This window comes from Acinetobacter sp. FY731 (assembly GCF_059515905.1).
In genome coordinates this window covers 346,029-403,699 of the sequence record NZ_JCAKNB010000002.1, presented here as the reverse complement: position 1 = coordinate 403,699, position 57,671 = coordinate 346,029, and the positions used below count along the sequence as shown (strand labels likewise).

Below are 57,671 nucleotides of genomic sequence, written 5' to 3'. Positions count from 1 at the left end.
TTGAGGTGTGATTACGTTACCGATAGATTTCGACATCTTACGACCTTTTTCATCTACCACGAAACCGTGGGTGAGCAAGCCTTTGTACGGTGCACGTCCATTAATTGCAATTGATGTTAACAATGAAGATTGGAACCAACCACGGTGTTGATCTGAACCTTCTAGGTATAAATCAGCAGGATCAGTTAATTCTTCACGTTCACGAAGAACTGCATAGTGAGTTGTACCAGAGTCGAACCATACGTCTAGCGTATCGCGTACAGCATTGTATTGTTCAGCATCTGCACCAATGAATTCAGCAGCATCACGGTTATACCAACCATCAATACCTTCTTCTTCGATCAGTTTTGCAACTTCTTCAATTAATTCAGGCGTACGTGGGTGAAGTTCATTGGTATCTTTATGAACGAAGAATGGGATTGGCACACCCCAAGTACGTTGACGTGAGATACACCAATCAGGGCGGCCTTCGATCATTGATTCGATACGGTTTTTACCCCAATCAGGAACGAAGCTAATGTCGTTCTCAATTGCATTTAACGCACCTTGGCGTAAACCTTTTTCATCCATGCTAATGAACCATTGCGGTGTTGCACGGAAAACGATAGGTGTTTTATGACGCCAGCAATGTGGATAGCTATGCTTGATGACTACATGTGCCCAAAGTTTGTTTGCTTCAGCTAATGCAGCAATAATTTTTGGATTTGCTTTGTAGATGTGCTCGCCTGCAAATAGTGCAGAAGTTGGTAAGTAAACACCGTTACCACCCACTGGGTTTTCTACTTTTAAGTTGTACTGTAAGCCAACTTTATAATCGTCTACACCATGACCTGGTGCAGTATGTACAGCACCTGTACCACTTGTTGCAATAACGTGTTCACCTAAAATTACAGGCACTTGGCGCTCAGTAATTAAAGGATGTTGAAGCAATAAGTTTTCAAGTTTTGAACCTGTAAAGTCTGCAAGTACTTCAACTTCAGTGAAGCCATAACGCTCAGTTGCAGATTCAACTAAATCTTTTGCAAGAATGAAATTTTGCGCAGCTTTTTCTTCGCCTGTTGCTTTAACAAGTTGATATTCAATATCTGCATGTAGTGCAACTGCTTGGTTAGCAGGCATTGTCCAAGGTGTAGTTGTCCAAATGACAATGTCGGTACGGTCGGTAACGTTTACACCTAAACGTGCAGATAAATCTGCAAGGTCTACAACGGTAAAGCCAACATCAATTGCATCAGATTTTTTATCTTCATATTCAACTTCTGCTTCAGCTAAAGATGAACCGCAGTCTAAACACCAGTTTACAGGCTTAAGACCCGGCTCGATATGACCCGCTTTTGCAATTGCACCTAATGAACGAACAATGTCAGCTTCTTGTTTGAAGTTCATTGTTAAGTAAGGGTTATCCCAATCACCAAATACGCCCATACGTACGAAGTCTTTCTTTTGAAGTTCAACTTGTGTGTAAGCATATTCACGGCAAGCTTTACGGAATGTAGAAGCATCTACCTTCACGCCAACTTTACCTACTTTTTCTTCAACTTTAAGTTCAATTGGAAGACCATGACAGTCCCAACCTGGCACGTATGGTGCATCGAAGCCATCTAATACACGGCTTTTAATAATAATATCTTTAAGTACTTTGTTAACGGCATGACCTAAATGGATTTGACCATTTGCATACGGAGGGCCGTCATGAAGCACATATTTTTTCTTGCCAATACGCGACTCACGAATCTGCTGATAAATGTTGTCGGCATACCACTCTTCTAACCATTTAGCTTCACGTACTGCTAGATTTGCTTTCATTGCAAATTCAGTACCTGGGAGGTTTAGCGTGGCTTTGTAATCCACTGCATTTTCAGGAGTTTGCTTATCGCTCATGCAAGATTTCTTCCAAATTTATCAGCCTTAGACTGACGCGTTTTACAATAGAATAATAGGGAGTTTAAAACGGGAAATGGGGGTGATTACTTCGAAACTCAAGGAGCTTCTCTGTATCATCATCAATTCCTGCTTTGAGTGCTTCAAGCGAAGGATAATTCTTTTCGCCATGTAAATAGTTCAAGAATGTCACCCGCATTAATAGGCCATACAGATTAGCAGAAACATTGGGAAAATGTACTTCTAATCGCCATTCAGGATGTTCTTGTTGAATGGCAGGACGAGTGCCGACATGACCTGCACCAAATAATGATGTTGGGGTGTAGCCTGCAATCCCTATTTTTTCAGGATTTTCACTTTTCACTTTATCTTTCAAAGATGTATTTTCGCATATTACATCTACACCATAAATGCCATGTAAACATGGTTTATGACGGTTTAGTCGAACATTAATTGTTGGGAAATTAATGGTTCGCCCAATTTGATCTCCATATTGCACACGACCTGTAATGCTATATGGACGACCTAATAATTTTGCAGCAAGTGCTAAATCACCTGCTTGTAGTGTTTGACGAATACGGGTTGAGCTAACACGCTCACCATTTAGTTCTATGGTATTTAAGTTAGTGACTTGAAAGCCATAATTTTTTAAGAATTCACTATTCCCTTGGCGGTTTTTGCCAAAGTGAAAGTCATCCCCTAAAACAAGGCTTTGTGCATTGAGTTTTTCTTTTAATACACACGCAAATTCTTCAGCGCTCAAACTACGGAAATTATTGTCAAACTTTGCAATTGCAATGTAGTCGACACCAAGCTCTGTTAAGTATTCTACTTTTTCACGCAATGAGCTAATACGTGGGGGAGCATCATACGCTTTAAAAAACTCTAAAGGCTGAGGCTCAAAGATCATGACAAGAGTTTTTAAGTTTTGCTGTTTTGCTAATTGTTTTAATTGAGTAATCATGGCTTGGTGACCAAGATGCACACCATCAAAATTGCCAATTGTTACCGCAGTTTTTGGCAATTGAGTATTCGATGTTAAAGCATTCAGGCGCAGTAGCTTCATGTCTAAATTAAAAGGCGAAAATATATGAGGGCTATATATTGCCATATTCTTATGATTTCGTCTTGTTGTTCTGTTTTTACCCAAAAAAATAACGACAAATAATTGCTTATATATCAATTTTACTTATTCATTAAATAAAAATAAATCAATTTTTCTTATTTGTGGGTTGTCTTAAAATGATTTTATCACCACTCACGAGGATGCTGTGATGCAAAAGCCATTTTATCAACTTCAACAACTAAAAGATGTGATTCGCCATTTTACACCAAATTGGTTTACAGCAGTCATGGGAACGGGTGTTGTTGCACTTATTATTGCTGAAATGCCATTTGCTCATACATTGATGTGGAACGTAGGTGAAGCCCTTTGGCATTTTAATATTTTTTTATTTATTGTGTTTAGTGCTTTGTATTTACTTCGTTGGGTATTTTATACCAATGAAGCAAAACAGATTTTTAAGCATCCTGTTATGTGCTTATTTTTAGGTGCAATACCAATGGGGTTAGCGACCATTTTAAATGGCTTTTTAAAGTTTGGAATTCCTCTTTATGGTGATATTTCAATACATATAGCAGAACAACTTTGGTATATAGATGTCGTTTTGGCGATGTTGATTGCATGGATTGTGCCCTTTGCAATGTATAGCCAACAGCAACATGAACTAAAAACAATGACTGCTGTGTGGCTATTGCCTATTGTGGCTTGTGAGGTGAGTGCGAGTTCAGGCGGTCTTTTGCTTGCTCATTTGGATGCAACACAACATGCAGTTGCCATTTTATTGGGTAGTTATGCTTTGTGGGGGATTTCAGTATTACCAGCCTTTGGAATTTTAACGGTGTTGATGTTACGACTTGCTGTGCATCAATTGCCAAGCAAAGAGCTAGCAATTAGTAGTTGGCTAGCGTTAGGACCAATTGGAACAGGTGCATTGGCATTATTGGTTTTAGGGGAGCAAGCACCACGTATTCTTAATGTTATTGATATGCAGAATTTGGGTGAGTTTGCTCATCAAGCAGGTTTATTTGCCAGTTTAATTTTAATTGGCTTTGGTGTGTGGTGGTTGGGTATTGCTATATTAACGACACTTAAACATGCACAAAAGGATTTACCATTTAACCTCGGGTGGTGGGGGTTAACATTCCCTTTAGGCGTATTTAGTTTAGCCATTTTAAATTTGGCACATCAAACTCAATTGCATTTTATTTATGTCATTGCCTTTAGTTTTGCCACTGTACTGATTTTATTGTGGAGCATTGTGGCAATTCGAACCTTTAAAGGTTTCTATGAAGGTCATTTAATATTTTCACCGTGTTTAAAAAGTTATTTAGAACGTGAAAAAGCATAAGTAATGAGAGTCCCAACTTTTAACGGTTGGGATTTTTTATAGCTGAATAATGGTGAATTTGCCTTAGTCGGAATTTTCATTTTAAATGAGCAAAAATTTGAACTTTGACATAGAGCATTTAAATGACTACAGATTTAGCATTAATTATGGCATTACCAAATGAGTCGAAAGGGCTTTTTTAACAAGCAGGAATTGAAGTTCACTATAGTGGTATTGGTAAAGTAAATGCGGCATTTAAAGCATTTGAAGTGATACAGAAGACAGGCTGCACAACAATTCTAAATTTAGGTACAGCGGGCAGCTCATATTTTGATGCACATGCATTGGTAGAAGTTACTCAATTTGTACAACGTGATATGGATGTTTCTCCTTTAGGCTTTCCCGTAGGTGTAACGCCAGTAGATACAGATTATCCTGCCGAAATTAATTTAGAACCATTCTTTGCTCATTTGCCGAAAGGAACTTGTGGAACGGGTGATAATTTTGAAACAGGCGAGCCTAAAGTTCCATGTAATTTGGTCGATATGGAAGGCTATGCTTTAGCAAAAGTGTGTAAAAAACTAGGGGTACGTTTGATCTCAGTAAAATATATTACTGATGGTGCAAACGATACAGCGCATTTAGATTGGGAAGAAAATTTATTATTAGGTGCAAAAAAATTATTAGAACTTTATAAAATGATTGAATGAAAAGAAAAGGTTGGCGACCATAGGGAGAACTATGATCGTGTGCCAATCATCAATAAAGATGTGATGCTTTTATTTTTCAGAACGCGGAAGAATACCGTATAAGAACATGTGCACTGTATGTTGAATAATACGTTGTTGCATGCTTCTATTACGTAAGGTTTTACCCGTTACCATTTCCATTTGTGTAGAAAAATCTGCGTAGTTCTGAGTTACAGACCAGATATTCAAGATCAGAAGTTCAGGATCAATATCTTTCGAAATTTTACCTTGTTCTTGCCACATCGTAATCACTTTAGCTTTACGCTTAACAAGCTTTTTCAATGGACCTTTTAAAATCTCAAGAATATGTGGTGCACCTTGAATAATTTCGAGGGCAAATAAACGAGATGCCTTAGGCTGTGTACGAGATACTTCAATTTTCTGCATGAGATAATTGGTAATCGCCTCATCAGGCTCAAGTTCAGACTCAAGTGTTTGTAAAGGCGCAAGCCATTTTTGTAGAACGGTAGTTAATACCTCTACATACAAAGCTTCTTTATTTTCGTAATAGTAGAAAATATTCGACTTGTGCATTTCTGCAATTTGAGCAATCTCATCTAGACTAGCGCCGCTAAAGCCGTAGACTGAGAATACGTCCAACGCTGCACTTAGTAGCTGTTGACGTTTTTGGGTACTCTTTTTTTGTTCCATTAGCAAACTTAAAACAATGAAAAAGGGGAATCGTTAATTGTACGGCAAATCATCAGATTTGTGGATAATCTAAATTTGTATTTTGAGTATAAAAACAAATTAATTTTGAAGATATGCTATTAAATTGAGATGAAGTCGACATATTTTTATTGTACTTGGGTCATGATAGGTAATGGGTAAAATTTAGTTTTATACATACGTTTCAAAGAGCTTAGTGATTTTTAATGGTTTTTACTCAGAATAAACCTCATTTTCATTTTAAATATTTATTAAATAGTAAAATTACATGTTGCTAACAAAAAAGTCTTCTAAATTCAAAGTAGAACATAGAAGACGCTATATTTATGTTGCTAAAACAGCATTTAGAACCTGCTGTTCTAAGTGTGAAAAGTCGATTCCTTTCTGACGAGGTCGTGGTAAATCTACTTTAAACTCTTTAGCAATGAGCCCTTTATCGAGCAAGATAATACGATCTGCTAGTTGTACGGCTTCACTTACATCATGTGTAACCAAAATGGCTGTGAAACCTTGTTCAGTCCATAATTTTTCAATTAAGTTCTGCATATCTAAACGTGTGAGTGCATCAAGAGCACCTAAAGGTTCATCTAATAACAAAATGCGTGGTTTGTGAGAAAGAGCACGTGCCAATGCTGTACGTTGACGCTGACCACCCGAAAGTTGAGATGGCCATAATCCCGCTTTTTCTTCTAAGCCTACTTTGTGTAGAAGTTGAGAGGCATTGTTTTGCTGTTCTTTAGCTAAGCCTAATTGCACATTTTGTTCGATAGTACGCCAAGGTAAAAGGCGAGGGTCTTGAAACATGACACGAATATCGTCACTGGTAATACCTTCACGAATATGGCGTGCAGATTTAAACTTAATTTCGCCATAGCTTGGTTGTTCAAGATCTGCAATGAGACGTAGCAAGGTACTTTTACCACAACCGCTTCGACCAACAATGGCAAGAAACTCACCAGGTTTAATATGCAAATCTAAATCTTTTAATACTTGAACAGAACCATAAAATTTATGTAATTGTTCAATTAAAATTTCAGCACCCAATACCGCATTGGGGTTAATGTCTGGTGAAGATGTTTGTGTTTCTACATTACTAATCTGTAGACCTATACTTAAATCAGTCATCTTATTCTCCTTATTATTTTTGATAACCTGAGTGCCAACGGAGTAAATACTTTTCTAAAGCCACTGCAAGTACATCTGCAAATTTTCCAAGTAGGGCATAGAGTAAAATTCCTACAAGTACGATATCTGTTTGTAAAAATTCACGGGCGTTCATGGTCATATAACCAATACCTGATTGCGCTGAAATAGTTTCGGCAACAATTAGAAGCACCCATACAAGACCTAGAGAAAACCGTAGACCAACTAAAATTGAAGGCATAGCCCCTGGCAAAATAATTTCTTTATACAACTGCCAACGTGTTAGTCCGTAGCTTTTGCCCATTTCAATAAGTTGAGGATCAACCGAACGAATACCATGGTAAGTATTGATGTAAATAGGGAAGAATACGCCTACAGCAACTAGAAATAATTTTGCAGATTCATCGATACCAAACCATAGAATAACCAAAGGAATTAAAGCTAATGCAGGAATATTTCGAATCATTTGTAGCGTTGTATCGAGTAGCGTAGAGGCCATTTTTGATGAGCCGTTTAATAGCCCCAATAACAAACCTAATCCACCACCAATAAGTAAACCTAATACAGCACGACCTGCACTGACTTTTACATGCTCAATGAGTTCACCGCTAACAAGTAGATTCCAAAAAGCGGAAGCTACTGCTGTTGGTGCAGGAAGAATTCGACTTTCTAAAAGACCTGTGCGGGATGCTATTTGCCAAATAAGAATAAGTACAATTGGGAACAACCAAGGTAACAAGCGCTGCCCAAATAGTGTTCCACGTGAAACCTTTTTTTCAATTATGGTATCCACAGAAAGTTTTGTAGACATTAAGCAGGCTCCTGAATTTTAGCTTCTTTTTTCGCGTCATCTGCGACGTAGTTATTTGCTACGATTTCACCAAATGGACCTGTAAGATTTGGTTGAGCAAGTTTTTTGTGTGTTTCTAAAGGAAGTAATGGGAATACAAGCTCCGCAAAACGAATTGACTCTTCTAAGTGTGGATAGCCCGAAAAAATAAACGTATCAATACCTAGGTCTGCATATTCTTGAATGCGTGCTGCAACAGTTTCAGGGTCACCTACAAGGGCTGTTCCTGCACCACCACGAACAAGTCCAACGCCTGCCCATAGGTTTGGTGAAACTTCTAATTTTGTACGGTCACCATTGTGAAGTTCAGCCATACGACGTTGACCTACAGAATCCATCGTTTTAAATTTTGCTTGTGCAGCTGCAATAGTTGCATCATCTACATATTGAATAAGCTCTTCCGCCGCAGCCCAAGCTTGTTCATTGGTTTCACGAACAATGACATGCAAACGGATACCATAATTAAGTTCACGACCTTTTGCTTGAGCCTTAGCTTTTACAACAGCAATTTTTTCTTTTACTGCTGCTGGTGGTTCACCCCAAGTTAAGTAAGTATCGACTTGATCGGCTGCAAGTTCGATTGCATCTTCAGAAGAGCCACCAAACCAAAGTGGAGGGTGTGGTTCTTGAACTGGTGGATAAAGAAGTTTTGCATCATCTACACTTAAGCGTTCGCCGTGGAATGTGAAAGACTCACCTGTATGCGAGCGAGTTAGAATTTCACGCCAAATTTTTGTATATTCTGCTGCTGTTTTATAGCGTGTTGAATGGTCTTCGTATAAGCCATCACCTTTTAGTTCTTGCTCATCGCCACCTGTTACAAGGTTTAGCAAAACGCGTCCGTTAGATAAACGATCAAATGTAGATGCCATACGTGCTGCAAGTGCAGGAGTGGTTACGCCTGGGCGTAACGCAACTAAGAATTTAAGATTTTTAGTTGCATCAATTAAGCTTGCTGCTGTAATCCAAGGGTCTTCACATGAGCGACCCGTAGGAATAAGTACACCTTCATAACCTAAGTTATCGACTGCTACAGCAATTTGTTTCATATAAGCATGGTCAACTTGACGTGCACCTTTGCTAGTACCTAAATAACGACTATCACCATGTGTAGGAATGAACCAAAAGATTTTCATGTCAAATTTCCTTGCTTAATATATAAAATTACTAATTAGAATTGCTATTCAAAACGGCATCTTGAATATTGAATTTTTTGGGAATAAGTTTCTCTGCATAAAACAGATCTGCAATTTTTTGCTGAGATTTAATCACCTCGTCATTCATTGGATGAACTAAAGATGGTTTTAAACGCTTGTTTAAAACAATTTGAGCAATTTTTTCATCTAGGCCTGTACTGGTGACATAGATTTTTAAAGCGTCTTCAGGATTTCTAATAATCCATTCATCTGCTTGATTTAAGCTTTTAATTATTTTTTCAACAGCAGCTGGATGCGACTTTGCAAATGTTGGATTTGCGATGTAATACAAATAAGTTTTAGGAAAAACCTGACCATCGATAAGCACTTTGGCTTGGGTTGTTTCAATTGCCGTGGTTAAGTTTGGTTCCCAAATTGCCCAGGCATCTACTGAATTTTTATCAAAAGCGGCGCCAGCATCAGCAGGTGGTAACCAAATCGGTTGAATATCACTCCATTTCAAGCCTGCTTTATTTAAAACATTGGCAAGAAATTCATGCATATTTGAGCCTTTTTGTAGCGCAATACGTTTGCCTTTTAAATCTTGGATATTTTTAATTTCGCTATTCTTATGAATAAGAATGGCTTGATTGACAGTAGGTTGAACCTCATAGCCAACATAAGTTAATTCTTTACCTGCGGCTTGAGCAAAAATTGGAGGTGTATTACCAACAACACCAAGATCTACAGCGCCAACAGATAATGCTTCTAAAAGTTGTGGGCCTGCTGGAAAATCTTTCCATTCAATTTTTGTTTGTGGAAATTCTTGCTCTAAAATTTTTTGTTGGCGAGCAACTAAAAACGTTGCGGCAGATTTTTGGAAACCTAATGTTATGGTTTTAACTTTAGTATCTGCATGATTTGTATTGTTACTTGCTGTATTAGATTCAGGTTTTTGGCAAGCTGTTAACCCTACGCTAATTGCAGTAATACCAATTAAGCCGAAAGATTTAAATAGTCCCATTGGGTTTTCCTTTTTATTTTGAGCTACTTAAAATGGCAGCTTGAATATTGAGTTTATTTGGAATAAGTTTTTCTTGGTAAAAGGCATCTGCAACTTTCTGTTGTTCTGCAATAACGGCTGGTGTGACTTCAGTAATTTTGTCACCTAGGCGAGAAATTGATGTTTTAAGTACATCAGCACCAAGACCTGTTTGTGCTTCAAGAAGTTTTACAGCTTCATCTTGATGTGTTGAAACCCATTGCGTTGTTAGGTTGAGTTCATTTACAACAGCTTTAATCACTTGAGGGTGGCTTTCAGCAAATTTACGATCAGCCAAATAGAACTGATAGTTATTGACAAGATTTTCACCATTTACAATGGTACGAGCATTTAACTGATGTTCTGCTGCTGATAGGAAAGGATCCCAAATGACCCATACATCTACGGCACCACGTTCAAATGCAGCTCGTGCATCGGCAGGTGGTAAGTACACGACTTCAATATCGCTAAACTTAAGGTTGTTCGCTTCAAGAAGTTTTAAAAGTAAATAATGAACATTAGAGCCTTTGTTTAAAGCAACACGTTTACCTTTAATGTCTTGAATGGTTTTAATGTCCGAATCTTTTTTAACAATTAAAGCTTCTGCTTTTGGAACAGCAGGTTGGTTTGCGATATAAACCAAATCGGTTTTTGCAGCTTGAGCAAAAATAGGAGGTGCTTCGCCAACTTCACCAAAAGCGACACTACCTACATTAAGCCCTTCTAGAAGTTGTGGACCAGCAGGGAATTCAACCCATTTCACGTTTACACCTTGTTCTTTTAATACTGTTTCTAAAGTGCCACGCTCTTTTAAAATGGGAAGTAAGCCATATTTTTGGAAGCCCACATTGAATGTAATAGTTTCTGCATCTTTCTTAGCGCAGCCAGACATCATGAATGCACCAGCAACTACAGTAGAAAGCACTAGGCTTTTCGTTAAAAATTTAGTGTTGAGGTTACCCATAATGAGGTTGCTCCGAGCAGAAAGTAGTTGGGTCGATAAGTGAGCAACTAAAGTAATCATTTTTCTTTTTCGGAAAAAATAACAATTCAGGAATTTCTAATGAGAAAAAAAGATAAATAAAAATAAGCAAAGCTTATTCACTGTAAGAATAAATATTGAATGAAAAATAAAACATGTTTTTGGTGCTAAGTTTATGAAATTTATTATTAAAATTTTTATTTATGATATTTTTTTATAAATTGAAGATTAGAAATTTTTTTAAGTAGCAAGATGTGTCCGCTATTTATGTCATTTAGATATGAAAAATATAGATATATCGTGCAATAAAAAAGCCACTTTTAAAGTGACTTTTTACAAACAATTGAGTTCCGTTGATAGTTATAAAGTTCTTGTCGGGCATTAGGCAAGTCATCCACACTTGCGTTTTCAAAGCCTTGTTCTAAAAACCAATGTGCAGTACGAGTTGTTAAAATAAATAGCTGTTTAATTCCCATTGATTTGGCTTTCATTTCTAAATAATGAAGTACTTGGCTACCACGATTTGATTTTCTATAACTTGGATGTACAGCGACACAAGCAATTTCAGCAGATTTAATTTCATTGTCTGTCGTTGGAATAGGATACAACGCTGCAGAAGCTAAAATAGTGCCATCACGTTCAATTACAGCAAATTGCTCAATCTCATTTTCCAAGCGCTCTCGTGAACGGTAAACTAAAATTCCTTCTTCTTCGAGAGGGCGTAATAGGTTAATGAGTCCACCAACGTCTTGAATATTTGCCATACGCACGTCTTCATAATGCGCATCGGTAATCATGGTGCCTGAGCCATCACGTGTGAAAAGCTCTTCAATAAGAGCGCCATCGTAGCTATAAGAAAGCAAGTGAACACGATTTACACCGTTTAAAGACGCAAGTTTTGCACCTTTTAAATGTAATGCCCGATTCGGGCTTTGCTCTTGGTATTGTTGAATAAATTGATCAATTTGATGGGGTAATACTTCGCGTACTAATTGACCTTGTTCATTGGTTAATCCGTGGTGTTTTCCAAGGAAAATCAATTTATCTGCTTTTAAGCTAATGGCTGCTTTTGTTGCCACTTCTTCAGCAAGTAAATTGAAAACCTCACCTGTAGTCGAATAACCCGTTGGGCCAAGAACAACAATATTTTGATTGGCTAAATGACGATGAATAGCTGAGGTATCTAAAGTACGAACTTCACCAGTAAGTTGGTAATCGACACCATCTCGAATGCCATAAGGTTTAGCCGTAACAAAATTGCCTGAAACAACATCTATACGAGCACCGTACATTGGCGAGTTTGCAAGTCCCATAGAAAGTAAGGCTTCAATTTGCAAACGAATTGAGCCAACAGCATTCATAATTGAGTTTAGAGATTCACGTGTAGTAATGCGTTTATTGTTATGAAATGGCGTATCAATATTATTAATTTTTAAGTTGTGAGAAATTTGTGGGCGTGCACCATGAACAAGTACTAAGCGAATGCCAAGAGAGTGTAATAGCGCAATATCATGAATAATATGCTGAAAATTTTCATGCTGAACTGCTTCACCGTCAAACATAATCACAAATGTTTTATTACGATGTGCATTGATATAAGGTGCAGAATGTCGAAACCAATGTACGTATTGTAAAGTCATGCTATGTGAGTTGTCGGATGTATTTATGGTCATACCCATCTCAATTGCTTCGAATCTTTAAAGTATCTGCGATTTTTATAAAAATTAAAATACAGTCATGTAATTTTAAAAATTATTGGTAATTTAAACTCTCTTATTTTATTAAGATCTCTTTCGTATTGATCTGATCTTTTATTTTTTTATAGAGATTTGACCTAAATATAAAGAATCCATATTTGGGTTTAAGTGAATTCTTTCGATATGGGTTAATTTTTCATAAAAAAGTTTGCCTTTCAGCAAACTTTTTATGCAACTAAATTTTAAGCAATTCTTAGTATCGTATTTTTCTTGGTATCTACTAGTACATAATCACCACGCACTTTATACCAAGCTTCATTACGTTTAGGTTTCTTTAGATGTTTAACATCACGATAATCTACTTTGTAGCGTGAAGAATCATATTGATGTGGCAGAGATTGCCCAACACGCAAATCTCGTTTTGGATTTACTTTATGTGAATTATATCGATTACCATAATTTGAATATTGGTTACTTGAATGTTTGTCGTTTGAATTCCAGTGTGTAGATGCAGATGATTGATGATTGAAACGAGAATCTTGTTGTGGTGCCGCCATCGCAGAAGTTGCCATAAGTGCACTTAATGAGAGGGCAATTGTTGTTAAGACTTTATTCATTAGTTTCACCATTAAATATATTGGAGTGTTTTTCCTATAGCTTTAAATTAGTGGAAAACTAACGATAAATAATGAGAGATATATAGCGGAATTGTGAAATAAATGAAGAAATTAAGAATTGATAAAATAATAGATATAAAAAAGCCCAAACAAATATTTGGGCTCTTTTAAACGTTCAGCATTAATCTGCTATACGTGTAATTGTATTACTTTCAGTATTGACTAAGATGTAGCTATTATTAATTTTATACCATTGTTCATTACGTGAAGGTTTAGGCAGGTTGGTGTCTTTAAAATCTACCTTATAACTATTTCCACGATAATGTTGAGGCATGACATAGCCTTCTTGCCATTTTAGTTGCTGTAAACGTTGAACGCCTCTTTCTTCACGTACACGACGTTTTTCAACCCATTGATCATTATCTTCTGCACGGAACTCGCGTTTATATCTACCTTGTTCATTACGCGGTTTGTCAAAACCACGTTCATCATCATGATGAGGTGCAGCAGTTGTGATACTGCTTGCCATCAAAGCACTGAAAGAAATTGCGAGTATCGACAAAATCTTTTTCATGTTTAACCCTCTTAATATTATTTTAACTATTAGATTACTCTACTGAAAAAATGCAGAGAAACTGTGAAGAAAGATTAACTTTTTATTTTAAAGCCATATAAATATTAAGACATTATGATACATTTTAGAGAATTTATAAAATTTGAATTACATATCAGAACAAATTTTAAAATGGATTTTTCAATTATTATAAGCCGATTAAAAACAGCCCAATGTAGGACTGTTTTATCGAGTTTAGTTCCAATGTTGTACTAAGTCTTGTAGAGAGTTCACAGCTTCAACTACATATTGAGCTTGCTGCGCGTCCTCTAATGCATGAATTAAATCTGTAGAAAGTTGTAAGTTTTCAATTGAGCGAATCATTTCAACTTTATGTTTTAAATCAGTCATTGATAGCTCCTTATCTGCCGCTTTGCTTGCAGAGCATTATAAGGAATAGAGCTTAATCATAAAAACCGAATAATATTATCGCAATGATATAAAAAAACGATTTATATTTTTTGTTCGCATAAAAAAGGCAGTTCGAGCTGCCTTTTTTAATATGAAATTTATGCTGTTTTTTTAGTACGCATATTTCATGTCTGTGTAATCTGTTAAAGATTTTTGAACATGCGCATTAATAAATTCTTTGACATCTTCTGGGCTTAAAGGTACGCCTTGTTTTGTAATCACATGTTCAAAAGGTGCTTGTCCTGAAGCAATAATTTTATAGACGAAGTTTGTTACTGTGCGGTATGTATCATCTTCTTTTATAAGACTTGTAACGTAATGGTAAGAGTGTTCGAAGTTTAAATCTGTATGTGAAAAAACAAATTGATCAAACAGCTTTATATTTTTTCCGTTTTCTAGGGCTTGAAGTTCATTGATAATAGTTGCTTCAAATTTCATGCCGTATTTTTCAGAAATAGGTTTGCCATCTACAAGTAAAGATACCATTCCATCTTCAAGGTGAGTAACGCCAATATTGCTAAAGTCAGACATGTGCTTCTCTAAATTTTAGGATATGGCTAAGTATGATTTAAATTGTTGTAAAAACAATGCTTCAATTTTTAGCTGAATAAAAAACAGTCATTTTAAAAATAAAAAAGAGGGCGAAAGCCCTCTTTTTAGAATTAGATTAAATCGTTTGATATTAATCTTGAGCATCAATGCTTTGACCGTTCAAAGCTAGACTGTCATCACCCATTAAATACAAGTATGCAGGCATAATCATTTCAGGTGTGGCAAGTGTTTTTGGATCTTCATTTGGGAAGGCTTTTGCACGCATTGCGGTACGTGTTGCACCTGGGTTTATACAATTAAAACGTAAATTTGGATGTGTATTTTCTTTAGCAAATAATTCACTAACTGCCTCTATGCCAATTTTAGAAACAGAATAAGCACCCCAGCGTTCGCGAGTTTCTCGTCCAACACCAGAACTTGCAAATACAACGGATGCATTTTCCGATTTTTTTAATAAAGGAAGTAATTCTTGAGTAAGAACAAAAGGCGCGCGTAAATTTACAGCCATTACATCATCCCATACATCCGCAGGGTAGTTCTCTAGCTCTGTACGCTCACCTAAGATACCAGCATTATGCAAAATGCCATCTAAACGACCAAATTGCTTTTCTAAGGTATCAACTAAAAGCTCATAATCACGTGGTGATGCACTTGAAAGTTGTAGTGGCAAAATAGCAGGTTGTGGTGCACCTAAACTTTCAATTTCGTCATAAATGACTTCAAGTTTATTTAAGGTTCGACCATGTAATACAACTGTCGCGCCGTGTAGGGCATAGCTAAGTGCTGCTGCACGACCAATTCCATCACCTGCGCCTGTAACTAAAATAATGCGATCTTTTAATAAGTCGGGGCGAGGCTTATATTCTGAATATTTCATAGTCGAACCTCCTCGTTTTATATCATTATGACTTTAAATTTTTATTGCGGTTTTATCACCATTTGACGAATGACCTGATGTAATTCATCCACATTGCTCACTATACAATCTGCATGCCATGCTGTTAAGTCATCTTTGTGTTCGATTGGTAAATAACCATAAGCAGCTAAAATAGTGTACATATTAGCGTTACGACCTGCATCTATATCTCGTGGATGATCACCGACATAAATACAGTCTTGAACATCTATGTTGATTTGTTTTGCTGCAAGATACATAGGCTCAGGATCTGGCTTAGTATTCGTTACATCTTCAGGGCAAACTAATACAGAACAACGAGATGTTAAATGAAGAGCTTTAAGTAATTCTTCACTTAACCAACGTGGTTTATTGGTCACAATGCCCCAAGGAATATTTTGGCTTTCAAGATCTTCTAGTAGCGGATACATCCCTTCGAAAAGGTCTGTATCTACAGCAATATCTGCGCCATACAAATCTAAAAAGCGCTGACGATGTGCAAGGAAAATAGGATCTGTCACTTCTAGTTCAGGATAGACTAATTTCACCATTGCACGAGCGCCTTCAGAGACTTGTGTGCGAATGAGATCTGCGTCAACAACAGCTTTGCCTTCTTCACGACACATGTCTTGAATAATGCGGATAAAATCTGCTGCGGTATCTATTAAAGTACCATCTAAGTCAAATAATACCGCTTTCATTATGCTTCTTCTTTTTGCGTATAAACCATATAGTTCACATCAACATTTGGTGCTAACCAATAACGCTTAGTGAGAGGGTTATAGTGTAAACCTGTCATATCTTTGAGTTTTAAATTTGCACTACGAATGTCGTGGGCTAACTCTGACGGTTTGATAAATTTACTGTAATCGTGCGTACCTTTTGCGAGCATACGAAGGACATATTCGGCACCAATAATGGCAAATAAATATGACTTTGGATTACGGTTAATGGTAGAGAAAAATACGTGACCACCAGGCTTAACTAATTTTTGGCAAGCAAGAATAATAGATGCAGGATCGGGCACGTGCTCGAGCATTTCCATACAAGTAACTACATCGTATTGACCAGCTTGTTCTTCTGCAAGTTGCTCGACAGGAACTTGACGATATTCAATATTTTGAACACCTTCTTGTTCTGCATGTAAACGAGCTACATTGAGAGGCGCTTCGCCCATGTCGATACCAAGAACATTTGCACCACGACGTGCCATGCTTTCTGCCAAAATACCGCCACCACAGCCAACATCGAGTACTTTTTTACCTGTGATACCACCTGAATGTTCATCAATCCAATTTAAACGTAATGGATTAATCATGTGCAAAGGGCGGAATTCAGAATGCTGATCCCACCAGATGGCTGCGAATGCTTCGAATTTTGCAATTTCTTGTGGATCAACATTCAAATGCGACATCGGGGTTACCTCAATCAAGTCGTTATAATTCAAAAAACTTTGTATAGGCTTAGTGTAGCGATTATTATAAAAAAAGCGATAAAAGCAGTAAAAAAGTTCACAGAATGAAAACGAAATAGGCATAATTGTTTTATAGTATTTGAATAAGCTAATCATAATATTTTTGAGGCAAATAAGTTCAATGAAAAAAATTCTTTTGGGTAGCCTCGCTACGGCGATGTTGGCAATTTCAAGTGGTGCAATGGCAGCTAACTTTGTTGCTGGCAAAGATTACACAGTACTTGCGAATCCTGGGAAAGTAGATGTTCCTGGAAAAGTAGAAGTTCGTGAATTTTTTTGGTACGGCTGTGGCCATTGTCATAAATTAGAACCACATATGCAGTCATGGTTAAAAACACGTCCAAGTTATGTAAACTTTGTTCGTACACCTGCTGCAATGAACCCTGTTTGGGAAGCAAATGCACGTGGTTACTATGTAGCAGAAGCTTTAGGTAAACGTCGCCAAATTCACTTACCATTGTTCAAAGAAATTCATGAAAATGGTCAACAAATTTTCGATCAACAATCACAAGCTAAATTCTTTGTGAAGTATGGTATTCCAGAAGCTAAATTTAATAGCATGTATAACTCTTTTCCAATTTCAGCAAAAATTGCTGAATCAAATAAATTGGCGAGACAGTACCAACTTACAGGTGTTCCAGCAGTTGTTGTGAATGGTAAATATGTCGTTCAAGGTGAAGATGCTAAAGTGACTCAAGTCGTGAAGTATTTAGTTGAAAAAGAACATAAAGCAAAATAATTTTGATACATCTAAAAACCGCTCATTTTGAGCGGTTTTTTTTGCCTATCATTGAATATTCTAAATTTGGTTTTTTCCCCAATTTGAAATTCCATGAAAAAGTAGTCTAACTTGTGTTACCGCTTGATCTTGTAAAAGTTGTTGTTGTTGAGCTAAAGCAGATGGCTCATATTGTTTAGGAAGTTCAATCCAAGTCATGACCCAGTTAAATGCTAAATTGATTAAAAGCTGGGCTAATATTTTTACATCATCTAATTGTTGAATATGTTTAACACTTTCTAAGCGATGTAAGTCGATGGCTAGATCTTCTACCAAATATTCAATTTCTCGAGCAATGGCTTTTCGAAGGACTTGAGATGCCCCCCAGCGTTCAGAAATCACAAAAATCCATTCTTCAGATTGTTGATTAATTGTTTGAAAAAAGAGTTCTAAACTTTTCTGAATTTTGGCTTCTGGTTGATATAAATAGGTTTGTCCTAATTGATGTAAAGTACTTTTTAAATTGAGAGAAATTCGATCGACGAGTTCTAAGCTTAAAGTATCCATATCTTTAAAGTGGCGATAAAACGCTGTAGGAACAAGTCCAGTCTCACGACTAATTTCTCGTAAGCTAATACTACTAAATGAACGTCCAGAAATACTAAGGCGCAATGACGTATCTATAATAGCTTGTCGACTTTGTCGTTTACGTTCGTCACGAATGGACATGTCAAATGTATCCCTACAATTGTTATCAACTCAGTTTAGCAAAACCATTATTTAAATAGTCATCTTATTTTTAAGCATTTCAAATTATTGCAATAGTTCTATCTTTAAATAGGGTTGGTTTAACAGCTGTAACAAAACCTTTGTATCTGCTTCTGTTATACTTGGTTGTAATATATTTGAGTAATAAATAAGGACAAATTATGCGTATTGACCAACGTACTTTAGATCAATTGCGTGACGTTAAAATTACCCGTAACTACACTCGTTATGCGGAAGGTTCTGTATTGGTTGAATTCGGTCATACAAAAGTCCTTTGTACAGCAAGTATTGATCACTCAGTTCCTCGTTTTTTAAAAGGTCAGGGACAAGGTTGGGTAACAGCTGAATATGGTATGTTGCCACGTTCTACACATACTCGTAGTGACCGTGAAGCTGCCCGTGGTAAACAAAGTGGTCGTACGCAAGAAATTCAGCGTTTAATTGGCCGTAGCTTACGTGCAATGGTTGATCTTAAAAAGCTTGGTGAAAATACAATTACAATTGACTGTGATGTTATTCAAGCCGACGGTGGTACACGTACAGCATCGATTACAGGTGCAGCAGTTGCATTAATTGATGCGATGAATGTACTACTTGAGAAAAAGAAAATTAAGCAAGATCCATTAAAAGGTTTAGTGGCTGCGGTTTCTGTGGGTATTTTTAAAGATGAAGTACTTCTAGATCTTTGCTACGAAGAAGATTCTAACTGCCAAACTGACTTGAATGTTGTAATGACGCAAGCAGGTGAGTTTATTGAAATTCAAGGTACTGCAGAAGACAAACCATTTACTCGTGCACAGTCAAATGCAATGTTGGAAATGGCTGAAAAAGGTATTCAAGAGTTAGTGAAAAAACAACAAGAAGCTTTAGGTTGGTAAGTTTTAAAACCTAAGTTGTTATAAAAAAAGCGCCGTGTAAATGGCGCTTTTTTTATGGCTAAACATTACATAAAGAAGTAGAAAAAATACGTAGGTAATTATTTTTAGACAATCTTATAACAACCATTTATTTTTCCAACACAATTTATTTTTAACATATTGGGCATCGTGCAATTCTTTAAAAAGGAGAAAACATGATTGTTCTTATTATAGGTTTAATGATTGCTACCTTTTTAATGTGTACCTGTGCGCCACGGGGAAATGATGAGAAATGAATCATTCAGACAGATCAACAGAACTCAGAGTGAAGTTTTAAAAAAGGATTCACTCTGTCATTCATGATAAGCCTGAATTTAGTACGCAGATTTAACCATTAAACCGCATAGATAAATCAATCGCTTTAACATCTTTGGTTAAAACACCCATTGAAATATAGTCGACACCAGTGGTTGCAACTTCACGTAAGTTTTCAATTGTAATATTGCCTGAAGCTTCTAGCTTACATCGACCTGCAACATGTTTTACTGCATCAATCATTTGCTGTTGACTGAAATTATCAAGCATGACGATATCTGCACCTGCTTCAAGTGCTTGGTCTAGTTCTTCCCAAGTTTCCACTTCCACTTCCACAGGTTTATTTGGCGCAATACTATGTGCTTTTGCAATCGCTTGGGCAATGCCACCTGCTGCCATAATGTGGTTTTCTTTAATTAAGAAGGCATCGAACAAGCCTAAGCGATGGTTTTGACCACCACCAACAGCTACCGCATATTTTTGTGCAATACGTAAGCCGGGTAAAGTTTTACGTGTATCGAGTAATTTTGTATTTAAACCATCTAAATGTTTTACATATTCAGCGGTTTTTGTTGCTACAGCAGAAAGTGTTTGTACAAAATTGAGGGCTGGACGTTCTACGGTAAGTAAGCTACGAGCAGAACCAGAGAGCTTTAAAAAAGCTTCATTTGCAGCAACAATATCGCCATCATTTTTAAGCCATGTTATTTGAACTGTTGCATCATAAGCTTGAATAAGTGCATTTACCCAAGGCTGACCCGCAAGTACCATATCTTCACGGCTAATAATCGTTGCTGTTGCTTGTTCATTCTCAGGCGTTAATAAAGCGGTAATATCACCATCACCAATATCTTCTTGCAGCGCTTGCTGAATATTGAGTTGAATAGATTGTTCTAATAAAGCTTGTGAGATGCTCATAGCAATATCCGTATTTGAGAGCCCATAAAATTGTGGGATATATTAGCATTGTTGCATTAAAAAACGCATTTTTTAACCAAGTTACATCACTAAGTTTGAGATTTTTAAGTGAAAGTTTTAGGATGGATTGATCGCGAAATTTAACTCAAAATATTCAGGACTGATTTATGCAACAGGCATCGTCTTTTCAGGTCGTTGATGGACAGCTCAAATGTGCTCAACAAATTCCTTCGCCAAATTTTAATCAGCGTCCTGACGATACAGATATTCAGTTGGTTGTTATCCATAATATTAGTTTGCCTCCGTCACAATTTGGTGGTGGATATATCGAAGATTTTTTTCAAAATAAATTAGATTGGTCTGTACATCCGTACTTTCAAACAATAGAAGGCATGCAGGTTTCTGCACATCTTTTAATTTTAAGATCAGGCAAAATTATTCAATTTGTTAATTTTAAAGATCGTGCTTGGCATGCAGGACGTTCAAGTTATTTAGCTTTAAATGAATGTAATGATTATTCTATTGGTATTGAATTAGAGGGTAGTGATGATTTACCTTTTGATGAAGCACAATATGAAGCTTTAGCGAATGTGGTCGCAACACTACAAAAAGCATATCCAAAAATTAAACAACATATTGCAGGGCACTCAGATATTGCACCAGGGCGAAAAACCGATCCGGGACCATTTTTTGACTGGGTAAAATTTAGAAATCAACTAAAGCAACTAAAAAACCTATAAATTGTTAAATTGTAGAATGATTAAACAATGCAACTTCACAAAGAGTTTCATTACAATAGCGACTTGATTTTAAACTAGGTGGTTCCGATGGCGCTTTGGCGATCGACCGTAATTGTAAGTGCAATGACAATGCTATCTCGCGTATTGGGATTAGTACGTGACATTGTTTTACTCAATGTATTTGGCGCAGGCAAAGACTTCGATACTTTTGTCGTGGCATTTCGTATTCCAAACTTTTTTAGGCGATTATTTGCCGAAGGTGCATTTTCTCAAGCTTTTATTCCAGTACTTACAGAATATAAGACCACACGTGCACATGCCGAAGTTCAAATACTCATTAGCCGTGTATTTGGTTGTTTAGCAACAGTCATGTCTTTGTTGACGTTATTTGCAATGATTGCTGCACCTATCATTCTTTATGTCTATGCACCTGGTTTCCACAATGATCCAGCCAAATTTGCTTTGGCTACGGATATGTTCCGCCTAACAATTCCATATTTATTTTTTATGTCACTGACTGCTTTTGCGAGTAGTATTTTAAATAGTTACGGATCTTTTACGACTCCTGCATTTGCGCCTGTCTTGTTAAATGTTGCGATGATTGCGGGTGCATTATGGTTCACGCCGTATATGGATACACCTATTATGGCTTTGGGGTGGTCTGTTGTTGCAGCAGGATTTTTACAGTTGGCGATTCAGATTCCTGAATTGTGGCGTAAAAAATTATTAATTCCACCAAAAGTAGATTTCAAACACGAAGGTGTAGATCGCATCATGAGATTGATGTTACCTGCACTTTTTGGCGTATCTGTTACTCAAATCAATTTATTGCTCAATACAATTTGGGCATCTTATATGCAAGATGGTTCTGTTTCTTGGTTATACAGTGCAGAACGTATGACAGAATTGCCTTTAGGCCTAATTGGTGTTGCTATTGGAACTGTCATTTTACCGTCATTGTCAGAACGTATTGCAGAACAAGATCAGGCAAAATTTCGTAGTATGATGGATTGGGCTACGAAAGTGATTATCTTGGTTGGTGTACCTGCAAGTATTGCGCTATTTATGCTTTCAACACCAATTATTCAGACACTTTTCCAACGCGGTGCATTCACCGCTGAAGATACGTATATGACTGCTTTAGCATTACAATGTATGAGTGCAGGTGTTATTTCATTTATGCTTATTAAAGTATTCGCACCAGGTTTCTATGCACGTCAAGATACTAGAACGCCGGTACGTGTAGGCTTAATGGCAGTTGCAGTCAATGCAGTTTTAAACATCATCTTTATTGGGGTATTTAAGCTTATTGATTGGCATGCAAACCATATGGCGCTTGCTTTAGCATCTTCAGGTTCTGCTGTAGTCAATGCTGGGATGTTATATTTTTATTTACATAAGCGCGATATTTTCAGATTTGGTGCACATTGGAAAAAGCTGATAGTTCAGTTTGCTATTGCGAATGCAGCAATGATAGTCGCTTTATGGTATGGCTTAACTTTATATAATGGTGATGCTTCGCAATGGATGCGTGTAGTTGAACTTGTTGGGCTGTGTATTGCGGGTGTTGTCGCTTATGGTGTCGTATTAATTGCGACAGGCTTTAGACCTCGTAATTTAAAACCATAATATGATATTTATAAAAAAAGACCGCATTTTACGGTCTTTTTTTATGGCTTAAAATTGTGCTTTGCAAATTATTTTGGAGAAACTTCTAAAAGCTCAACATCAAAAATTAATGTGCTATTCGGCTCAATAACATCACCTGAACCAATTTCACCATATGCTAATTTTGCAGGAATATAGAAACGATAGATTGAACCTTCTTTCATGAGTTGGAGCCCTTCAGTCCAACCTGAAATTACTTGGCTTACCATAAACTCAGCAGGTTGTTGACGTGCAATTGAGCTATCAAATACCGTGTTATTTAATAAACGACCTTCATAATCTACTTTTACTTTAGAAGATGCTTTTGGTGTTTTACCAGAGCCTTGCTTAATAACTTCGTACTGTAAGCCAGATTTAGTGACTTTAACATTGGGTTTTTTAGCATTTTCTGCAAGAAATGCCGAACCAATTTTTTCATTTTGTTCAGCTAGGTTTTTATGTGCAAGAAGCTGTTTTGCTTCGGCATTTTTTTTGAATTGAGTTAATACTTTAGACATTTCTTCATCAGATAATGCAGAAGATTGTCCTTTTGATGCGGCTTTTAAACCATCTAAAAATGCATCTAAGTCCATGTCTTTGAGTGCATCTGCATTACCACGACCCATAATATAGCCAAAACTGTAGCCAACTTTATCTTCGTAGCTACTTTTGTTGTTTATTGTTTTTGCAGAAAGACCCGTACTGCATAGCGCTAAACACAAGAGTGTCATTTGAATTTTCATTATATTTCCTTAAATAAATAAGGAGAGCAATGCTCTCCTTATTCTGTATTTTTATTTAACTTGAATAAGTTCAACATCAAAAACTAATGTGCTATTTGGTGGAATTGTACCAGGAACACCCTGAGCGCCGTATGCCAAATTGGCTGGAATATACAGTGTCGCTTTGCCACCTTCTTTCATAAGTTGAAGACCTTCTGTCCAACCCGGAATGACTTGGTTGAGTGGGAATTCGATAGGCTCACCACGTTCAACAGAACTATCAAATACTTTGCCATCTACAAGTTTGCCAGTGTAGTGAACTTTAACTGTTTGAGAGCCTGTAGGTGCTTTACCAGTACCTTCTTTAGTGATTTTGTATTGCAAACCAGAAGCTGTCGTTTTTACGCCATCTTTTTTCGCATTTTCACTTAGGAAAGAATCATTTGTACTTTGAGCTTGTTGAGTATCTGCAACTTGTTTTTGTTGCATTTCTTGCTGGTATTGCTCAAATGCTTTTTGTAATTCTTCTTCTGTATATGCAGGTTGTTTACGTGCATGTGCATCACGAATACCTGTTACAAAGCTGTCAATATCAAGCTCTGGAGGAGTTTGATGTGCAACTTCAAAACCTAATGCATAACTAATTTTTTCAATACCCGATGCATTCGCAGATGCTTTTGCAGTTTGCGTAGCTGGAGTTTGAGTTGCATAGTAAACAGGAACAAGTGCAGCACCGCCTAAAATTACAGCTACAGCGATGGGTAAGGCTTTACTCATAAGTTTTCTCAAATTCATTTTATAGTTTAAAAGTTGCAGTTATCTTAGCAGACTTTTGGGTAAAACACGGGCATTTGAGTCACGTGTATCTTTATGATCAATATATTCTGATCGTTTAGAATATTCTATAACGGTCTGAATATATAAAACATTTTTTATACAATAAATCTAACATAAAGAGAAAAGTCTTGAACATTGTGAATGTAATTTAAGTTTTTAATAAACACCTTATCAAGATTAAGGAGATTCACTAAATTGCAGGATATTTAATTGAGTTTTATCATGATTTATTAGGCTTAATTGGTACCTATTCATTTGCTTTGAGCATGCAAATAAAAGCTCTGGAGGTTGAGGAATACCCAGTACCATTCCTGATACGTTCTGTTTTTTATATGTATAAATGAGTTGATCCTTAATGAAAGATTCATCTTGAAGTTCAAATTCAGTGATTCTTTGAGCATTTAAGTAGCCATTAATTAGTGACTTACATACAAATGCGTATTCAAGTTCATCTTTGGTTTGAATAGGCTGGCATGCAAATAAACAAGTGCTTAATGCCAATATAATGATATTTTTCATGAATTATTCCTGTAAAACTATAATTTAAGAATAAATTAAGGTTTAATTTGGATGCAGATACAATATTTTATAAAAAATAGGTACAGATTGTGACGTTTCAATATCAAAGTCTTGCTCAGCAACTTGCACAAAAAATATATATGGGTGAGTTAGAAAATGAACAAAAACTTAAGTCATTGAGAGATTTTGCCGAACAGCAAAAGATCAGTTTGAATACAGCAAAAAGTTGTTATGAATTATTAGAAGCGCAGGGGCTGATTTATGTAAAACCGAAATCGGGCTATTTTGTAAAAGCACTTAAAGTTGAAAGTGACCAACCTTTGCATAATGACTTTAAATCTCATCCAAGAAAGGTTTCTAATTTAGACTTACAAATAGAAATTAATGCCGCTTCTATACATGACAAATTAATTCATTTAGGTGCAATTCAGCTATCGCCTAATCTTATTCCGACAGAGGCACTACGCCGTTCAATTCAGCGTGCTTTGAAGCACAGCAAACCTGAAGATTTTTTATATAGCGATCGGCAAGGGCATATTATTTTAAGAGAAGCCTTAGTTTCACATTGGCTAGAAGATGGCATTTACATTTCTAAAGATGATGTTTTTATTAGTAATGGCTGTATGCCAGCTTTATCTGCTGTTATACAAACGCTTACGGAGCAGGGCGATAGTATTATTATTCCAACGCCAAATTTTAATGGTCAGCTTCAATTATTAGCGAGTTTAAAAAGGAAAATAGTAGAAATTCCAGCTCAACACGATGGATTTGATTTAGCGCGTTTAGAACATGAAATGAAGTATTCAGGAGCAAAAGCTTGTTTACTTACTGCAAATTATCAAAACCCTTTAGGCTTTTGCTTAAGTAATGAAGAAAAACAAAAAATTGCAGAATTAGCATCTCAATATCAATGTTTTATTATTGAAGATGATATTTATGCAGAATGTGGATTTAATCAAAACAGACCTTTACCTATTCGGCATTGGGATCAAGATGGCTATGTGATTTATTGTGGTTCGGTATCAAAGTCGCTTTCTTCTGCATATAGAGTTGGATGGTTCTGCATCACGTCCCAATTAACATCTTCCAGAACGCAATTTATTAATAGAAATGTTGTAGTGAATACGCCTTTACAATTAGGTCTAGCAGATTTAATTCATTGTCGTGCTTATAGAAGGCATTTAAATCAATTAAGCCCAAAACTTTTTAAACAGGTGGCTGAATATAGACAATATATCAAGCAAGCTTTTTCTGGGATTGATGTTCGAATCAGTCAGCCAGAAGGCGGATATTCTATTTGGTTGCAACTACCAGAAAATATAAATAGTTTGGATCTGTATCGCTTTGCACAGACACAGAAAATTAATATTGTGCCAGGTATAGTCTTTGGTGAAGATGAGAGGTATTTAAATTGTATTCGTTTAAATGCAGGGCATGAGCTTTCAGATGAAATAAGAGCTGCTGTTCAAGTATTGGCGACATGGGTAAAAAATCAGTGAGCTGACTAATACATTTTTATTTCATTGCATATTTAAACGTACAGTCATTTTCATGATCGTTAATCATTCCTACAGCTTGCATAAAAGAATAACAAGTTGTAGGTCCCACAAATTTAAAGCCTTTTTTCTTAAGTTGCTTTGACATTAAAACGCTCAACTCAGTGTGTGCAGGTGCTTTCTTATAATCTGATACATCGTTTACAAGAGGGGTATTTTGAACAAAACTCCATAGCCAAGCAGATACATCCTCACCATTATTTTTAAGATTCTGCCAAGCAATGGCATTATCGCGAATTGCCTTTAGTTTTCCAATGTGGCGTATAAGTCCTATATCTTGAACCTTAATTTCTAAATCTTTATCACTTAAATCTGCAATGTCTGAAATGGAATGTTTAAAGAAATGTTCACGATAACATTCGCGCTTTTTGAGTACGGTAATCCAAGATAAACCAGCTTATTGACTTTCTAAACACAACATTTCAAAGAGTTGTTGCTCAGCAGAAATTGGACATCCCCATTCTTGGTCATGATAAGCCATATAAAGAGGATCATTGGAGCACCAACCACAGCGTTTTACAGTTAAAGACGTCATGGAAATGCTCCATTATTTTTATTATTTAAGGAATAAATTAAAGTTTAAATTCAGCCCATTGGTCAGATTTGTTATCCCAATAAAAGAGTTCAGCTTGTTGAATATCTTCAAAAGAAATCCAGTCATCTTTGCCTACTTTGTCTGAAAAACCTGTGCTCATTAATAAAGCTTCTTCTGTAATTTCCATGACCCAACCCTGACGACTTTTCCCAGCCACCACAATTTTTTGTTGATTACCTGATTCAGCAAACTCTACCAGACGATTGATCAACGCTTCTGACATGAATAATTCCTAAAGAAAATTAACGTAAATATGGATAGGGGTTAACAGCACCACGACCTTTACCACCTAAATAAATTCCATAGTGTAAGTGTGGCGCAGTTTTACGAGCATTACCAGTATTGCCAACATAACCTAGCAAGTCACCTTTTTTGACATAATCACCTACGCGTAAACCACGTTTATGGTCATCTAAATGCGCATAGTAATGCCAACTTCCACTTGGACCCAAAATCCAAATGACTTTTCCGCCCAAGTTATTATTACGCAAGTCTGCAATTAAGCCTTCTGTTGTACTAAAAACTTTCGTTCCACGTGGAGCCATAATATCGACACCTTCATGTATTCTACCACTGCTTCGAGATGCACCCCATGTATCTGTTAAATTATTGTTCTTTACACCTTGGACAGGAATAGGAAGCCTATCGGGTAAGCTCATATTCTTGAGTTTTTGAACCATAGCAGGATTGAGTGGTTGGTTTGGTTTTTTCGGTGCTGTACTACATGCTGCAAGAAAAACAACAATAAAAATTAAACTTAAAATAGAGCGAAGGCGCAGCACAAGACATTCCTTTTCTTTATATAACTGTTTTAGTAATCACCTGACTATGTCATAAATTTACAGCAGAGATCAATTTTTTCATGGCAGTGGGAATGCCCATTTCTGTAGCAATTTGTGATGAATACCAATTGCCATCAAGTTCAATTGCTAAATGCTCTTTTAAGTCAGCATCAACCTCAAAACAAGCAGCGTCTAACAACCATGTGAAATGAGTAAAGTTATGGGATATTTGCACTTTTTTAATGACTTTTTTTAACCCTAAACTTTGAGTTTTGTCTATAAAATTCATTTCATTTTCAATAATAGGTAAGCACCATAAACCGCCCCATAAGCCAGAGTTTGGACGTTGTTGCCATAACCATTGATCTTCACATTGAATTAATAAAATATGAGCAGATTTTATAGGAACTGCTTTTTTAGGTTTTTTGAACGGTAATTCAGTTTCTAAACCTTGTTGATGTGCTTTGCAGTGCTGTTGCATTGGACAATACAAACACAACGGTTTTTTGGGTGTACAGACCGTTGCACCTAAATCCATAATGGCTTGTGTGTAGTCATGATTACGTTTAGTAGGACATAAGCTTTTTGCAATGTTCCACATTTCACGTTCGTGAACTGGTTTAGATAAATCATCTTCAATAGCGAAGAAGCGAGATAACACACGCTTAACGTTACCATCCATAATGACACCGTACTTGCGTAAACCCAGTGACATAAGTGCTCCACCTGTAGATGGACCAATTCCTGGGAGTTCTATCCACTCTTCTAAACTACTTGGAAATTGCCCTTTTTTTGCAACAATTCCTGCTGCTTTATGTAGATTTCTTGCACGTGCGTAATAACCTAAACCTGCCCAGTAGGGTGCTACATCATCCCAAGATGCGTATCCTAAATCTTCAACCGTTGGAAAGCGTTCAACAAAACGGGAAAAATATTGCAACACAGTTTTGACCTGAGTTTGTTGCAACATAATTTCTGACACCCAAACTTTGTACGGATCATTGGCTAATTGCCATGGTAAATCATGACGACCATGTTCATCGAACCAAGTTAAAAGTGCATTTGAAAAGGAAAATTCAGACATAGGGCAGGGGAAATATAAACTATGGCTTTAGTATAGCGGAATTGCCTGAGTAGCCCTTAAATTAAATAGAAACATTAGATTGAAAGCATTTTTTAGACATAAAAAATGGTGCCTAAACACCATTTTAAAATAAAAATAATATAACTTTAGCCTGTCATTCCCCAGCGAGCATCAAGTTGTAATGCTTGTCCTTCGTAGCGTGGAATAATATGAATGTGTAAATGCTCAGATGCTGTACCAAAAACATTACCATCATTAAAACCAACGTGAAAACCTTCAGGCTGATGGCGTATTTTTAGTTCATTTCGCGCTAGTTCTAATAACGTCATTAGACTTTTACGCTCTTTGTCTGTGACATCAAAAAAAGAGCTAACATGACGAAGAGGCACAATTACACAATGTCCTTTAGATAGCGCATTTGGTTCGGGTAAAATCACGCCGAAATCATTTTTTGCAATGATGTCATATTCATCAAAGTTACAATATATGCAGTTATTTTCAGTCATTTGTACATCCTCTTTTTTCATTTTATTACTTTCATATTCATGTGAATATAATTGGTAATTCTGCTCTAAGCTTTTAGTTGATGTGCGAGTAATTCATACATCGCGTCGAGGCCTTGCTTTTCTGCTTCTGCATTATAGCCAAGATCTACACCATTCGCTTTGGCTCTTTCATCGGCAAGTAAGTTTGAAAAGCCATGTTTAGCATCTTCAAAAACAATCACTTCATGGTTCACCTTTGCTGCATGCATTTCTTCACGGAAACTTGCAACATCATCTAAAGATACCATGCTGTCTAATTCGCCATGTAAAACTAAAATCTCTGCTTGAATTTTACCTTCTTCGGCAGGTGATTGAGCAGCTAAAATTCCATGAAAGGTTGCAACGGCTTTTACTGGTGCTCCAGAGCGGGCTAAATCTAAAACGACTTTGCCACCATAGCAAAAGCCTATAGCACCAAGTCTTGAGCTATCGACTTCATCTTGTGCAGCTAAAGTTTCTAAAGCAGCAGATGCACGAGTTACGATGGTAGTTGGGTCTTGAAAGGTTTCTGTCATCCATTCGTTTGCTTGAGAGGCTTCCGCTGTTACCTTCTTGTTGCCATACATATCAATTGCTAAGGCTGCATAACCATGTTCAGCCAATTCACGTGCACGTTGTTCTGTATATTCATTTCGTCCCCACCATTCTGGAGCTACAATTACACCTGCTACAGGTGTTATGGATTCTGGCGTAGCAAAGTATCCAATTAAGGTAGAACCATCTTTAGCAGTGTATTGAATTTCACGTGTTTTGATTACAGAGTTCATGCACAATCCTTGAAGCTTTAATTATGATTAACCTGATTAAAGCATAAAAATATTGCAGATGTTCTGAAAGAATTAAATGAAATAGAAACAAATGTGAGAAATTATGACGAGCTCAATGCAAATAAAAAAAGAAGAGGCTAAGCTCTTCTTTTTATGAAATAGCATACGTTATTTAGACTTTTCCTCGAGACAGAAAGCCTACAATTGCAAGAATGACTGCAACAACAAGTAAAATGACAGCAAAATCTTTTGATAGACCAGCAACACCACCAAAACCTAGTAAACTCGCAATTAAGGCGATAACTGCAAATATAATAGCCCAACGAAACATTCGAATTCTCCTTGTGATTTTTTTGATTATGCGATTCAGTATAAAGATGATAATTCTAATATTTGTGATGTATTTGTTTGTTTTTTGTACAAGTGCGAAGTGTTTTATTCAAAGCAGGCTCTTTTCTCTATTGATTCTTGAAGCCTGATATAATGTTGATACGTTTCTTTTTTATAACCTATGTTCATGCCTGAAATTTTACGTCCGCAATTCTGGAAAAACTATACATTATCAGAGTTAAATACTGCTGAATGGGAAGCTTTGTGCGATGGGTGTGGATTGTGTTGCCTTATTAAATTAGAAGATGATGAAACGAATGAAGTGGCTTATACCAAAGTTGCTTGTAAGTTATTAGATTGTAAAACAGGACATTGTTCCGATTATCCAAACCGCGTTCAACATGTACCTGATTGTATTCAGTTAACGCCTGAAAAATTAGCGAAAATACATTGGTTACCATCGACATGTGCTTATCAGCGGATGAGTGAGGGGAAGAGTTTACCGTCTTGGCACTATTTAAATACAGGTTCAAGAGAAAGCGTTATTAAAGCCAGAAAGTCAGTTGCTGGCCGCTGTGTTTCAGAAGCTGAAGTCGATGAAGATGAAATTGAAGATTATATTGTGCGTTGGGTTCGCTAATTAAAAAATGAAGGTTTACTGTAAAGATTTTAAAAACTCATCTTCAGATATCACATGAAATCCGTATTGCTGTAGTAAACACGCTGTTATACCCAAACCAACAGTTTTTGTACCTGAAAATGAGCCATCATAAATAAAATGTGTGCCGCAAGAAGGGCTATTTTCTTTTAAAATAACGGTGGAAACTTGATGCTTTTGTGCGATTTTTAATGTTTTAAAAGCGCCATCTATAAAGGCTTTTGTTACATCATTTCCTTGAGAATCGATTACTTTTGCAGTGTTGTTTAAAACATTTTGAGCTGTTCCACTTATAATTTCTGCAGCCAATCGAGGCGTATTTAATCCTCCTGCCACTTCAGGACATATAGTGATAGCTTGTTGTGTTTGTACTAGCTGCGTGATTTTTTCATAGTAATAGGCTTTTCCATCGTAACGTACAGGAATGTTTGCCAAACAAGCGCTAATTAAATATTTCATAAAGATAACGGCTTCATAAGAATGATCGTAAATTTTGTATTTAAAACTGTTGCCTAGATAGATGTATAACATAGTAGACTAAGTAAAAGCTTAGCAAAGTAATAACAAGATGTCAGACAGCAATATTCCACTTCCTGAACGCCTACGTCCTAGAGACTTATCTGAAATTATAGGACAAGACCATCTTCTTGGTTCAGATGCTCCTTTACGTCAAATGATTGATCAGGGGCATTTGCCTTCAATTATTTTTTGGGGACCCCCTGGTGTTGGAAAAACGACTATCGCATTATTACTTGCTCAAGCCATAGATAGACCATTTGTAAGTTTATCTGCGCTAAATACAGGCGTAAAAGAATTAAGAGAAGTGATTTCTGATGGTGGCGATTTGATGCCACCTGTAGTATTTATTGATGAAATTCATCGGTTTAATAAAACACAGCAAGATGCACTTTTGAATGCTGTTGAAAAAGGTAAAATTACACTGATTGGTGCAACAACAGAAAATCCATCATTTGAAGTCAATAGCGCATTACTTTCACGTTGTCAGGTTTATACCTTAAATGCTTTAGATGAAAACGCGATTCAAACCTTACTTAACAATGCGATTCAAACAGATCAATTTTTAAAAGATCGATATATTCAAATAGAAGAGTTTGATGCACTAATTCAATTTTCAGCAGGTGATGCTCGTAAGGCTTTAAATTTACTAGATTTAATTGCAAGCACCTTTGAACCTGATTTAGAAAATATCATCACCAATGCTGTTGTTGTAAAAGTGGCACAGCAAAATATTGCTCGTTATGACAAAGCAGGTGAACAGCATTATGACCTCGTTTCTGCTTTTATTAAATCCATTCGTGGAAGTGATCCAGATGGTGCACTTTACTGGATGGCACGTATGCTTAAAGGTGGTGAAGATCCTATTTTTATTGCACGCCGTATGCTAATTGCTGCATCTGAAGATATAGGGAATTCGAATCCAAATGCTTTACTTTTGGCTGGGGAATGTTTCCGTTCAGTTCAAGTGATTGGAATGCCTGAATCACGAATTATTCTTGGACAATGTGCCGTTTATTTAGCAACAAGTGCAAAAAGTAACAGTACGTATTTAGCGATTAATAAAGCGATGGATTTAGCTGAAAAAACAGCAAATTTACCTGTTCCACTCCATTTAAGAAATGCTCCTACAAAACTAATGAAAGAACAGGGATATGGTGTCGACTATTTATATCCGCATAATTACCCAGAACATTTTGTACTACAGGAATACTTACCATCTGAATTAAAAGGTACAAAATTATATGAATCTGCACGTAATAAGCGTGAGGTTGAAGGTGAAAAACTGCAACAACGACGTTGGCAACAACAGCAACAGCAGCAATAAAAAAAGCCCAATCTTTGGAAGATCGGGCATAAAATGGATGTTTCTTAGGGAGATTACATCCAGAGGGTAAACTGGTCGGCAATGTAGTGCGAAAAACAGAGTTAATTTCTACATTGCCTTGTATGAAATAAATAATAGAAAAATAAACTAAAAAAGTAAAAAGGATGATTTTAATAACAATGATTTGTTTATCCGATCATAATTTAATTATTTTGATTTCTTTCAAATAACACCTTTATTATTAGAATCTTAAATTAACTTTAATTTTTGTAAATTCAAGAAGATATGAAAAATAAGTCTAAAAAAATTTAAAAGTTGGTTTTAGTACATTTGTATTATTTAATAAAACTGTATAATGATATGTTATAACGTAACAATAAAGATCGAGAGATGAACAGTTTAAAGCTTTTAATATTATTATTCCTGCTTATTAAACAAGCTGAGGCAGCAGAAATAATGTCTCTTCAATACTTAAAGCCTATTAAAATTACCGCACAAGAGGAACCTAAAAAAGAACATACAGTTGATAAAAAGTTTATTGAAAAATCAAATACTTTAGGAGATGCAACTAAACATGTTTCGGGTGTGCAGAATAGTTCATTTGGGCCAAATTCAGGTGCGCCAGTCATTCGTGGATTACAAGGAAATCGTGTAGGAATATTTGAAAATGGAACGTCTATTCAAGGCTTAAATGCCATAAGTGGAAATGTGAATATTCCTTTCGATCCTATTTTCACTGAATCTATAAAAATAAATAAATCGAATAATAGTGTGAGATATGGGGATCAATCTTTAGGTGGAAGTGTTGAAGTTGATAGTGGCTTGATTCCGAAAAAAATTATAGAAAAATCTCATCAATTAGACTTGGTATTTAAGAATGGTTGGAATAATTTTGATGCGAAAGGTTTAAAGCTACAATTAAATAATCAAAAAAACTTAGCAACAAATATTCAATTTTCAAGGCAAGAAATTAAGGCTTATAACATTCCGGGTAAAAGCAAAGCGCAAGTGTGCGAAACAGAGGTTTTTATAAATGGAGGGGTAAATAGCCCTTTGGCAGATGCTTGTCAGAAAGATACAAGAATAAAAAGTATCTATAACAAAGCATCACAACCTTATATCGATCAGTTTATAACGGAAAATCCAGATTATGCGGATGGTGAGTTTTCATATTACACGGATAAACCGACTTCAAATTGGAATGGTAAACCCTATCAAAATCCAGTAAATCCTGATTATATTCCTGGGACTGAGCCATTCAAAAATGAAAAGATTAATAATGATGTAACACCAAATTATAATAAAAAACTCGGTAATAGTTATGCAATTAATGACAATATTGCTTTGGGTACTACGTATTTTCTAAAAAATGGCTATATTGGTTTTAGTGCTGATTATAAAAAAATCCATTATGGCGTGCCTGGTTTTTCTATGGAAAATAAGTCTTTTCAAACAAGTTATGCCGATGGCTTACCTGTTGGTGTAAAGACTGAGCAAAATACATTCTTATTAGATACTTTATTGAATCGACCTTTACCATTTCTAGAAAATATTCAGTTTAAAGCCTCTAACTTAGTTAATAAGTCGGGGGAATATATTGGCGCAAGCGAAGCAAATTTATATAAATTTGAACAAAACTTTGCTGAATTTGTTGTTAAGCAAAAAGAACAAAAATTTTTGTCTGGTGAAATGGGTCTAAGTTGGGGACAACGAGATGTTCATGGGCAAGGTTATGCACGTTATTTGCCGAATGTAAAAACTGATAGGAAAGCCTTTTTTATTCAAGAGAAGTTGAGCTTTAATCCAATTTATTTTGATGCAGGTTATCGTAAAGAAAAAGTAGAACATCAGATTCAAGATCACACTTTTGAATTGGCACGTAATGCAAATAATGGAAAGTTGGAAAATCGTAATTTTGATTTATCTCAATATTATGTTGGTGCTGGTTTTAATTGGGGCGATTATGTCCATGTTTATGCCAAGTATAGTGAATCTGAAAGAGCACCTGAAATTAATGAATTGTATTCGAGTAACCCGCATTATTCGGTTATGACCCAAGAAGAAGGGAACCAAAATCTAGATAAAGAAAAAGTCAAAACTATTGAATTAAATACAGATTTTATATTTGATCAATCGAAAATAAATTTATCCTTATATCAAATGGATTTTAATAATTATATTTATTTAGTGCATTCAGGGACAGCAATGAAAAATCGTTTGCCTTTGAAATATTGGAGACAAACTAATGTCAAAATTGATGGTTTTGAAATAGATTTAAGTCATCAATTTTTATTTAATGAATGGGGAGATTTAACGCTCAGTGCTTTTGGTGACTTTGTTAAAAATCGTGTGAAAAATACAAAAAATCAATCTTCAAATGATGGAGAATATCCTACAAATATGCCAACAAATCGTTATGGTGCAAGCATAGAGTGGGAAAAAGATGATTATCATCTTCGTCTTTCAAATACTTATTATGCAAAACCACAGTACTTAGGGAAAAGTGTAAATACGGAAATTGCATTGCCTGCGTATAATTTATTGGATCTATCATTAAGTAAAAAAGTTGCATTAAAAAATGCAGATGTAGCATTTTATTTAAATGGAACAAACTTACTCAATGAAGAAGCTAGACCTCAAAACTCACCACTAAAATATATTGCACCACTGCCAGGAAGAGGGCTTCAGTTGGGTATAACAATGAGTTTATAAGAATTTAAATATAAAAAAACCGAGCGATTAAGCTCGGTTTTTTTGAAGTTCAGACTGAATTAGATGTCTGAAAGATCGATGCCAATACGAGCAGCAACTTCTTCATAAGCTTCAACAACACCACCTAAACCTTGACGGAAACGGTCTTTGTCGAGTTTTTTCTTCGTGTCTTTGTCCCATAGGCGGCAACCATCTGGAGAGAACTCATCACCAAGAACGATGCGGTCATGGAATACACCAAATTCAAGTTTAAAGTCAACAAGAAGCATATTACCCGTTTCGAATAATTCTTTAAGAACTTCGTTCACTTGGTAAGTTAATTCTTTCATGCGAGCAAGTTGCTCTGCAGTTGCCCAACCTAAAGTGATTGCTTGAGACTCGTTAACCATTGGGTCACCAAGTGCATCATCTTTAAAGAACAATTCGAAAGTAGGTGGAACAAGTTCCTTACCTTCTTCAACACCTAAACGACGGCATAATGAACCTGCAGCATAGTTACGAACTACACATTCAACAGGAATCATGTCTAATTTTTTCACTAAAACTTCTGTAGGAGAAAGAAGTTTTTCGAAATGCGTTTCAATACCAGCCGCAGCTAGCTTTTCCATGATAAAGGCGTTAAAACGGTTATTCACCTTACCTTTTCGATCTAGTTGTTCGATTTTCTCGCCATTGAATGCAGAAGCATCATCACGAAAGACTAAAATCAGATGGTCTGCACTGTCTGTTTCATAAACAGATTTCGCTTTACCAGTATAGAGCAAGGTTTGTTTTAACATGGAGGGAACCTTTTTCAAAAAAAATGCCTAGAAATGTCTAGGCTGGCCAATTTTGGTAAATTTGGGCTAACAGTTCTGCAGCAACTTGTTTGTCTGCAAAAGTGTTATTGGTATTGAACACGGCAAGACTATTACTTGAACCAACTGAGTTAAGTCTTAATACGTAAGATTTTTGATCAATCATGATAGTTACATCATTTGCATTTTTGCTTTGACCAACAATTTTGTGGTTAAGGCTACTAAGCGTGGCAAGAGTATATTGCCAAATTGTAGCAGAATTACCATCAATTTTGAGCAAAGGATTTTGATTTCCATCAGTTATTTGCTGAAGTCGACCAATAGAATCTTCGTTCAAATTATCTTGAGTATTTACTTGTGTAAATGTTGTTGGACGAGGAAGAGCGAAACGGTTGCCACGTTCATTTTCATATTTAGGTGCATTAGCAGTTGCACGAGGATCAACAATAGGAGCTGGATACAAAGGCGTTGCTGGTCTAACCATTGAACCTTCAGGATATTGTAGTGATTCGGTTGTTGCTGTTTTTTTATAGTTTAAAGAACCATTGTTGATACCAAACGAACTACAACCAACCAAACTTAAAGCTGAAAGCGCAGTGACTAAACCAAAACGTATTTGCATAATGTAAGCTCTTTTATTTAATGATGCCTGCCGACGTGAGTGCTTCACGAAGCGGAGTGCGATATTTTTCTGCAAGAGGGGTAAGCGGTAAACGAATCCCTGTACCAATAAGTTCCATTTCATGAAGTGCCCATTTCACAGGAATTGGGTTTGATTCACAGAATAGAACATCATGTAAAATAGCAACTTTACTATTTAATTGTTCAGCCTTGATTGCATCTCCAGCAAGAGCAGCTGCACATACTTCACTCATTTCTTTCGGTGCCACGTTTGCCGTAACCGAAATATTACCTTTTGCACCAAGTGTAATGAGTTGATAAGCCGTTGCATCATCGCCAGAGTAAACAGTCATTGCTTTATCTTTTAAGCCAGCAATTAACTCTTGACCGCGTGGAACATCGCCTGTGGCATCTTTAATACCGACAATATTTGCAATATCTGCAAGACGAATAACAGTTTCATTCTGCATATCTACACCAGTACGACCTGGTACGTTATAAAGAATGATAGGAAGATCTACTGCTTCTGCAATAGCTTTATAATGCTGATATAAACCTTCTTGTGTTGGCTTGTTGTAATAAGGTGTTACCAACAAAGCTGCATCTGCGCCTAGTTCTTTCGCTTCTTGTGTTAATTCAATGGCTTCACGTGTTGAGTTTGCACCAGTACCAGCAATAATTGGAATACGTTTGTTTGCTACACGAATGATTTCTTTGATCACTTGTGTATGTTCAGCCATACTTAATGTTGATGCTTCACCAGTTGTACCAACTGCAACAATGCTATTCGTGCCTTGTTTTATGTGCCACTCAACGAGCTTTTCTAGACCTTTCCAATCTACGCTGCCATCTTCTAACATTGGGGTGACAATTGCGACAATTGAGCCTTGAATGGTCTGTGCTTGCTGAGTCATTTTTTAAAAATATCCTATTTTCCCATCCACGTTATGTAGAGAAACAGAAAATGTGGATGGTTGCAGTATTTTGATTTGAGTCAAAATTCAATAAGTCATCATTGAATAATGCTTATGCAAATTATGACTGATTCAGTGTGTCAGAACAATAACCTTTAGTCAAAGCAATAACAAAGTTTTTAATATTTATAAAACTTTATTGAAATGATGGGGTTGATTTGAAAATACATCTATTTTTATGTGTAAAAACCTTTGTTTTTCTGAACTTGGATTATGAAATTCCAACAAAAATATTGCTTAAATAAAGGGTGAAATCCTTGTAATTCTTTTTTTTCATCGAAGTCAGTAAAATATTTAAGATGAAATACATCTTGTTTTAGATCATGAAAATCTTAATGTTTATGCTAAATACAGTAAATCACCTTGGTTGTGATGGTGATTTTTAAGTGTTTTTAGATATATAAAAGAAAAGAACAGTTCTTATATGGTGAGAAAAGACAATTGAATATGCCTGCTTTTTGAAAAATTATGTGGAGTATTTTTTTTAGTAATTGGTTTTAGCGCTATTTCATAATCTTTTTTTACGTGAAACTTCATGTTTGCAGAAGATTGAGCCGTATTTTTATTCCACTATTAGGTAGCTACAGCTTTTTATGAAAGTCTCAGAAGATGGATATCTTAGAATTCACTTTGAGCTTGATCATATGGATAAAGTCGTTCATCAATCAGATAAAAAGCATGCAATTGTAACAGTTGCAATTTGCTTTCTTATTGCAGTTATCGAAGGCTTAGATATTCAAGCAGCAGGGATTGCCGCTGCAGGTATTAAAGAGCATTTTGGTTTAGATAGTTCTCAGTTGGGCATTTTCTTTAGTGCAGGTATTTTAGGTTTATTGCCAGGTGCATTGGTTGGCGGTCGTTTTGCCGATCGAATTGGTCGTAAAAAAGTTTTGATTTTCTCTACGGCTATTTTTGCAGTATTTACATTATGTACAGTATGGGTGAATAGTTTTAGCTCATTATTGGCGGTGCGTTTTTTAGCAGGTGCAGGCTTAGGTGCTGCAATGCCAATCTTAATTACATTAGCTTCTGAAGCAGTATCACCACAAAATCGCGGTCGTGCTGTGGGCTTAATGTATTGTGGTATGCCTGTTGGTGCTGCAATTTTATCTTTGGTCGCAAGTACAAGCTTTGGGGCAGATTGGAAAAATATTTTCTATTTAGGTGGTTTGTTGCCCATTGTTGTTATTCCTGTAATGATGTTGTTTTTACCTGAATCGAAAGAGTTCTTAAAAGCACAAACACAGAGTAAAGATGAGCCTCAGCAAGCTAAAGCCTCATTCAAAGATTTGTTTAATTCTGACAATGTACTGCGTACTTTATTAATTTGGGTAAGCTATTTCTTCACATTGATGGTGGTTTACATCATGTTAAGTTGGTTGCCATCATTATTCACAGAATTAGGTTTTAGTCGTAAAGAAGGTGCAACCGCTCAGTTCTATTTCATGGTAAGTGCAACTGTTGGTACTGTTATTTTAGGTATGCTAACTGACCGCTGGAAAAAGGCGTATGTCATTGTCTTAATGTATGGCGGTATTTTGGCAGGCTTATTTGCTTTAAATGGTGCAAGTTCATTAACGCAAATGTATATGGCTTCTGCATTGGTTGGTGCCTTTGTTATTGGTTGCCAAGGCGTGTTGTATGCATTTGGCAGCATTGTTTATCCAACAGAAGTTCGTGGTACAGGTGTTGGTGTAGCATCGGCTGTAGGACGTGTTGGTGCAATGCTTGGACCAATGATTGCAGGTCAACTTCTTACAGCAGGTTTTGGTGCGGCAGGGGTAATTTCAGCAGCAATTCCATGTATTTTAATCTCTGCAGTATTCATGTTGGTTTTAGTGAATCGTTTAAATAAAGCATAAAAAATTAGTAGCACATGAGCCCACTTTTGAGTGGGCTTTTTGTTTTTATAAGATGTGAAATCTAAGATTTATAGGCACATTTTATTTCAATAAATTCATTAAAATATGCTTAACTATTGAAAGGCAGATAAAGGAATATGATGAATGTTGAAGAAAACAGCTCTAATTGTGGTTGATGTTCAAAATGGATTTACTCCAGAAGGAAATTTAGCAGTAGCAGATGCAGATCAAATTATTCCCAATATAAATGCCTTATCCGAATATTTTGACAATATTGTAATTACCCAGGATTGGCATCCTGATAATCATATTTCTTTTGCGGAAAATCATACAGATAAAGCACCATTTGAAACAATTGAATTGGATTATGGTACACAAGTGCTTTGGCCAAAACACTGTGTTCAAGGTACGCATGATGCGGAATTACACCCAAAATTAAATTTACCAACAGCACAGCTTATTATCCGTAAAGGTTTTCATAGTCATATCGATAGTTATTCTGCATTTATGGAAGCCGATCAAAAGACCACAACAGGTTTAGAGGGCTATTTAAAAGCACGTGGTATTGATCCGTATTTATTGTGGGGATTGCGACAGATTTTTGCGTAGCGTGGACAGCAATGGATGCAACAGATTTAGGCTTTAAAACTTACGTTATTGAAGATGCAACAAAGGGTATTGATTTAAATGGCTCTTTAGCAAAAGCATGGAAAGATATGCAGCATAAAGGTGTAGAACGGATTTCTATGAAAGATGTAATCGGGTAGTACACCACTATATTTGCATTTTTATCTGAATAAAAAAGCCTGATATTGAATCAGGCTTTTTTATTTCTATTTTAAAGCTTAGGCAGAGCGTGATTGTTTTGCTTTTAAAATTTCAGTACGAATGGTTTGAGCCAGCTCAGCATGCTTGGTATCCATCCCATTAATCATAAATGAGTGGCGAGTGAGAACATTGGTTGGATTTGGCAAATTGACTAATTCATAGTGCGTAGACAAATCTTTTAGCAATTCATTTGGTAAATAAAGTGCACTTTCTTTAGCTGAAAGTTGATTGACCAAACGCTCCGCTGCTTGTATAGCATCTAATTGCATTGTTTCAACAGAAGTCGCCATAGCACAACGTGTTTGTAGTACAAAGCGTTTATCTTCACGATAACGCTTATAAAGTACTTCGGAAAGAAGTTGGAAAACAGTTCCAATCATCGCTAAACATTCTGCTGAATCTGGCTTTTCAGAAGAAATAGTTAATGTTGCACCATTTCGACTAAATTGCTGAACAGTTGTAATGTCGGAAACATTCAATTTGTAATGTTGAACACAAAGTTCGATACTTTTAGTTAAAAAGATTTGGCACAAATTAAAGTAAGGGATAGAGACCTTATCTGTAATTGAGTCAAGTAATTGCTTAGGGTCATAGAATTGAATGGTTAACGCAATTGTATTTTTATCTTGTAGTTCAACTTTAGGCGTTTTTGCTTTAGGTAATGATTGTGCAAGATGTTGTGACTGAGTTAAAGCCAATGCTGTATTTTGCTTTTCTTGTTCTAAAGCCTGAGTCAACATCTGAAGTTCGTGTTTCAAGCGAGCTTCATTATTAATATTTGCTAGATACTCTGTGCGGCTTGGTCGAGCAATTGCACGATACGCTAACCATAATAAACAATGGATAAGTAATGAACATAGAATAGCGATCCATTGAGTACGTAAAATTTCACCAATACTTGGTTTTATTAACGTAATTTCAATTGTGCCGACTTTCTTTTCATTTTGTAACGCATCTCTAACAAAAATTTCGCCTTGACGTGTTTTAGACATTCCGCCAGTTGCAAGTACCTGATTATTTGTATTTAAAATACGAATGGAAGCAATATTCGGGTTTGTTGCATAACGATTTGCCAATAAAGCAAGAGACACTGTATTGGGTGGATCTAGCTCAGATAAGCTGTCCGTAACCAATTGAGTTGTCATCAATTGCCCTTGATTGGCGCGGTTTTCATTTAATTGATGTGTCGTTGCAAGTACCAATAAAAAGGTATGCAAGATAAAGCTTACAATCAGTAGGCTAGCAAATAGCCCTTGTCTAGGCGCATTCAACGTAAACTTCCAAAGTAATTCTATTTAAATTCGATTATGATTCTAACAATAGTTGTAGCTCAGACCCGAGTCAATTCATGCGAGAAATCATTCTTATATCATTTTTAGGACCTGACCAACCTAATCAGTTTACTCGATTAATGCAGGTGTTGTCCGCCCATTCTTTACAAATTCTAGATGTTGGCCAAGCCGTCATCCATAATCAGCTTACTTTAGGTATTGTTGTAGCCTCTGAAGATCAGACAGCAACAGCATTAGCTATGAAAGAGATCTTAATTTTAGCACATGAAATTGGTTTAACAGTTCGCTTTAAACCAATCTTGGCAACAGATTATGATCAATGGGTAAGTGAGGGTGGACGTACACGTTATATTGTAACTGCGCTAGCACCCGAATTAAAAGCTTCGCACTTACAAGCAGTTACCCAAATTGTATCGAATCAAGGGTTTAACATTGAAACAGTGACACGTTTATCTGGTAGACCAACTTTAACAGGTGAGTCTAATGAGCCTAAACGTGCGTGTGTAGAGTTTGGTTTAAAAGGACAGATGTTAGATGCAGCAGCAATGCGCGCAGCTTGCTTAAAATTGTCTAGTGAATTAAATGTCGATGTTGCTGTGCAAGAAGACAATGCTTATCGTCGTAATCGTCGCTTAGTTTGCTTTGATATGGATTCAACACTGATTGAACAAGAAGTCATTGATGAACTTGCAAAAGAGGCTGGAGTAGGTGAGCAAGTTGCTGAAATTACCGAACGTGCAATGCAAGGTGAGCTTGATTTCCAAAGTAGTTTCCGCGCACGTGTTGCATTGTTAAAAGGTATGGATGCCTCTGTACTTGCAAGTATTGCAGAACGATTAACCATTACAGAAGGTGCGGAACGTCTTATTTCTACCTTAAAAGCATTGGGTTATCGCACTGCAATTTTATCTGGTGGTTTTCAATATTTTGCAGAATATTTACAAGCAAAATTAGGCATAGATGAAGTGCATGCAAACATCTTAGATATTCAAGATGGCGTTGTGACAGGGGAAGTAAAAGGGCATATCGTAGATGGTGCCCGTAAAGCATTATTACTGACGCAAATTGCTGAAGAAATGGGTATTTCACTTGAACAAGCAATTGCAGTAGGTGATGGTGCAAACGATTTACCAATGCTTTCAATTGCAGGCTTAGGTGTTGCATTCCGTGCTAAACCATTGGTTCGTCAAAATGCCAATCAAGCCATTTCAAGTGTAGGTTTAGATGGTGTATTGTACTTGCTTGGTGTACACGATAAAGATTTAAATCGTGATTAATGATTGAATCAATTGAATAAAAAATACGGCATAATTGCCGTATTTTTTATTGGGATAGCAATCAGAAAAAGAGAAACAAGTCGGGATTTAATGCAAGAACAAAATAACGATAAATGCCATCGGTAAAAAAAATTTTTGACTTAAAAAGAGCACTGTTTTTTTTGTAATGACACGCGAAGAAAGAACAGGCTTAAGTTCCCTAAAAGTTCAAATCAAAAAAAATGTAATTACAATATAATATTGCGACAATGTATGTCGCATAACCAAATAACAAGTCTTTTTTTATACAAAAAACTGCTCATAATGCTTTTCATAGAGTTTTAAATACACATAGCCCATTAATCTAATTAAAGGTATTCGCGTTAGATGGGCGCTTGATAAAAGCACAAATCTAACACTTACGGAGGTTTTTATGGCAACAGCGAATTTAGCAAGTATTGTCGGCATAAGCTTAGTTGCGGTTGCTTTGATTGCTGTTTTCTTATCGCCTTATCGCCGCTGGTTAAGTTTTATGATGGCTGGAATGGTGTTTTGGGGATTACTAGAAGCTGTACGTTTTAGTGTGCAAACAGTTTTTGAACTCCCAGTAACTTACAGTTATTTAGCAGCGATCTCATTTGCAATGGTTATGATGACACTCTTGCTTTTAGTTGAAGATCGCCGAGCGGAACGAGCAGCAGTGGCAAAGCGCCGTTATATTGAACATACGCCAGTATATGAGGATGATCAGCAACAGTATTCTAGCCGTTAAGCAAAGACTGATCCTTCTTGAAAAATGCACATTCATGTGCATTTTTTTATATCCAAAATTTATGCTTTATTACGTAAAGCAATACTGCAAAAAAAATAAGCTATGGTAGGATGTCGTAGTTTAATTTTATACAATTACAATAGGCTTCGATGTCATGAAACTTCCTTCACTACCTGTCGTAAAACTACCACTTGTTGATGTGAGTACAGACCCACTTGATCTTATGGTTGCAGGCTTAGCATTACGTATGAAGCAGTTGGCTCGTACAAGTCCTAAATTTATTGAATTAATTCACGATAGACAGTTTCGTATTCAAATTGGTACAGACTTAGGTATGGCACGTCAAATTATTGTCAATAATGGCAAAATTGAGACGGTCTCGGGAAGTGCAGAGCCTGCTGATTTTACCTTGCAGTTTGCTGACAGTGAGCAAGGCGTGAAAACTTTAGCAAAAGGTGATCCTTCTGTATTTATGACTGGTATGCAAAACGGCACAATTAAAATGGAAGGTGACTTCAGTTTATTGGTGTGGTTTAACCGTGCTGCTAAACTTATTCCACCAAAATTGCCAAAACCTGTAAAAGAAAAATTGTCATTTGCCCGCCAATTTATTAAAGATAAAACAGGTAAATAAGAATATCCCTTCTGCATTTTCTTCTTTTGAAAGTGAAGGGGTACAACAGGATTGAACGAAAAAGCCCTCATATGAGGGCTTTTTCGTATCTATAGAATATGAATTATTCAATTTCTAAGTTAAATGTAACAGGTCCATCATTGACCAAATGAACTTTCATGTCAGCTGCAAAAATGCCTGTTTGAACATTTTCAAATTGTGATTTTGCATAATCTACGAGTTGTTCATAAAGCTCTTTTGCATCGTTTGGTGACATAGCAGGACCAAAGTCTGGACGTAATCCTTTTTGTGTTTGAGCCATTAAAGTGAATTGTGAAACGAGTAATAATCCACCATTTGCTTGACTGATATTCCAGCCCATTTTTCCTTGTTCATCATCAAAAAAACGATATTTTAAAATTTTATCGATCATTTTTTTGCCTTTTTCTAAGTTATCTTCCTTACCTAAACCAAGGAAAACTAAGATGCCTTTTTCAATTTCACCTGTTGTTTGACCGTCAACAACAACTTTTGCCTCTAATACTCGTTGCAATAAAGCACGCATAACACAACCACATATGATGTTTTTTAATACATTCAAATTGTAGCAAAATTAGGGGATTGAATGATTATTAAATAAAACATGAATAGTTAAGTAATTAATTTAAAAAGATTAAGTGGTTAAATTGAGTTTGCAATCTATTTATTCGATTAAAATTATAAAAAATGACACTTTTACCTATTAACAATAAGTCTGTAATTTACCCCTGCAGGAAAGGTATTTTTGAGAGAGAAGACGATGTTTAAGCGTTCTTTATTGGTTGCAATGCTTGCTACTGTTACAGCTAGCACATTTGCAGCACCATTAACAAAAGATAACGGTGCGCCAGTTGGCGATAACCAAAATTCAATCACTGCAGGTCCAAATGGTTCTGTATTGCTTCAAGATGTTCAACTCGTACAAAAACTACAACGTTTTGGTCGTGAGCGTATTCCTGAGCGTGTTGTACATGCACGTGGTACGGGTGCTTATGGTGAATTTGTAGCAACGAAAGATTTATCTGATCTTACTATTGCTTCACTGTTTAAAGCAGGTACAAAAACTCCTGTATTCTTACGTTTTTCTACTGTAATTCATGGCAAAGGTTCACCTGAAACTTTACGTGACCCGCATGGTTTTGCAATCAAATTTTATACACAAGAGGGTAACTGGGACTTAGTGGGTAACCAAACTCCAGTATTCTTCATTCGTGATGCAATTAAATTCCCTGACTTTATTCATGCGATGAAGCCAAGCCCTATCAATAACGTTCAAGACGCTAACCGTGTATTTGACTTCTTGTCTAGCCAACCGTGGGCAACAAATATGTTGACTTATGTTTATGGCAATCAAGGCGTTCCAACGAGCTATCGTGAACAAGATGGTTTCGGTGTTCATGCGTACAAATTGTACAATGACAAAGGTGAATACAAATACGTTAAATTTAACTTCCGCTCTAAACAAGGCGTGAAAGGTCTTAACGTTAAAGAAGCTGTGGAACAACAAGGTAAAGACTTCAACCATTTAACGAACGATCTTTACAACACGATCAACGCTGGTAAATTCCCTAAATGGGATCTTTACATCCAAGTTATGGACCCTAAAGACCTAAACAGCTTTGATTTTGATCCACTTGATCCAACTAAAATCTGGCCTACAGATTTAGTAAAAGAAACTAAAGTGGGTACGTTGACATTGAACCGTATGCCGAAAAACTTCTTCAACGAAACTGAACAAGTTGCATTGGCTCCGGGTAACTTAGTACCAGGTATTGAACCTTCTGAAGACCGTTTACTTCAAGGTCGTATCTTCTCTTACTCAGATACACAAATGTACCGTTTGGGCGCGAACCACCAACAAATTCCAGTAAACCGTCCGCTTGTTAAAGTAAATAACAACAACCAAGATGGTTTCATGAATATGTCTGAAACAGACTCTAACGTGAACTATGAGCCAAGCCGTATCGATCCAAAACCATCGACTCCTGCTGCTCGTGCGGTACAAACACCATTAACGGGTCATGTACAGCAAATTGGCGTTAAAGAGCAAAACTTCAAGCAAGCTGGTGACCTTTACCGTTCTTACTCTGCAAAAGAGAAAGATGACTTAATCATGAACTTGGCTGCTGACTTAGGCAATGTTAAAGATTCAGAAACTAAGCACATCATGTTGTCTTACTTCTACAAAGCAGATGCAGACTACGGTACGCGTATGACTAAAGCTGTTAACGGTAACTTAGCGACTGTTAAAGCAAAAGCTGCAAAATTGAAAGACTAATTTATTAGTCTGCCAAACTGGTGACCGGTGCACTCGGAGTCACCTCTCAAAAGTCCTGTAAAACTCAGACCCTTTCCTGCACCCTAGGGGAGTTTTACAGGCGCTTTTATTTTTTAATTCGATTTTTGTTGGAGTCCATCATGAAAGTTATGCAATGCACAATTTTAGCGAGTATTCTTACTTTTGGTTCTGCATTCGCAACTGCTACTGAGGTTGGGAATATCTCTCCAGCTAAGGTGGCTGCTGATGATCAGATGACCTCACAACAAGAATTGATCAATCTCTTTTTTGATGCTGCTAAAACTGGAAATCAGGAAGTTATTGTTGAATTTCTAAAAAATGGTTTCCCAGTCGATGTGCGTAATCAAGCAGGGTATACCGCTTTGATTATGGCATCTTATTATGGTCATTTAGATACAGTAAAAACGCTTGTTAAGTATGGTGCAGACCGCTGTGCGCGTGACAATAAAGGTAATACAGCATTGATGGGTGCGATGTTTAAATTAGAGTGGTCTATTGTAAAACAATTACGAAAAACGGACTGTGATGTAAATGCTAAACAGACAGGACAAAAAACGGTTGAAGAGTTTGCCAAAATTATTGGTCAAGATGAAAAGTTAAAGGCATTAAGTCTGGCTGAATAAATACATAATATTTATGTGATAGATATTCTTTTATATAACACATCATCATTTTTTCATATCATATTGTGAAGCAATGAAGATGTGTTTTTATTTTTGATAATCAAGAAATTAAACAATAAAAATTAAAAAATTAGTCAAATAAAATTGGAATAAATGATGTTAGATCTTCGGTATATAAAAAATGTGACTATTATTGGTGGGGGGACAGCAGGTTGGTTTGCAGCACTTTCATTTCGCAAATTTTTTCCACAGCATATTCAAGTTGAGTTAGTTGAATCTCCAACTGTTGGCATTGTTGGTGTGGGAGAGGGTGGTTTAATTAATTTGGTTACAACCCTGAATCAATTAAATATTCCAGTTGGAACATTTATGAAAGAAACAGGAGCTTCTTTTAAATGGGGTTTTTGTTATGAAGGTTGGCGAACAGGGAAAAGAGATGATGAATTTTATCATTTATTTATAAATCCGCGGCACCCCCCATTTAATGTTGAATATATGGCATTTTATCCACTTATTTCTGCTGTCTTAGCAAATAGTATTCCTTTAGCAGATGTGGTGAAAGATGTTGAAAAAATCAAAAATAGAGTGTCTTTAGATGAGGCACTTAAAGCCTTAGCCGATCAGTCTGGAATAGCAACATCACTACATTTTGATAGTCAAAGAACAGCTGATTTTTTAGGTAAAATAGCCATTGAGCGTGGTGTAAAGCATACGCGAGCATTTGTTCAAGATATTGAACTCAATGAATATGGCTTTGTGACTACAGTTCAAACAGATCAAAAAAAATAGAAACCCAATTATTAATAGATGCTTCAGGTTTTGCCCGTTTAGTCATTGGTAAAAAATTCAAAAGTAAATGGACATCTTTTAAAGAATATTTATGGCTAGATAAGGCAATACCATTTCATTTAGATCATGATGGAAAAAATCCTGAATTAGTTAGTCGAGCAACTGCAATGGAAGCGGGTTGGATGTGGCAAATTCCGCTTATCGAACGTATAGGTGCAGGCTATGTATATAGTAGTGAATTTAAAACTGAAGAACAGGCTCTTGCAGAAATTGAAAAGTATTTTGGCAAAACAATAAAGCCTCAAAAAACATTAAGTTTTGAACCAGGTCATTTTGAAAAAGTGTGGCAAAAAAATGTGATGGCACTAGGTTTAGCTTCAGGTTTTGTTGAACCACTTGAAGCAACATCTATAGGTCAAATGCTTGAGCAATTGCGTATGATGCAAAAAGTTATTCTAGAAAGTGGTAGTGTCATTTCAGATTTAAGTATTGAGCAATTCAACCAAGCAAATGCTGAATCTTGGAAGGGGATATGTGATTTTCTAAGAATGCATTATGACTGTCCAAGACGAGATACACCATTTTGGAAAAAGGTGGCAGAAACACCATTCCCTGAAAGTTATAAAGCAATTAAAGAAGTTTTTATGCAGAGAACACCACGAATGGCAGATGTGAATGGTTATGTGCTACATAGATGGAATGGAATTTTTCATCTGAATAATTGGATTTTTGTTGCGCAGGCATTGGGACTCATTTCTCCAGAGAAATACCGAGCAGAATTACAAGGTTTAAAGCCAGAACAAATTACATACGTGAATGATTATCTACGTTCATTGAATTTAAAATAGGTATTAAGGCAATACAGTTATAGCTATTTAAACGAGTAAAGAAGTATTGATTGTTGAATTTTTTCAAATTTATTTGAAAATTATCCAAAACAGAGACAAGACAATTAAAACTTTCAATTTTTACTTAAAAAATGTGCTTTAATGCATTAAGCATAGCGAAATACATCAAGATATGGCTCCAATCATTCAATCTTTACTGGATACAGATTTATATAAATTTACCATGTTGCAAGTGGTGCTTCATAAGTTTCCGCAGACGCATAGTGTGTACCACTTCCGTTGCCGTAACTTAGATGACACGGTTTATCCACTGGTAGATATTTTAGATGATTTGAATGAACAGCTAGATCATCTATGTAAGCTTCAATATATAGAAGATGAATTATTATATTTACGCAGTTTGCGTTTTCTTAAAAGTGACTTTGTCGATTATTTAGAATTATTTCAATTAAAACGCCGTTTTATTAAAGCGGGGATTGATGCTGAAGGTCGTTTGGATATTTGGGTTGAAGGTCCAATGGTTCAAGCAATGATGTTTGAAATCTTTGTATTAGCCATTGTAAATCAACTTTATTTCCAGCGTATTCGTAGTGATGAGGTAATCGCTGAAGGTGAACGTCGTTTAAAAGCGAAAATTGAACTTATTCAGCAATATGCAAAAGAACAAAATCCAAATGATCCTCCATTTTTAGTATCAGATTTTGGAACACGTCGTCGCTATAGTTTCGAATGGCAAAAACACGTTATTCAAGAGTTTCATAAAAGTGCGCCAGATATTTTCCGTGGTACGAGCAATGTATTAATTGCCAAAGAAATGAACATTACCCCAATTGGGACAATGGCACATGAATTCTTACAAGCATTTCAGGCACTTGATGTGCGTTTACGTAATTTCCAAAAATCAGCATTAGAAACATGGGTGCAAGAATACCGTGGTGACTTAGGGATTGCTTTAACTGATGTTGTGGGCATGGATGCATTCCTTCGTGACTTTGATTTGTATTTCGCAAAACTTTTCGATGGTTTACGTCATGACAGTGGCGATCCGTACGAGTGGGGCGATAAAGCTTATGCGCACTATAAAAAGCTAAAAATTGATAGTAAAACGAAAATGCTGACTTTTAGTGATGGTTTAAATCTAGAAAAAGCATGGTCATTGCATAATTACTTTAAAGATCGTTTCCAAGTAAGCTTTGGTATTGGAACAAATTTAACCAATGATATGGGTCAAACACCATTAAATATTGTGTTAAAACTTGTTGAATGTAATGGACAATCTGTGGCAAAAATTTCCGATAGTCCAGGAAAAACGATGACTGATAACGATACATTCCTTGCATATTTGCGTCAGGTTTTTGATATTACTGAAGCGTAATTTAATTTTAAAATTGAAAAATACCGAATAGATTGTTCGGTATTTTTTTGCATGAATGTTTATATTTATCATCTAAAATTGTGCTAAATACATATCAAAAATCAACATAATCAAGAAAAGCAAATATGCTAAGATTAAAGATATTCTGCTAAGCATATAAAGAAAAAAAGATGTCTGAGTCTGCATTTAATTTTGAACTTTTAATTGAAGTTGAAGATTTAGTTCCTTATTTGGGACATGAAAAAATCCGAATTGTGGATTTAACACGAAGTTCCGTTTTTGAGCAGCTTCATATTCCTCATGCGATTCATTTACAACCGAAATATCTAGTTCGCCAAGAAGAAAATGCTTCTGGGTTATTGCCAGAAAAAGAAGGCTTAGAAGAACTTATTCGAATTTTAAATATCACACCAGATCATCAAGTTGTTGTTTATGATGATGAAGGTGGAGCGTGGGCAGGACGCTTAATTTGGAATTTACATTGTTTAGGTTTTTATAACACGAGCTTGTTGAATGGTGGCATTCATGCATGGTTAGGTGCAGGTTTGCCGACCACATCTGAAGTAGAAAAATTTGAACAAGTAGAACCTCTAGTTGAAGTTCATTTAAATGAACAATACCGTATTCAATACGATGAACTTTTGCAAAAAGTACAAAATAATGAAGTTCAAGTGTGGGATTGTCGTACAGAGGATGAATATACAGGTTTAAGATTGGCGGCTAGACGAGGCGGTCATATTCCAAGTGCACGACATTTTGAATGGAGTACTGCCCTAAACCGTGAAAATCATTTAAAATTGCGACCATTACAAAACACGCAACAGCGTTTGGAACAATTGGGCTTTAATTTGAATGAGCCTGTTGTTGTATATTGCCAGTCACATCATCGCTCAGGTTTAGCATATATTCTTGGGCGTTTATTGGGTTGGAATATTCAAGCGTATGATGGTGCGTGGAGTGAATGGGGCAACAGCCTCGCGAGTCCAATTATTACTGGAGAGACGCCGTCTTGAGCCTCACGTCACGTTTAAAAAAACAACTTTTCATTCAAGCTCAACGTGTTGTGCCACAACATCAATTATCTCGTGTTGTTGGTAAGCTTGCTGCAAGTGAAACACCAATCATTAAAAATACTGTGATTAGTGCTTTTAAAGCGCAATATGGCATTGATATGTCCATTGCAGAGCAACAAAATGCTTTGAAATTTAAATCATTTAATGAGTTTTTTACACGCTCTTTAAAAGAGGGTGTACGTGAAATTGATACAGATGCAACTAGTATTGTATCGCCTGCAGATGGGGCAATTTCTCAGTTAGGCAAAATTGAAGAAGGCGAAATTTTTCAAGCCAAAGGTCAAAGTTTTAATACTGCAAATTTAATTGCAGATCCTTTGTTGGCTGAACCTTTTAAGAATGGTCAGTTTGCAACAGTATATCTTTCACCTAAAGATTATCATCGTGTGCATATGCCTTTTGCGGGTACATTGACCGAAACGCTTTATGTACCAGGTGAGTTATTCTCTGTAAATCAAACAACAGCAGAAAATATTCCAGGTTTATTTGCACGTAATGAACGTATGGTGTGTTTGTTTGATACAGAACTTGGTCGTATGGCCGTTGTTCTTGTGGGTGCAATGATTGTTGCCGGCATTGAAACTGTTGCAACAGGTAAAGTAAAACCATCGGGTCGTTTAGAGGTAAATCAGCACAATTTATTCTTAGAAAAGGGTGCTGAATTAGGTCGTTTCTATTTAGGTTCAACCGCAGTGGTTTTATTTGAAGAAAATAAAATGCAGTGGGATGCTGAATTTAAAGCGAATTCTGCTGTTGAAATGGGTAAAGCTTTAGGTCATACCGTATAAGTTATACAGTCATAAAAAAAGCACCGTGAGGTGCTTTTTTTTATCGCTTAACTTAAATGATATAAACGTTCTTTAGGAAACACTGCTTTAAAAACTGAGCCTTGATTTTCTTTAGATTCCACATCTAAATATGCGTTATGTTGCATAAGAACATGTTTCACAATTGCGAGTCCTAAGCCTGTACCACCTGTGGCACGACTACGTGCACTATCTACACGGTAAAAGCGTTCGGTTAGACGTGGTAAATGTTTAGGGTCTATACCAATACCTGTGTCTTCAACTGTAAAGTAACCATGTGTGCCATCATCATGCCAGCCAATGGTAATTGTTCCACCTTTAGGTGTGTATTTAATAGCATTGGTAATGAGGTTGCTGAAGGCACTAGCAAGTTCCATATCTGAACCAATTAAATCACAATGACTATCGATATCTAAGTTGAGGGTGTGGCCATAATCGATGTTATAAGCTTGGGCATCGTCAAATAATTGATTCATTAAACTTGGCATTTCAATGATTTGATTTTTAGCGACACTTTTTTCATTTTCTAAACGTGATAATAAAAGCAAATCATTAACCAAGGCGTTCATACGACGTGTTTGCGATTGCATTTGATCAAATGCACGTTTCCAACGTGGGTTGATATCTTCTTGATCTGTAAAGGTTTCGATATAACCACTTAGCACAGTTAAGGGCGTACGAAGTTCGTGGGAAATATTATCGACAAAATCTTTTCGCATTTGTTCAAGATTATGCATGCGTGTTACATCATAAGCTACCAACAGACGACTTTCACCACCAAAACGAGTCATTTTAACTTGAACATAACGATCTTCATGAACCATAGATTTCATTTTTAAACCGTCTGGTGATTCATCTATGTGGTTAAAATATTCAATGAAGTTGGGTTGGCGTAAAATACTGAGAATATTACGCCCACGATCATGTGTTTGAAAACCGAGTAAGTTTTCTGCAGCAGGATTCCACCATTCAATTTGATTATTATCATCAATAAGAACAACGGCTTCTGCTAAAGCAACGAGTGACGATTGAGCACGGTCAATTAGTCCAACCATTTCTGCTTGTACGATTCGTTCTTGGCGCTGAGCACGATAGACATTAAAAAGTAGTGCACCCCAAATTCCACCTAAGTTTGGTGGAACATCATAGGGTCTATTAGAAATCCAATCATTTACTAGATACAGTGAACGCAATTGGATGATGCAGAACACAGCAAATGCACAAAGAATACAGATCCAAAAATATCCTATTCCCAAGCCGATAAATGCAGCGATCACGATAAAAAATGCGAGAAGTCTTAGGTCTTGTTTGGAAAATGCCCATAAGCTGCTATATCGAAACTTTTTATGTTCTCTTGCAATTTCTGGGACAGGATATGGTTCGTACATAAAAAATAATTAACCTAATGCGACATCTGCTCGCGTAGAAAAACGGTAGCCTGTTCCACGAACAGTTTGGACATAACGATCTGCACCAAAAGGTTCTAGAACTTTACGTAAACGGCGAATATGAACGTCAATTGTACGATCTTCAATATATACGTTTCCACCCCATACTTGATCAAGAAGTTGAGCGCGTGTATATGCACGTTCAGGATGTGTCATGAAGAATGCTAAAAGACGATATTCTGTTGGACCCATTTCTAAAATATGGGGACCAAAACTAACACGTTGGCTAATAGGATCTAATAGTAAGCCATTGGCATCAATTGATTTTTCTCCACTTAAAGCATTAGAGCGACGAAGCACAGCTTTAATGCGAGAGACCAATTCACGTGTAGAAAAAGGTTTCGTCATATAGTCATCTGCGCCAGCATCTAGACCTTGAACTTTATGGTCTTCTTCACCACGAGCAGTGAGCATGATGACTGGAATTTCAGACAAACTTTCATCTTTTTTCAAGCGGCGACATAGATCGACACCACTTACACCACCAGGCATCATCCAATCTAACAAGACTAAAGAAGGGCGTTGATCGACAATCATTTGATGCGCTTGGCGAGCATCTTCAGCTTGTAGACAATTAAAACCTGCCATATCTAAAGCAGTATGGATCATTTCCCGAATCGGGAGCTCATCATCAACAATTAAAATGTAGTCATCTTTCACAGCGCAATACCCTATTAATATAAACGGTTGTCCGTTTTTGTATTTATGACAGGCTTATTACAAAGATTAATTATGACAGTATCATTGCAAAATAGAAAATATGACAATTCTAAAATGAAAATGTGACATTTTTTTGATAGTTTTATGACGAAATTAAAGTCTGAAAGCACCGATATGACAGTATTTTAGACATTAAACTTCAACTGAAATATAAAGTTACATCATCTAAAAAATTATGTTTTTATTCTACTTTTTTTGTAACCAATGCTAAAAATGGCCATAAACATGCGGATAAAACTTCGTCCTTTGGTTGCTGAAAGTTGTTCATGACCCAACGAATCGCAATTTGAGTCACATAACCATTTAGGCCTGAAGCAATGAGTGATATTTCATTTATTGTTTGCTCATTATTGCATTTTGTTGATGTTAAAAGCGGTTGAATCATTTGGTCAAAGCGCATCATTGTGTCATGTATGGTTGATTGTTTGTGCAGGTCTTGCACAAGTAAAGCATCAATATAAATAATACGTGCCATGTGAGGATTTTGATAAAGCGTGTCGAGAAAAGCACTGAGTGAGGCTTCTATCATCGCTTTGGAGTCACTCATATTCGTAGCAGTTGCTTGTTTGATATTTTCTTGTAATTCATCAATTAGTTTTAAAAAAATAGCTTGAAAAAGCTGTTCGCTTTTTTTAAATGATTCATAGAAATAGCGTTCAGTTAATTTAGCTTCTAAACAAATATCTTTTACTGTTGTGGCGAAGAAACCGCGTGTTCCATAAATTTTAATTCCAGCTTGAATTAGTTTTTCATATCTAATTGCTTTTCGTTCTGAAAGAGATATGCCTTTGAATGGTCTTTCCTTTATTGATTTTGTCGTGGTCATAAGAATGTTTTTCAAATTAAAGAAGAATCAGGTATGAGTATATTTTAACAAAATAAAGTATGAGCGTTGTATTGAAAGGAGTAGAAGATTATTAATGAAAAATTGAATTTTGATCAATGAGTACAAGTTTTATAATTTACTTATAAGAAAATAACTAAAAAATTACGTCAAAAGTGAATTAAAAAAGTTATTTAATAAACTTTATCTTTTAAATAAAAATAGCGAATAGAAATGTAAATGAATGGTTACACATTGTTTAGCAAATGTTTTTAATTAATTGGTTAAAACCATAAAATTAGTATGTGATTTTAATAATATTGATTTCAAGTTGTTGTTTATATGTAAATTATTATATTTAATACTATTTGTCAGATTTTTTAAAATATTTTTATTAAGTTGAAATAATTAATTGTCAGATTTAACATTTGTGCAATTTTCAACCATTTGGTAAATTTTTGTGAAAGCCAAGCTTAATTTTTTAACATTTTCAATTTTATCTTCCTTAACAATTATGACGTCTGTACAAGCTTCAGCAGCAGGATTTTGTCGAGATGGTGTAATTGCTTCTTTTTGGGGGGATAAGACTTTAGAGGATCGTACGCTAGGTGAAAGTGATTGTATTGAAATTGGTGCAGCAGGGGGGAACAACCCTTATGCAGGTACAGCAAAGAATATTATTTTAGAAAATGGTTCGAAACTCAGTGTTTTGGGATATTTCCAAGACTCAACTGTAAATAGTGGTGCAGTTGTTGAAATTAGTAAAGATCCACAAATTGCAAGTGGTTCATATCTTGATGGAGTTCCTGCAAAAGGGTCTAATATTGTCGTTAATGATGGTGCATTAGTTCGTGTATTTACAGGTGGAACCTTAGAAAACTCTGAAATTAACCAAGGTGGATTAGTTTATGTTTATTCTAATGCTCACCCAGAAGATCCAAGTCAATCATTAAATAATACAGTCAATGATGGTGGAAAGTTATATGTCTATTTAGATGCGCAATCGAAAGGCACAGTCATTAATCAAGGGGGGATTGAGTATTTACAAAATAGAGGTGAGTCTTTCAATTCAGTCATTAATGGTGGTCGACAAAATGTGATGTCTGGCTCAACAGCCAATAACACTATTCTTAACAGTGGCGAGCAATATGTTCTAGAAAAATCTGTTGTAAATAACACCATTATTCATAGCGGAAATCAGTCAATTTGGGACAATGCAATAGCGAACAATACTGTGATTAACGGTGGTGTCCAAAATATTTTAGCAACAGGGACTGCACAAGGTGTAGAGCTTTACAAAGAGGGTGTGCAAAATATTTTTACCAATGCTACGGCACAAGATGTAACGATACATGATAAGGCTATTTCATGGATTAACTCTGAGGGTAAGCTATTAGGTTTGACGGAAATTTATGATCATGGTCAGTTACAAATTGTTGCTGCTCAAGCTGGAAAGGAAGCCATTGTTGAATCTGTTAAATTAAATGATACATCGTCTAAAGTCGTTATTTTAGCGGGAGAAACTGACGCTTTAATTAGTCATGTTGGTGAGTTAGCGGGGCAAGGTATGGTTATGTTTAAATCCAATAAAAATGTAACCACTGGTGAAACAATGTTTGCTCGATTAAATATCAATCAAATTTCTGGAAATCAGCACTTTCATTTTAATACGTCAATTGCTGATGGTCGAGGAGACTATCTGACGATTCAAAATGGTACAGGTCAACATAAAGTTTCTGTAGCAGACTCAGGTGCAGAAATTACAAATCCATTAGATAAAAACTTAGATTTAATTACAG

Annotated in this window: 55 protein-coding genes and 4 pseudogenes (2 of these 59 cut by a window edge); 22 read left to right on the top strand and 37 right to left on the bottom strand. The window is 36.2% G+C overall.

Features of this window, described 5'->3' with window-relative positions; all coding sequences use genetic code 11:
• Together ileS and ribF are read right to left on the bottom strand one after the other, a co-directional pair.
• On the bottom strand, nucleotides 1-1,881 hold the 5' portion of the coding sequence (gene ileS / locus AC5YC8_RS04075) for an isoleucine--tRNA ligase (RefSeq protein ID WP_496163630.1). 966 nt of this gene lie to the left of the window's left edge; only the first 1,881 of its 2,847 coding nucleotides appear in the window; it begins with the start codon at nucleotides 1,879-1,881; the stop codon falls past the left edge of the window.
• A 64-nt stretch (nucleotides 1,882-1,945) separates the two neighbouring features.
• Nucleotides 1,946-2,947: a riboflavin biosynthesis protein RibF gene (gene ribF / locus AC5YC8_RS04070; protein WP_496118664.1), complete on the bottom strand. Its 1,002-nt coding sequence runs from the start codon at nucleotides 2,945-2,947 to the stop codon at nucleotides 1,946-1,948.
• Nucleotides 2,948-3,155: 208 nt separating this feature from the next.
• Between ribF and AC5YC8_RS04065 the strand changes: the two genes are divergently transcribed.
• Nucleotides 3,156-4,292: a TDT family transporter gene (locus AC5YC8_RS04065; RefSeq protein WP_496118662.1), complete on the top strand. Its 1,137-nt coding sequence runs from the start codon at nucleotides 3,156-3,158 to the stop codon at nucleotides 4,290-4,292.
• Between the two features lie 122 nt (nucleotides 4,293-4,414).
• Nucleotides 4,415-4,981, top strand: a pseudogene (locus AC5YC8_RS04060) (phosphorylase family protein).
• A 69-nt stretch (nucleotides 4,982-5,050) separates the two neighbouring features.
• Here AC5YC8_RS04060 and AC5YC8_RS04055 read toward each other — a convergent pair.
• From AC5YC8_RS04055 to ubiG, 14 genes are all read right to left on the bottom strand, one after another.
• Nucleotides 5,051-5,671, bottom strand: a complete 621-nt coding sequence (locus tag AC5YC8_RS04055) for a TetR family transcriptional regulator C-terminal domain-containing protein (protein ID WP_496118658.1) — start codon at nucleotides 5,669-5,671, stop codon at nucleotides 5,051-5,053.
• A gap of 342 nt (nucleotides 5,672-6,013) precedes the next feature.
• Nucleotides 6,014-6,814: an ABC transporter ATP-binding protein gene (locus AC5YC8_RS04050; protein WP_496163629.1), complete on the bottom strand. Its 801-nt coding sequence runs from the start codon at nucleotides 6,812-6,814 to the stop codon at nucleotides 6,014-6,016.
• Between the two features lie 13 nt (nucleotides 6,815-6,827).
• Nucleotides 6,828-7,643 (bottom strand): aliphatic sulfonate ABC transporter permease SsuC, encoded by an 816-nt coding sequence (gene ssuC / locus AC5YC8_RS04045; protein WP_496163628.1) that lies wholly within the window; start codon nucleotides 7,641-7,643, stop codon nucleotides 6,828-6,830.
• Entirely contained in the window at nucleotides 7,643-8,818 is a 1,176-nt protein-coding gene (ssuD, locus tag AC5YC8_RS04040) for an FMNH2-dependent alkanesulfonate monooxygenase (RefSeq protein ID WP_496163627.1), read from the bottom strand. The genes ssuC and ssuD overlap by 1 nt, the downstream gene beginning before the upstream one ends.
• A gap of 31 nt (nucleotides 8,819-8,849) precedes the next feature.
• Nucleotides 8,850-9,842: an aliphatic sulfonate ABC transporter substrate-binding protein gene (locus AC5YC8_RS04035; RefSeq protein ID WP_496163626.1), complete on the bottom strand. Its 993-nt coding sequence runs from the start codon at nucleotides 9,840-9,842 to the stop codon at nucleotides 8,850-8,852.
• Nucleotides 9,843-9,855: 13 nt separating this feature from the next.
• A complete protein-coding gene (locus tag AC5YC8_RS04030) occupies nucleotides 9,856-10,824 on the bottom strand; it encodes a sulfonate ABC transporter substrate-binding protein (protein WP_496163652.1) in 969 nt (322 codons plus the stop codon).
• 338 nt (nucleotides 10,825-11,162) lie between these two features.
• Nucleotides 11,163-12,515, bottom strand: a complete 1,353-nt coding sequence (gene argA / locus AC5YC8_RS04025) for an amino-acid N-acetyltransferase (RefSeq protein ID WP_496163625.1) — start codon at nucleotides 12,513-12,515, stop codon at nucleotides 11,163-11,165.
• 266 nt (nucleotides 12,516-12,781) lie between these two features.
• Complete coding sequence (locus AC5YC8_RS04020) at nucleotides 12,782-13,156, bottom strand: RcnB family protein (protein WP_496163624.1); 375 nt, start codon at nucleotides 13,154-13,156, stop codon at nucleotides 12,782-12,784.
• Nucleotides 13,157-13,337: 181 nt separating this feature from the next.
• Entirely contained in the window at nucleotides 13,338-13,730 is a 393-nt protein-coding gene (locus tag AC5YC8_RS04015; protein ID WP_496163623.1) for an RcnB family protein, read from the bottom strand.
• A 234-nt stretch (nucleotides 13,731-13,964) separates the two neighbouring features.
• Nucleotides 13,965-14,120 carry a hypothetical protein gene (locus AC5YC8_RS04010; protein ID WP_496118648.1) on the bottom strand — a complete coding sequence of 52 codons (156 nt, stop codon included), beginning with the start codon at nucleotides 14,118-14,120 and terminating at the stop codon, nucleotides 13,965-13,967.
• A 171-nt stretch (nucleotides 14,121-14,291) separates the two neighbouring features.
• Nucleotides 14,292-14,711 carry a hypothetical protein gene (locus AC5YC8_RS04005; protein ID WP_496118647.1) on the bottom strand — a complete coding sequence of 140 codons (420 nt, stop codon included), beginning with the start codon at nucleotides 14,709-14,711 and terminating at the stop codon, nucleotides 14,292-14,294.
• Between the two features lie 151 nt (nucleotides 14,712-14,862).
• The gene (locus tag AC5YC8_RS04000; protein WP_496163622.1) at nucleotides 14,863-15,609 is read right to left on the bottom strand and encodes a YciK family oxidoreductase; all 747 of its coding nucleotides are present in this window, start codon (nucleotides 15,607-15,609) and stop codon (nucleotides 14,863-14,865) included.
• 41 nt (nucleotides 15,610-15,650) lie between these two features.
• Nucleotides 15,651-16,331, bottom strand: a complete 681-nt coding sequence (locus tag AC5YC8_RS03995) for an HAD family hydrolase (RefSeq protein ID WP_496163651.1) — start codon at nucleotides 16,329-16,331, stop codon at nucleotides 15,651-15,653.
• The gene (ubiG, locus tag AC5YC8_RS03990; protein ID WP_496163621.1) at nucleotides 16,328-17,041 is read right to left on the bottom strand and encodes a bifunctional 2-polyprenyl-6-hydroxyphenol methylase/3-demethylubiquinol 3-O-methyltransferase UbiG; all 714 of its coding nucleotides are present in this window, start codon (nucleotides 17,039-17,041) and stop codon (nucleotides 16,328-16,330) included. Before ubiG ends, AC5YC8_RS03995 begins: the two co-directional genes overlap by 4 nt.
• 181 nt (nucleotides 17,042-17,222) lie before the next feature.
• Here ubiG and AC5YC8_RS03985 point away from each other — a divergent pair, with 181 nt between their 5' ends.
• Nucleotides 17,223-17,840 carry a thiol:disulfide interchange protein DsbA/DsbL gene (locus AC5YC8_RS03985; RefSeq protein ID WP_496163620.1) on the top strand — a complete coding sequence of 206 codons (618 nt, stop codon included), beginning with the start codon at nucleotides 17,223-17,225 and terminating at the stop codon, nucleotides 17,838-17,840.
• A 60-nt stretch (nucleotides 17,841-17,900) separates the two neighbouring features.
• Here the strand turns inward: AC5YC8_RS03985 and AC5YC8_RS03980 are convergent, their stop codons facing one another.
• On the bottom strand, nucleotides 17,901-18,548 hold the full coding sequence (locus tag AC5YC8_RS03980) for a TetR family transcriptional regulator (protein ID WP_496163619.1): 648 nt from the start codon (nucleotides 18,546-18,548) through the stop codon (nucleotides 17,901-17,903).
• Nucleotides 18,549-18,748: 200 nt separating this feature from the next.
• On the opposite strand from AC5YC8_RS03980, the gene rph reads away from it, so the two are divergent.
• Entirely contained in the window at nucleotides 18,749-19,465 is a 717-nt protein-coding gene (gene rph, locus AC5YC8_RS03975) for a ribonuclease PH (protein WP_496118638.1), read from the top strand.
• A 366-nt stretch (nucleotides 19,466-19,831) separates the two neighbouring features.
• Here rph and nadC read toward each other — a convergent pair whose 3' ends face one another.
• Nucleotides 19,832-20,677 (bottom strand): carboxylating nicotinate-nucleotide diphosphorylase, encoded by an 846-nt coding sequence (nadC, locus tag AC5YC8_RS03970; RefSeq protein ID WP_496163618.1) that lies wholly within the window; start codon nucleotides 20,675-20,677, stop codon nucleotides 19,832-19,834.
• A gap of 167 nt (nucleotides 20,678-20,844) precedes the next feature.
• Between nadC and ampD the strand changes: the two genes are divergently transcribed.
• Together ampD and murJ are read left to right on the top strand one after the other, a co-directional pair.
• Nucleotides 20,845-21,417 carry a 1,6-anhydro-N-acetylmuramyl-L-alanine amidase AmpD gene (ampD, locus tag AC5YC8_RS03965; protein WP_496163617.1) on the top strand — a complete coding sequence of 191 codons (573 nt, stop codon included), beginning with the start codon at nucleotides 20,845-20,847 and terminating at the stop codon, nucleotides 21,415-21,417.
• Nucleotides 21,418-21,504: 87 nt separating this feature from the next.
• Entirely contained in the window at nucleotides 21,505-23,046 is a 1,542-nt protein-coding gene (gene murJ, locus AC5YC8_RS03960) for a murein biosynthesis integral membrane protein MurJ (RefSeq protein ID WP_496163616.1), read from the top strand.
• Between the two features lie 68 nt (nucleotides 23,047-23,114).
• Here murJ and bamJ (AC5YC8_RS03955) read toward each other — a convergent pair whose 3' ends face one another.
• From bamJ (AC5YC8_RS03955) to AC5YC8_RS03945, 3 genes are all read right to left on the bottom strand, one after another.
• A complete protein-coding gene (gene bamJ, locus AC5YC8_RS03955) occupies nucleotides 23,115-23,807 on the bottom strand; it encodes a BamJ family beta-barrel-assembly machinery protein (protein ID WP_496163615.1) in 693 nt (230 codons plus the stop codon).
• 51 nt (nucleotides 23,808-23,858) lie between these two features.
• The gene (gene bamJ / locus AC5YC8_RS03950; protein WP_496118628.1) at nucleotides 23,859-24,563 is read right to left on the bottom strand and encodes a BamJ family beta-barrel-assembly machinery protein; all 705 of its coding nucleotides are present in this window, start codon (nucleotides 24,561-24,563) and stop codon (nucleotides 23,859-23,861) included.
• 237 nt (nucleotides 24,564-24,800) lie between these two features.
• Nucleotides 24,801-25,142: a hypothetical protein gene (locus AC5YC8_RS03945; protein ID WP_496163614.1), complete on the bottom strand. Its 342-nt coding sequence runs from the start codon at nucleotides 25,140-25,142 to the stop codon at nucleotides 24,801-24,803.
• Between the two features lie 89 nt (nucleotides 25,143-25,231).
• Here AC5YC8_RS03945 and AC5YC8_RS03940 point away from each other — a divergent pair, with 89 nt between their 5' ends.
• Nucleotides 25,232-26,641: an aminotransferase-like domain-containing protein gene (locus AC5YC8_RS03940; RefSeq protein ID WP_496163613.1), complete on the top strand. Its 1,410-nt coding sequence runs from the start codon at nucleotides 25,232-25,234 to the stop codon at nucleotides 26,639-26,641.
• Between the two features lie 16 nt (nucleotides 26,642-26,657).
• Here AC5YC8_RS03940 and AC5YC8_RS03935 read toward each other — a convergent pair.
• The 7 genes and pseudogenes from AC5YC8_RS03935 to AC5YC8_RS03905 form a co-directional block, all read right to left on the bottom strand.
• Nucleotides 26,658-27,233 (bottom strand): annotated as a pseudogene (locus AC5YC8_RS03935) (DNA-3-methyladenine glycosylase I).
• A 37-nt stretch (nucleotides 27,234-27,270) separates the two neighbouring features.
• Nucleotides 27,271-27,516: a hypothetical protein gene (locus AC5YC8_RS03930; RefSeq protein WP_496163612.1), complete on the bottom strand. Its 246-nt coding sequence runs from the start codon at nucleotides 27,514-27,516 to the stop codon at nucleotides 27,271-27,273.
• Between the two features lie 19 nt (nucleotides 27,517-27,535).
• Nucleotides 27,536-28,075: a M23 family metallopeptidase gene (locus tag AC5YC8_RS03925; protein ID WP_496163611.1), complete on the bottom strand. Its 540-nt coding sequence runs from the start codon at nucleotides 28,073-28,075 to the stop codon at nucleotides 27,536-27,538.
• 49 nt (nucleotides 28,076-28,124) lie between these two features.
• The gene (mutY, locus tag AC5YC8_RS03920) at nucleotides 28,125-29,159 is read right to left on the bottom strand and encodes an A/G-specific adenine glycosylase (protein WP_496163610.1); all 1,035 of its coding nucleotides are present in this window, start codon (nucleotides 29,157-29,159) and stop codon (nucleotides 28,125-28,127) included.
• 146 nt (nucleotides 29,160-29,305) lie between these two features.
• Complete coding sequence (locus AC5YC8_RS03915; protein ID WP_496118617.1) at nucleotides 29,306-29,665, bottom strand: HIT family protein; 360 nt, start codon at nucleotides 29,663-29,665, stop codon at nucleotides 29,306-29,308.
• A gap of 65 nt (nucleotides 29,666-29,730) precedes the next feature.
• Entirely contained in the window at nucleotides 29,731-30,471 is a 741-nt protein-coding gene (locus tag AC5YC8_RS03910) for a dienelactone hydrolase family protein (protein WP_496163609.1), read from the bottom strand.
• 172 nt (nucleotides 30,472-30,643) lie between these two features.
• Nucleotides 30,644-30,802 carry a DUF1328 domain-containing protein gene (locus AC5YC8_RS03905; protein ID WP_004656956.1) on the bottom strand — a complete coding sequence of 53 codons (159 nt, stop codon included), beginning with the start codon at nucleotides 30,800-30,802 and terminating at the stop codon, nucleotides 30,644-30,646.
• Between the two features lie 186 nt (nucleotides 30,803-30,988).
• Here AC5YC8_RS03905 and AC5YC8_RS03900 point away from each other — a divergent pair, with 186 nt between their 5' ends.
• Complete coding sequence (locus tag AC5YC8_RS03900) at nucleotides 30,989-31,441, top strand: YcgN family cysteine cluster protein (protein ID WP_496118613.1); 453 nt, start codon at nucleotides 30,989-30,991, stop codon at nucleotides 31,439-31,441.
• Nucleotides 31,442-31,456: 15 nt separating this feature from the next.
• Here the strand turns inward: AC5YC8_RS03900 and AC5YC8_RS03895 are convergent, their stop codons facing one another.
• Nucleotides 31,457-31,918: a 2-thiouracil desulfurase family protein gene (locus tag AC5YC8_RS03895; protein WP_496163608.1), complete on the bottom strand. Its 462-nt coding sequence runs from the start codon at nucleotides 31,916-31,918 to the stop codon at nucleotides 31,457-31,459.
• Nucleotides 31,919-32,027: 109 nt separating this feature from the next.
• Here AC5YC8_RS03895 and AC5YC8_RS03890 point away from each other — a divergent pair, with 109 nt between their 5' ends.
• Complete coding sequence (locus tag AC5YC8_RS03890; RefSeq protein ID WP_496118609.1) at nucleotides 32,028-33,302, top strand: replication-associated recombination protein A; 1,275 nt, start codon at nucleotides 32,028-32,030, stop codon at nucleotides 33,300-33,302.
• A 390-nt stretch (nucleotides 33,303-33,692) separates the two neighbouring features.
• Nucleotides 33,693-36,014 carry a TonB-dependent receptor gene (locus tag AC5YC8_RS03885; protein WP_496163607.1) on the top strand — a complete coding sequence of 774 codons (2,322 nt, stop codon included), beginning with the start codon at nucleotides 33,693-33,695 and terminating at the stop codon, nucleotides 36,012-36,014.
• A gap of 59 nt (nucleotides 36,015-36,073) precedes the next feature.
• Here the strand turns inward: AC5YC8_RS03885 and purC are convergent, their stop codons facing one another.
• From purC to dapA, 3 genes are read right to left on the bottom strand one after another with little or no spacing between them, the layout of a single operon-like run.
• Nucleotides 36,074-36,793 carry a phosphoribosylaminoimidazolesuccinocarboxamide synthase gene (gene purC / locus AC5YC8_RS03880; RefSeq protein ID WP_496163606.1) on the bottom strand — a complete coding sequence of 240 codons (720 nt, stop codon included), beginning with the start codon at nucleotides 36,791-36,793 and terminating at the stop codon, nucleotides 36,074-36,076.
• Nucleotides 36,794-36,830: 37 nt separating this feature from the next.
• Nucleotides 36,831-37,433, bottom strand: coding sequence for a lipoprotein-34 precursor (NlpB) (locus AC5YC8_RS03875; RefSeq protein WP_496163605.1), 603 nt, complete (start codon nucleotides 37,431-37,433; stop codon nucleotides 36,831-36,833).
• A 13-nt stretch (nucleotides 37,434-37,446) separates the two neighbouring features.
• Complete coding sequence (dapA, locus tag AC5YC8_RS03870; protein WP_496163604.1) at nucleotides 37,447-38,346, bottom strand: 4-hydroxy-tetrahydrodipicolinate synthase; 900 nt, start codon at nucleotides 38,344-38,346, stop codon at nucleotides 37,447-37,449.
• 704 nt (nucleotides 38,347-39,050) lie between these two features.
• Between dapA and mhpT the strand changes: the two genes are divergently transcribed.
• A complete protein-coding gene (mhpT, locus tag AC5YC8_RS03865; RefSeq protein ID WP_496163650.1) occupies nucleotides 39,051-40,268 on the top strand; it encodes a 3-(3-hydroxy-phenyl)propionate transporter MhpT in 1,218 nt (405 codons plus the stop codon).
• A 144-nt stretch (nucleotides 40,269-40,412) separates the two neighbouring features.
• A pseudogene (gene pncA, locus AC5YC8_RS03860) lies at nucleotides 40,413-41,035 on the top strand (bifunctional nicotinamidase/pyrazinamidase).
• A gap of 78 nt (nucleotides 41,036-41,113) precedes the next feature.
• Here the strand turns inward: pncA and AC5YC8_RS03855 are convergent.
• Nucleotides 41,114-42,391, bottom strand: a complete 1,278-nt coding sequence (locus AC5YC8_RS03855; protein ID WP_496118676.1) for a hypothetical protein — start codon at nucleotides 42,389-42,391, stop codon at nucleotides 41,114-41,116.
• A 53-nt stretch (nucleotides 42,392-42,444) separates the two neighbouring features.
• On the opposite strand from AC5YC8_RS03855, the gene serB reads away from it, so the two are divergent.
• The 3 genes from serB (at nucleotide 42,445) to AC5YC8_RS03840 (ending at nucleotide 45,050) form a co-directional block, all read left to right on the top strand.
• The gene (gene serB, locus AC5YC8_RS03850; RefSeq protein WP_496163603.1) at nucleotides 42,445-43,665 is read left to right on the top strand and encodes a phosphoserine phosphatase SerB; all 1,221 of its coding nucleotides are present in this window, start codon (nucleotides 42,445-42,447) and stop codon (nucleotides 43,663-43,665) included.
• 412 nt (nucleotides 43,666-44,077) lie between these two features.
• The gene (gene aciT, locus AC5YC8_RS03845) at nucleotides 44,078-44,416 is read left to right on the top strand and encodes a ciprofloxacin tolerance protein AciT (protein ID WP_496118596.1); all 339 of its coding nucleotides are present in this window, start codon (nucleotides 44,078-44,080) and stop codon (nucleotides 44,414-44,416) included.
• A 154-nt stretch (nucleotides 44,417-44,570) separates the two neighbouring features.
• Nucleotides 44,571-45,050: an SCP-2 sterol transfer family protein gene (locus AC5YC8_RS03840; RefSeq protein ID WP_496118594.1), complete on the top strand. Its 480-nt coding sequence runs from the start codon at nucleotides 44,571-44,573 to the stop codon at nucleotides 45,048-45,050.
• 103 nt (nucleotides 45,051-45,153) lie between these two features.
• Here the strand turns inward: AC5YC8_RS03840 and dtd are convergent, their stop codons facing one another.
• Nucleotides 45,154-45,594 carry a D-aminoacyl-tRNA deacylase gene (gene dtd, locus AC5YC8_RS03835; protein ID WP_496118593.1) on the bottom strand — a complete coding sequence of 147 codons (441 nt, stop codon included), beginning with the start codon at nucleotides 45,592-45,594 and terminating at the stop codon, nucleotides 45,154-45,156.
• Nucleotides 45,595-45,828: 234 nt separating this feature from the next.
• On the opposite strand from dtd, the gene AC5YC8_RS03830 reads away from it, so the two are divergent.
• The 6 genes and pseudogenes from AC5YC8_RS03830 (at nucleotide 45,829) to asd (ending at nucleotide 52,863) form a co-directional block, all read left to right on the top strand.
• A complete protein-coding gene (locus AC5YC8_RS03830; RefSeq protein WP_496163602.1) occupies nucleotides 45,829-47,346 on the top strand; it encodes a catalase in 1,518 nt (505 codons plus the stop codon).
• 140 nt (nucleotides 47,347-47,486) lie between these two features.
• Nucleotides 47,487-47,990, top strand: coding sequence for an ankyrin repeat domain-containing protein (locus tag AC5YC8_RS03825; protein WP_496163601.1), 504 nt, complete (start codon nucleotides 47,487-47,489; stop codon nucleotides 47,988-47,990).
• A gap of 153 nt (nucleotides 47,991-48,143) precedes the next feature.
• A pseudogene (locus AC5YC8_RS03820) lies at nucleotides 48,144-49,627 on the top strand (tryptophan 7-halogenase).
• Nucleotides 49,628-49,799: 172 nt separating this feature from the next.
• Nucleotides 49,800-51,002 carry a nicotinate phosphoribosyltransferase gene (gene pncB / locus AC5YC8_RS03815; protein WP_496163600.1) on the top strand — a complete coding sequence of 401 codons (1,203 nt, stop codon included), beginning with the start codon at nucleotides 49,800-49,802 and terminating at the stop codon, nucleotides 51,000-51,002.
• 170 nt (nucleotides 51,003-51,172) lie between these two features.
• Nucleotides 51,173-52,015: a sulfurtransferase gene (locus AC5YC8_RS03810; protein WP_496163599.1), complete on the top strand. Its 843-nt coding sequence runs from the start codon at nucleotides 51,173-51,175 to the stop codon at nucleotides 52,013-52,015.
• Nucleotides 52,012-52,863: an archaetidylserine decarboxylase gene (gene asd, locus AC5YC8_RS03805; RefSeq protein ID WP_496163598.1), complete on the top strand. Its 852-nt coding sequence runs from the start codon at nucleotides 52,012-52,014 to the stop codon at nucleotides 52,861-52,863. The genes AC5YC8_RS03810 and asd overlap by 4 nt, the downstream gene beginning before the upstream one ends.
• 47 nt (nucleotides 52,864-52,910) lie before the next feature.
• Here the strand turns inward: asd and phoR are convergent, their stop codons facing one another.
• The 3 genes from phoR to AC5YC8_RS03790 all read right to left on the bottom strand — a co-directional run bounded on the left by phoR (nucleotide 52,911) and on the right by AC5YC8_RS03790 (nucleotide 55,875).
• Nucleotides 52,911-54,269, bottom strand: coding sequence for a phosphate regulon sensor histidine kinase PhoR (gene phoR, locus AC5YC8_RS03800; protein WP_496163597.1), 1,359 nt, complete (start codon nucleotides 54,267-54,269; stop codon nucleotides 52,911-52,913).
• A 9-nt stretch (nucleotides 54,270-54,278) separates the two neighbouring features.
• Nucleotides 54,279-54,989, bottom strand: a complete 711-nt coding sequence (gene phoB / locus AC5YC8_RS03795) for a phosphate regulon transcriptional regulator PhoB (protein ID WP_496118581.1) — start codon at nucleotides 54,987-54,989, stop codon at nucleotides 54,279-54,281.
• Between the two features lie 241 nt (nucleotides 54,990-55,230).
• A complete protein-coding gene (locus AC5YC8_RS03790) occupies nucleotides 55,231-55,875 on the bottom strand; it encodes a TetR/AcrR family transcriptional regulator (protein WP_496163596.1) in 645 nt (214 codons plus the stop codon).
• 511 nt (nucleotides 55,876-56,386) lie between these two features.
• Here AC5YC8_RS03790 and AC5YC8_RS03785 point away from each other — a divergent pair.
• On the top strand, nucleotides 56,387-57,671 hold the 5' portion of the coding sequence (locus AC5YC8_RS03785) for an autotransporter outer membrane beta-barrel domain-containing protein (protein ID WP_496163595.1). It continues 1,073 nt past the right edge of the window; the window shows 1,285 of its 2,358 coding nt (coding positions 1-1,285); its start codon is at nucleotides 56,387-56,389; its stop codon lies off the right edge, out of view.

Coding starts and splice junctions, on each gene's coding strand:
- ribF (WP_496118664.1), bottom strand. CDS start 2,947: ATGAAGCTACTGCGCCTGAATGCTTTAACATCGAATACTCAATTGCCA.
- AC5YC8_RS04065 (WP_496118662.1), top strand. CDS start 3,156: ATGCAAAAGCCATTTTATCAACTTCAACAACTAAAAGATGTGATTCGC.
- AC5YC8_RS04055 (WP_496118658.1), bottom strand. CDS start 5,671: ATGGAACAAAAAAAGAGTACCCAAAAACGTCAACAGCTACTAAGTGCA.
- AC5YC8_RS04050 (WP_496163629.1), bottom strand. CDS start 6,814: ATGACTGATTTAAGTATAGGTCTACAGATTAGTAATGTAGAAACACAA.
- ssuC (WP_496163628.1), bottom strand. CDS start 7,643: ATGTCTACAAAACTTTCTGTGGATACCATAATTGAAAAAAAGGTTTCA.
- ssuD (WP_496163627.1), bottom strand. CDS start 8,818: ATGAAAATCTTTTGGTTCATTCCTACACATGGTGATAGTCGTTATTTA.
- AC5YC8_RS04035 (WP_496163626.1), bottom strand. CDS start 9,842: ATGGGACTATTTAAATCTTTCGGCTTAATTGGTATTACTGCAATTAGC.
- AC5YC8_RS04030 (WP_496163652.1), bottom strand. CDS start 10,824: ATGGGTAACCTCAACACTAAATTTTTAACGAAAAGCCTAGTGCTTTCT.
- argA (WP_496163625.1), bottom strand. CDS start 12,515: ATGACCATAAATACATCCGACAACTCACATAGCATGACTTTACAATAC.
- AC5YC8_RS04020 (WP_496163624.1), bottom strand. CDS start 13,156: ATGAATAAAGTCTTAACAACAATTGCCCTCTCATTAAGTGCACTTATG.
- AC5YC8_RS04015 (WP_496163623.1), bottom strand. CDS start 13,730: ATGAAAAAGATTTTGTCGATACTCGCAATTTCTTTCAGTGCTTTGATG.
- AC5YC8_RS04010 (WP_496118648.1), bottom strand. CDS start 14,120: ATGACTGATTTAAAACATAAAGTTGAAATGATTCGCTCAATTGAAAAC.
- AC5YC8_RS04005 (WP_496118647.1), bottom strand. CDS start 14,711: ATGTCTGACTTTAGCAATATTGGCGTTACTCACCTTGAAGATGGAATG.
- AC5YC8_RS04000 (WP_496163622.1), bottom strand. CDS start 15,609: ATGAAATATTCAGAATATAAGCCTCGCCCCGACTTATTAAAAGATCGC.
- ubiG (WP_496163621.1), bottom strand. CDS start 17,041: ATGTCGCATTTGAATGTTGATCCACAAGAAATTGCAAAATTCGAAGCA.
- AC5YC8_RS03985 (WP_496163620.1), top strand. CDS start 17,223: ATGAAAAAAATTCTTTTGGGTAGCCTCGCTACGGCGATGTTGGCAATT.
- AC5YC8_RS03980 (WP_496163619.1), bottom strand. CDS start 18,548: ATGTCCATTCGTGACGAACGTAAACGACAAAGTCGACAAGCTATTATA.
- rph (WP_496118638.1), top strand. CDS start 18,749: ATGCGTATTGACCAACGTACTTTAGATCAATTGCGTGACGTTAAAATT.
- nadC (WP_496163618.1), bottom strand. CDS start 20,677: ATGAGCATCTCACAAGCTTTATTAGAACAATCTATTCAACTCAATATT.
- ampD (WP_496163617.1), top strand. CDS start 20,845: ATGCAACAGGCATCGTCTTTTCAGGTCGTTGATGGACAGCTCAAATGT.
- murJ (WP_496163616.1), top strand. CDS start 21,505: ATGGCGCTTTGGCGATCGACCGTAATTGTAAGTGCAATGACAATGCTA.
- bamJ (WP_496163615.1), bottom strand. CDS start 23,807: ATGAAAATTCAAATGACACTCTTGTGTTTAGCGCTATGCAGTACGGGT.
- bamJ (WP_496118628.1), bottom strand. CDS start 24,563: ATGAGTAAAGCCTTACCCATCGCTGTAGCTGTAATTTTAGGCGGTGCT.
- AC5YC8_RS03945 (WP_496163614.1), bottom strand. CDS start 25,142: ATGAAAAATATCATTATATTGGCATTAAGCACTTGTTTATTTGCATGC.
- AC5YC8_RS03930 (WP_496163612.1), bottom strand. CDS start 27,516: ATGTCAGAAGCGTTGATCAATCGTCTGGTAGAGTTTGCTGAATCAGGT.
- mutY (WP_496163610.1), bottom strand. CDS start 29,159: ATGTCTGAATTTTCCTTTTCAAATGCACTTTTAACTTGGTTCGATGAA.
- AC5YC8_RS03915 (WP_496118617.1), bottom strand. CDS start 29,665: ATGACTGAAAATAACTGCATATATTGTAACTTTGATGAATATGACATC.
- AC5YC8_RS03910 (WP_496163609.1), bottom strand. CDS start 30,471: ATGAACTCTGTAATCAAAACACGTGAAATTCAATACACTGCTAAAGAT.
- AC5YC8_RS03905 (WP_004656956.1), bottom strand. CDS start 30,802: ATGTTTCGTTGGGCTATTATATTTGCAGTTATCGCCTTAATTGCGAGT.
- AC5YC8_RS03900 (WP_496118613.1), top strand. CDS start 30,989: ATGCCTGAAATTTTACGTCCGCAATTCTGGAAAAACTATACATTATCA.
- AC5YC8_RS03895 (WP_496163608.1), bottom strand. CDS start 31,918: ATGAAATATTTAATTAGCGCTTGTTTGGCAAACATTCCTGTACGTTAC.
- AC5YC8_RS03890 (WP_496118609.1), top strand. CDS start 32,028: ATGTCAGACAGCAATATTCCACTTCCTGAACGCCTACGTCCTAGAGAC.
- AC5YC8_RS03885 (WP_496163607.1), top strand. CDS start 33,693: ATGAACAGTTTAAAGCTTTTAATATTATTATTCCTGCTTATTAAACAA.
- purC (WP_496163606.1), bottom strand. CDS start 36,793: ATGTTAAAACAAACCTTGCTCTATACTGGTAAAGCGAAATCTGTTTAT.
- AC5YC8_RS03875 (WP_496163605.1), bottom strand. CDS start 37,433: ATGCAAATACGTTTTGGTTTAGTCACTGCGCTTTCAGCTTTAAGTTTG.
- dapA (WP_496163604.1), bottom strand. CDS start 38,346: ATGACTCAGCAAGCACAGACCATTCAAGGCTCAATTGTCGCAATTGTC.
- mhpT (WP_496163650.1), top strand. CDS start 39,051: ATGGATAAAGTCGTTCATCAATCAGATAAAAAGCATGCAATTGTAACA.
- serB (WP_496163603.1), top strand. CDS start 42,445: ATGCGAGAAATCATTCTTATATCATTTTTAGGACCTGACCAACCTAAT.
- aciT (WP_496118596.1), top strand. CDS start 44,078: ATGGCAACAGCGAATTTAGCAAGTATTGTCGGCATAAGCTTAGTTGCG.
- AC5YC8_RS03840 (WP_496118594.1), top strand. CDS start 44,571: ATGAAACTTCCTTCACTACCTGTCGTAAAACTACCACTTGTTGATGTG.
- dtd (WP_496118593.1), bottom strand. CDS start 45,594: ATGCGTGCTTTATTGCAACGAGTATTAGAGGCAAAAGTTGTTGTTGAC.
- AC5YC8_RS03830 (WP_496163602.1), top strand. CDS start 45,829: ATGTTTAAGCGTTCTTTATTGGTTGCAATGCTTGCTACTGTTACAGCT.
- AC5YC8_RS03825 (WP_496163601.1), top strand. CDS start 47,487: ATGAAAGTTATGCAATGCACAATTTTAGCGAGTATTCTTACTTTTGGT.
- pncB (WP_496163600.1), top strand. CDS start 49,800: ATGGCTCCAATCATTCAATCTTTACTGGATACAGATTTATATAAATTT.
- AC5YC8_RS03810 (WP_496163599.1), top strand. CDS start 51,173: ATGTCTGAGTCTGCATTTAATTTTGAACTTTTAATTGAAGTTGAAGAT.
- phoR (WP_496163597.1), bottom strand. CDS start 54,269: ATGTACGAACCATATCCTGTCCCAGAAATTGCAAGAGAACATAAAAAG.
- AC5YC8_RS03790 (WP_496163596.1), bottom strand. CDS start 55,875: ATGACCACGACAAAATCAATAAAGGAAAGACCATTCAAAGGCATATCT.